Below are 55245 nucleotides of genomic sequence, written 5' to 3' on the forward strand. Positions count from 1 at the left end.
CCCTGCCCCACAGAGCTTATACCTTCAGGTATATACTTGAGATGAAGGTATCCCCAGAAGACCTCAACAGGATAAACTTTTTAGACTATAAGGTGAAGGACGTGGGGGAAGAGGAAGGAGTTATAAAGGTCGTCCTCCATAGTGAGGGGAAGTACATATGATCTCGGTCGTTATACCGGCTTACAACGAGGAGGAGAACATCCCCGTCCTCTACGAGAGGTTAAAGGGCGTGCTGGACTCCCTCGGTGAAGATTACGAGATAGTGTTCGTGGATGACGGGAGCTACGACCGAACCCCGGAGGTTCTCAAGGAGATAGCGGAGAAGGATAAGAGGGTGAAGGTCATAAGGTTCAGGAGGAACTACGGACAGACGGCTGCTATGTACGCAGGCTTTGAATACGCCGAGGGGGATGTGATAATAACGATGGACGCAGACCTCCAGAACGACCCCGAGGACATACCCCGGCTGCTGGAGAAGATGAGGGAGGGCTATGACATAGTGAGCGGCTGGAGGAAGGACAGGAAGGATCCGTTCCTCTCAAGGAAACTGCCTTCAAAGATAGCCAACTGGATAATATCCAAGGTAACGGGCGTTGAGCTCCACGACTACGGTTGCACCCTTAAAGCCTACAGGGCTGATATAGCGAAAAGGTACAGGCTCTACGGGGACATGCACAGGTTCCTCCCCGCTCTCGCCAAGAGGTTCGGGGCGAGAGTAACCGAGATCCCGGTCAGGCACCACCCAAGGCTGTACGGCAGGTCAAAGTATGGCATAGGGAGGACTGTGAGGGTTATCCTTGACATCTTCCTTGTAAAGTTCCTGAACGAGTATATAACCAAGCCCCTCTATGTTTTCGGTGGGTTCGGTTTTATCCTTCTTTCGGTGGGTATCCTGATAGAGCTCTACCTTACCTTCCTAAAGCTCTTCACGGGAGCCGACATAGGTGGAAGACCTCTGCTCATACTGGGAGTCCTTCTGATACTCGCCGGCATTCAGCTCATCTCCACGGGGGTGATAGCGGAGCTTATAGTGAGAACCTACTACGAGTCCAGGGGTGAGAAGCCTTACGTTATTGAGGAGAAGATAAACCTTAAAGAGCGATAAACTTAAAGTATGGAAATCCTCCGGGGAGAGGAGATACACGATAGACTTAGGAAGCTTTTCTCGGAAGCTACAGAGAGCGTGAAGCTCTCCTCTGCGTGGATAAAGGGGAGCGTCCTTAAAGAACTCCTCTCGCTCCTGAAGGAGGGTGTGAGGCTTGAGGTCATAATCAGGGCGTCCTCTTACGAAGACCTTCAGATAACAGACCCCCAGGTCTTCAGGGCTGTGGAGGAGGCTGGTGGGAGCGTATACCTGAACCCTAGACTTCATGCCAAGTTCGTTGTGGTTGATGGAAAGAAGGCTCTCGTCGGATCTGCCAACGTTACCCAGTCCGGACTTTACAGGGAGGGGAACATAGAGACGGCGGTTTACCTTAAAGACCCCAAAGGGGTTAAAGAGCTTGAGAGGGAGTTTGAAGAGATAAAGAGGCTCTCCTACGATTTCTCAAAGACGGTAGCCTTCGTGGTCAGCCTGGACACCGCGCGGGAGGGGAAGGTTCTTCTGGTTAAGGATATTCAGGAGCAGACCTACGTAAAGATACCGGCGGGCGAAGGAAGCTTCTTCCTGGGCAGGCTCTTTGATGTGCGCTCCGTGAACCTCTCCCTGAGCACGCTGGACGAGGAGGGTCTTGGAGACTCAGCCTTCCTTGGAAGAGTTTTCTCCGAGCATGAAGAAGGGTGGAGGGTGGCGAGCCTGTTCGCGAGGTTTCAGGAGGGGGCTGAGCTGAAGGTGGCGAGGTTTGAGGTTCTCGGCGAGTACGAGGCAGAGAGGAACCTCTTCAAGACACCCATAAGGCCGGTGAAGGCGGGCTCTCCAGTTGAAATCCTGGAGGTTGAGGAGAACTCCCTCAGGGCTATCCTGCTCAAGAACCACTCAGGCTATGACATGAAGTTCCCCACCTATCTGGGTGTGCTCCAGGGCACTCAGGTGAAGGCGTTCCTGGACATGGACAAGGTGGTCTCCATGCACATGGCTGTGATAGGGACTACGGGCTCCGGGAAGACCACCTTCGTGAAGAAGGTGCTCAAAAACTTTAGGGAGCCCACACGGGTGTTCGTATTTGATATGTACGGTGAATACTACGAAGACCTGAAGGAGCTGGGGGACGTGAGGAACGTTCAGCTGCCTAACGTCCTGATGCCCGTTGATGGCGATGACCTGAAGAGGTTGCTCAGGGATAGCGGACTGTCCATAAGCGAGCGCTCAACGGACGAGAAGGAACTCATGTCCTTCTTCAGAAAACACCTTAAGCCGGAGCTGGAGAGGAGCGGTCTCGGAAAGAAGAGCCTTGAGACGCTTGTGAAGGAAGCCTCCCTGCATGTGAAGGACAAGCGCCTCAGAGAAACGCTGATAGACCTTCTGGAATTCTGGAAGAGAACCTACGGTGAGGAGTCGGTAAAACTACAACCGGAAGTTGTTTCCCAGCTGAAAAGCTCCCTGAAGGCTCCTGAGAGAGTGGTTATCTACAGCTACAAGGATGTGGACATAACGGAGACGAGGATAAACGTGGCGGGACTCGTTATGAGAGAGATACTCAAGGAGGCAAAGGGCAGTCCTGCTGACAGGCTGATAGTCCTTGAGGAAGCTCACAACTTCGCCCCCGAAAGGGGTACGGTGGAAGTCCAGGCTGGCAGGGAGAACCTCGCTTACCTGAGCGCCAGAAGGATAGCCATGGAGGGCAGAAAGCTCAGGCTCGGTCTGATAGCGGTTACCCAGAGACCCGCCAACATAAGCAAGTTCATACTCTCCCAGCTGAACACCCAGGTCATATTCAAGCTCATAACGAGGAACGACCTTGATGCTGTCTCCCCCTTCTTTGAGCAATCAAGGGAGGACGTCTTCAACCTCCTGCCATTCCTTAAACCCGGGACAGCGTACATAAGCGGTCTCGCCGTGCCCTTCAGCTTCCTCTTCCAGATGGAGGAGATACCCTACTGGTGATCACCTGTCCTTGTTTAATTCCTGTTGCTCGCGCTTTGCAAGCTCCTCAAGCTCTCCATCGTAGAACTGGAGGTATATGTTCCACGCTCCGTTGTCGTTAAGGCACTTGACTATTGCAAACCTGTTTCCCGCAACGAAGTAGTAGCCTATCGCCTTGAAGGGAGGCTTCTTCTTCTTAACCCCGAACTCCTTTTCCATACGCTTCGCAACGTCCTCAACGAGCTGGACGCACTCCTCCTTGCTGGAGACCTCTCCCCTACCCCATATGGCGTAAACCTTTTTGCTCCTGGGTGTAGTCTCCACCGCGTAAGTTTTCACAAAGGGAACCCTGTGGGGCGGTAAGACTATGTACACCACCGTTCCGCCGGAGGTCTTGCTCTCGTCCACCACGTCTATGTCCTTTATGTGGGTGCCGAAGTCAATGCCGAAAGCTCCGGGTATATGCTGGGAGAAGACGCTCAGGCTGAAAAAGAGGGTGATGAGCAATACAAGCATGACATCCTCCTTTTCTTTAATTCTCTCATAAAACCGCCTTCGGCGGTGTAGTTTAGTAAACACTAACCCACCACTTTTACGGCGCAGGGAAATGCCAAAGAGGTTATCATATAAGGGCTGTGAAGGTAAGCGTGGGCATAGTAGGCTGCGGTGTTGTCGGCACCGGGACGGCAAGGTTGCTCCTTGGGAACAGGGAAGTCCTCAGGAAGAAGACAGGCATAGATTTTGAGCTCAGGAAGGTCGCAGACCTTGACTGGAGCAGGAAGAGGGAGTTCAACGTCCCTGAAGAGGTCAGAACCACCGACTACAAGGAAGTCCTGGAGTCCTGCGATATAGTGGTTGAGCTTGTCGGTGGCAAGGACTTTGCGAAGAGGTTGATACTTGAGGCGCTTGATAGGGGGAAGCACGTCGTAACGGCGAACAAGCACCTCTTAGCCCTTGAAGGTGAAGAGATATTCCTGAAGGCACAGGAGAAAAACCTTAGGGTCGGCTTTGAGGCTTCCGTCGGCGGGGGCATACCCGTCATAAAGGCTCTCAGGGAGGGTCTCGTGGGCAACAGGATAGGTACCATATACGGCATACTTAACGGAACCACCAACTACATACTCACGAGGATGTTTGAGGAGAACCTGGACTTTGATAGTGCTCTCAGGGAGGCTTCGGATAAGGGCTACGCTGAGGCTGACCCCTCCCTTGACATAGACGGATGGGACGCAGCCCACAAGATAAACATCCTCGCCTCCTTAGCCTTCGGCAGGTACTTTCCCTTTGAGGAGGTTCACGTTGAGGGCATAAGGGACGTGGACAAGCTTGACGTGGAGCTGGGAAAGGAGTTAGGCTACACCCTTAAGCTCCTCGCCATAGCGAAGAGGTTTGGCGGGGAGGCTGAGATAAGGGTTCACCCCACCTTCATACACTCGGACGAAGCCCTCGCTAAAGTCTCGGGTGTTTACAACGCCGTCATGATAGAAGGCGACTTCGTGGGTAAGACCATGTTCTACGGACAGGGTGCCGGTTCCCTGCCTACCGCGTCAGCGGTCGTTTCCGACATAGTTGATGTAGGCAGGTCTTTGCTCTCCGGGAACGGTGGAGAGGTAACGCCTATAGACTGGGAGGATACGGACATAAAGGTCAGGAAGAACTTCTTCAGCAGATACTACCTCAGGTTTGACGTTCCCGACAGACCGGGCGTCCTCGCGTCTATCTCAAGGGTCTTGGCGGACTTCAACATAAGCATAGCCGCCGTCCTCCAGAAGGAGATGGTGTGTGAGCTCGCGGGCAGGAAGGGTGAGCCCGTAGTCCCCCTCGTAGTTCTGACCCACAAGGCTTACGAGCTTGATGTGCAGAAGGCTCTCTCTGAGATAGAGGGTCTTCCCGTGGTGGTGGGCAAGCCCGTCCTCATAAGGGTAGAGGAGGAGGCTGAGTAGGAGATGGACTCCCTGTCAGACGAAATGGATTAATATTTAAGTCATGGAGAAGCTCCTCGCACCTTCTATACTCGCAGGCGACTGGTGGAACATAGGCGAGCAGATAGAGGCTACACTGAGGGGTGGGGCGGACATAATACACTTTGACGTCATGGACGGGCACTTCGTTCCCAACATAACGGTCGGTCCAGAGATACTCACCAGCATAAGCAGGAGGGTAAACGTCCCCGTGGACGCCCACCTGATGATAGAGAACCCAGACAGGTACATACCCTCCTTCGTGGAGGCTGGAGCGAAGTGGATCAGCGTCCATATAGAGAACGTCCCCCACATTCACAGAACGCTCACCTTAATAAGAGAGTTGGGGGCTAAGGCTGGTGTGGTTCTTAATCCGGGAACACCCCTCTCAGCCGTAGAGGAGGCTATCCATTATGCTGACTATGTTCTCCTTATGTCCGTTAACCCCGGCTTCAGCGGTCAGAGGTTCATTGAGCGTTCCCTTGAGAGGCTTTCGCTCCTCAGGGACATGAGGGACAGGCTAAATCCTGACTGTCTTATAGAGGTAGACGGAGGTGTCAAGGAGGATAACGTGGTGGAGGTGGTCAGGGCTGGAGCGGACGTTGTGGTCGTGGGCTCCGGCATATTCTCTGCAAAAGATGTGGAGGCTCAGACGAGGAAGCTCAAGGATCTCATTTCCTCCGCAGTGGCAGTTTAAAGTCCTTCATGTTGAACATGTTGAATACCACGAACACCTCCCTAAGGTAGCCCTTCTCGGAGCCGTAGTATGTTCTCCTGTAGTCTGCCGTCAGGGACCAGCAGGCTCCCTTAACGCCGAGGTAAACCTTCCTGTATAGCTCTCGCTTTGACACATTGTCCCGTGTAACAGAGCCCCCCATCAAAAACCTGCTGACGCTCACCTCCCCTGTGAGGGTGTACTGGTCTGAGAGCCTCTTTTTGTCGCTGTCTCGCGATACCACGTAGCTCCCTCCCAGGTTCGCCCTCCACACCTTCAGGTTAGCCGAGCTGACACTCCTGGCGAGTACGCCAAGGTTTGCATCGTACGTGGCATCCTCTGTAAGGCTGAGCCACTCTGTAGGGTAGAGGCTGAGGATCGCTCTGAAGGGCAGCAGGCTCTTCTCAACCAGCTTGCTGTCGGTGGGAAACCTGTAAGACTTGAGCAGGTTGTATCCACCCTCTAAGAACAGGCTTGCAACCGCTCTTCCCCCGTAGCTCAGGCTTGAGCTGTACCTTGCCTTTATGTTGTTCTCCTTGGTCACCTCGTCAAAGCTGTCAAGCTGAGGGTTGTTGAAGTTCTGAGGTGAGAAGGAGTATACGAGCTCAAACACGTTTGAAAAAGACAACCCTTTCCAGGAGAAGCCCCCGAAGAAGGGTAGTCTGTCCTCAAAGTAAACGGAGGATACCCTCTCGTCAGGGTAATCTTCGCCCTCGGTGAAGTAGAAGTTATTTATTAGCTTTAGCCCTGCGTAGTTGTTCATCCCGAAGAGCTTCATGGGTAGCTCCACCTGGGGTGTGAACACGAGCCTTTGCGTCCTGAGTCCCTCTTCCCGGTAGAAGTTCGTGAAGGTGCTCGTGAGGTTCAGGAAGAGGGAACCCACCTGCTTTGGTCTTGAGTAGAAGCCGAACTCAGGGAGCAGGTTTAATGTCCCGTCGTTGTCGTCCGATGTGAGGTCGTAAAAGTTCCTTAGGTTGAAGGACAGGAAGTAGTCCCTTTCCATACGGGTGTAGGTTATGTAGGAGAGTGTATAGGGGACGGTTCTCCTCTTCTGGGTGAAGTAAACGTCCTCAAAGAAGTAGGGGTCTGAGGGGAGGTCAAGCCCGAACTTCCAGTTCTTAAACCCCGTGTTGAATTCCAGCCTGAACCTGTTTTCCCTTAACGTCTGAAGGTTTCTACCCTCCCACCACTCACCCGGAGGGAGAGGCTCCTTGTAATAAGAGAGCCTGAAGTAAAGTCTATCCTTTAGCGTAAACGCCTGCCTGTACTCAACCTGCAAGCCTTTAGCCTGCTTGTCCCTGTAATCAAGGGTGAAGGTCGCATCTCTGTCCCTGGATATAGCCCAGTAAAAGGGCTGTATGTATATGAGGTTGTTGTAGGTGTTCTGCCCTATCATGGGAGGTAGGAGACCAGACCTCCTGTCCCCGACGGGGAACACGACCACCGGGCTGTAAAAGAAGGGAACCCTGAAGAACTTCAGAGAGTTGCTAAAGGAGAATACGTACCTGTCGGAAACCCTCGCCTTCCAGAAGCATACCTTGAGCTCCTTCTTGTCCGGTGGACAGGTGGTTACCTCACCGTCGTATATGTGGTATACCTCCTCTCCCACCTTCTCTATCTTCCTGGCACTGAAGTAGAACTTTCTGAACTTACCCTCCGCGTCTATGAAGTACCCCAACTCAGCCTTCAGGTCTATGTAGGCTTCCTTTCCCAGAACCTCAAGGCTCCCATCCTTTCTCTTTACGTAAACGTTGCCGTAGGCGAATACCTCCTTGGTTGCAGGGTTGTACTTTACCCTGTCCGCCCTTATGATGTACTCTCTGTACTCAGCCTCAACGTCTCCCTCCGCTATGAGGTTTCCCTCCTCGTCTCTCGTAAGGCTTTTGGAGAGAATCTCTGCGGACAGGGATAGGGAGACCAGCGCCAGCAGAAGGGTTAGCCACTTAGCCACTCAAATATTTTATTCTCAAGCTCCTGAAGACTGTGGAATATGTAGTCTGGCTTGAAGTCCGTCTTCTTGAGCTCCTCCTCCCTGTACTTGCCCGTTGTCATGAATATGGTCTTTATACCGAGCTCCTTTGCTCCCATCAGGTCTGTGTATATGTCGTCACTTATAAGGTAAACCTCCTCTGTGTGCAGACCCTTAAGGGCGAGCTTTATGAAATCCGCCGAGGGCTTCCCCAGGTTAGGGAGTTCCTCTTCGTATCTCGTTGTGTAGGCGAGCATGTGGGCGACCGAGCCGGCTCCGGGGAAGTAGAGACCGTCCGAGTCCTTCACTATCCGCGATAGGTTCACGGGGACTATCTTAGCTCCGTTCAGAAACACCGCCGACACGGCGGTCTTCAATTTAAGAAAATCAATCTCCTTGTCCTGACCTACAACGACCGCGTCTACATCGTGGGTCTCCCTGACATCAAATCCAGACTCCCTGAGGAAGTCCGCGAGCATCCTCGTCCCTATAACAAAGATAGAGCTTATACCCTTATCCCTCAGGTAGTCAGGGAGGACACCCACGGGCGATATGAACTCCCCCGGTTTTATGTCAAAGCCCTTTATCTTGAGTTTGTGGACTATAAGGTCTGGGGAACGGGTAGAGTTGTTAGAGACTATACGGAACGGGACACCCTTCTCCTTGAGGCTTTTAATGAACTCTGGGGCGTGCTCAAAGGGGTTGAACTCCTTGTCCTTAGTGAGGACACCGTCCATGTCTATCAGGAGTGTGAACATGGCTCATATTTTACCTTGGGATCTCTACTCTCTGGAGTACTTCGCTTACAGCCTCCTCCTTGTCCATCCCCTCCCTGACTATCAACCTGTGGGATAGCACTGGCACCGCCATCTCAAGGACATCCTCGGGGACTACAAAGTCCCTGTCCTTGGAGTATGCTAAGGCGCGGGCGCAGTTCGCCAGATGGATAGCCCCCCTCGTGGATACCCCGAGGAGTATGTTCGCATCCGAGCGTGTCTGGGACACTATGGAAACTATGAGCTCAGCAACTTCCGGCGATATGTACACCTTCTTCACCTCTTCTGTAGCCTCCCTTATGTCATGTGCACTGACCACCTCCTTTACGGTGCTCACCTTCTCCAGGGGATTCACACCCATCACTATGTCCCTCTCAGTGTCCGTGTCCGGGTATCCGATGGAGAGCCTCATGGTGAACCTGTCCATCTGGGACTCGGGAAGCGGGTATGTTCCGTAGTGCTCCATGGGGTTCTGTGTTGCGATAACGAAGAAGGGATCCGGAAGTTCGTAGGTCGTTCCGTCAACGGTTACCTGCCTCTCAGCCATAGCTTCCAGAAGGGCGCTCTGGGTCTTGGGAGTTGCCCTGTTTATCTCGTCCGCAAGAACCACGTTGTTGAACACGGGACCAGCCTTGAAGACGAACTCCCTCTTGGACTGATCAAAGACCGATGTCCCAACTATGTCCGAGGGAAGGAGGTCGCTCGTGAACTGAATTCTCGCAAAGCTGAGGCTCATGGCTTTGGACAGGGCAAGGGCGAGCGTGGTCTTCCCCACACCGGGTATATCCTCTATGAGCAGGTGTCCCCCCGCGAGGAAGCATATAAGGGACCTTCTTATCTCCTCCTCCTTCCCCCTTACGACCTTCGCTACCTCTTCAACCACTGCATTTATGTTCATTTCAGGGTAAATGATATACTAAAAAGCCCATGCACGAAAGGGTTCTTTTCGTAGCCCTGATATTCCTCTTGGCTTACGCACTCAAACTACTTCGGGTCTTCAGGGAGGAGGATGCGGGAGCCTTCATAAACTACGTGATATACTTCTCGCTGCCAGCTCTCGTCTTCGGCAAGGTCAGAGAGGTTGAACTGACGGCTGACGCCGTGGGAGTCGTCCTATCAGCCTGGCTGGTGATTCTCTTTTCCCTCCTGATCTCCTTCATTGTGGGAAGACTTCTGCAGATGGAGGACAGGACGCTGAAGGCTTTTGTCCTCGTCTCATCCTTCGGGAACACCGCCTTCATGGGCTACCCTTTCACCTTTGCTCTGTTCGGGGACGAAGGTCTCAGGTACGCAGTCCTCTACGACCAGCTCGGCTCCTTTCTGCTCGTCGTGTCCGTGGGGTTCTTGATAGCCACGGGAAGGTTTTCCCTCCGGGAGGTTATCCTATTTCCGCCCTTTGTGGCTCTCCTGCTCGCCCTTCTGAGCAGACCTCTGGAAATCCCAGCCTTCCTGTCCGTGTTCATAGACACCACGGGAAAGTCCCTCATACCCGTGGTGTTGTTCTCTCTTGGCTTGAAGTTCTCCCCCAAACACCTGCTTGACTCAATAAAGAACGCACTCCTGACGGTGAGCCTGAAGATGCTCTTAGTTCCTCTGCTGGTTCTGGTCGGACTTAAGACCTTCGGTCTTGACACCCTGAACTACAGGGTCGTACTTCTGGAAAGCGCTATGCCTCCGATGGTGATGGCGGGAGTCCTCGCCATAAAGTACGGACTTGATGAAAGGCTCGCGGTGTCCGCCATAACCCTGGGGATACTCTTGAGTTTCTTTACCGTCCCCCTTTTTCTGCACCTCCTTTAAACAGCCCTGTACTGCTTCTGCTGGAGGAACATCTCCAGTATCTCCCTCTCGGTGGTGGCGTCCTCGGGTCTTTTGTCAAACCTGTACCTTCCCGTGAACCTCGGGAACCTCAGCCCCAATCCCCTTCCGGGCTTTACCTTGTCCCAAGCGCAGGTGTGAACCGGGCTGTAGGTGAGCTCAGCCCCCGTTATCTCAAGGACTAAGAAAGGTTCAAACCAGATGTCCGCCGAGATTATGGAGTTCACCCTCGGGTGTCTGTGGTCTATCCTGTGGTCTTTTAATATCTCCTCAAGCTTCTTGAAGTCGTCCTCGGTAAAACCCGTCCCAACCTTGCAGACCGTCTTGAACTGGTCGGTCTCTGGGTCGTAGCACGCCATCAGGAGCGAACCGAAGTGCCCTGCTCTCTGCCCTTTCCCGTAAAAAGCCCCCACCACAACGAGGTCAAGGGTATCCGCTAAGTGTGACTTGTAGTCCCTCTTGTACTTTATCCATAGGAAGCCCCTCTTCCCCGCTTCGTATATGGAGTTTTCGGCGAGAGACTTGCATACGAGCCCCTCGCATCCGTCCTCAATAGCCTGGTGGAAGAAAGCCTCCAGGTCTTCTACGTTGTCCACTATCTTCCTGGTGGCAAGGTTTACCCTGTCGGTGGTCTTAACGACCCTCTCTAAGGTCTCCCTCCTCTCGGGGTAGGGCTTAAGCGTAAGATCCTCCCCGTCCAGATAGAGTATGTCAAAGAGAAAACCGGCTACGGGATACTTTAAGATGTGGTAGCGACTGACGTACTTCACCTTCCTGTTCATGAGAACCTGGAAGGGCTGTATCTGACCGCTCGCCGGGTCTATGACCACGCATTCAAGCTCCACTATGAAGTCGTGGGGTATGGACTCCTTTAAGAACTCTATCAGATCAGGGAACTGGTGGGTTATGTTCTCAAGCCTCCTTGAGTAGAGCCAGAACTCGTCCCCCTTCCTGTGTGCCTGTATCCTCTCACCGTCGTACTTGTACTCGGCGCCGCACCTTCCGCCCAGCTTCTTGAGTATGAGGGAAGGTATAGCCATCCTCTCGGCGAGCATAGGTCTTACCGGTCTTCCCACCTCTATCTTTACGGCCTTGATACCCTCCAGACCCTTTTCCACGAGAACCCTGGCAACGTATCCGAGGTCCGAGGAAAGGTTGTAAGCCCGCTCTATGTGAACTCTGTTTTTCTGATCGCCCGTAAAGGCTACGGCGAGGGCGTCCATCACCGTGTTGTCCCCCATCCCGAGCCTCAGCTTCTCCGTTATAGTCCTCAGGAGGTACTTGACCTCCAGGGGAGTAGCCTTTGAAAGGAGTTTCTTGAATAGCTCGGACTTCTTCTTTAATGCACCCACACCGGAGGTCTTTGCTATCTCCAAGAGGGTCTCGTAAACCTCCTTTACGCTCAGGCTCCCCTTGGGTTGAAAGCCCTTCTCCTCGTAAAGTTTCTGTCCCGCGTCCCCCAGGTCCCCCAGCTCTACAACCCTCTCTTCAACGCTGTGCTCGTCTATCCCCAGGATCTCTGCGAGAGACCTGATCGCGAGCTTTTCACCGAAGTTGTAGTCAAGCCCCGTATACTCGGGTGCTATCCTGCCCACCGATAGATAGACGACCTTGTCTATAAGCTCTGGGGGAGTTTCCTTAAAGAGCTCCACGAGGAGCCCGGTCATCTGGGTTCTGCTGGTGGTTGCCTCTATCTTCGCGTAGAACTCAGCGAGTCTCTTATATTCCACAGGAATAGTTTACACCTTGACGATCCTGTAAACGAAGCTATCGGGCTCAAGGTAGTTGAGGGCAAATCCGTTCACCTCAGCGTAAGGGTAGCCGAAGAAGGGCATAGGTTTTAGAACCTCCTGCTTGGGCTCAAGGTCTCCGTCCCTGAGCCAGTTGAAGGCTACCCAGTGAGGATCCCAGTTCCCGAAGAGGTACCTCTTGGCGAACTCCAGTCTCGGGTCTCCCCCTTTTAGCTTCTCCTTCAGCCTCATCTTGGTCACGTCCGCGGGGTCAGCGGGTATCCATCTCCCTGCCCAGAACTCCGCTCTGCAGTGCTGAGCCTTAGTGAGGTCTCTGGAGCCTTTCTTGATAGAGAGGGTCTTTGATATGTAGGCTGGTCTTACCCTTATACCGAAAACTTCCCTTGCAGGTATACCGACAGCCCTACAGAGGGCGACGAATATGGAGCTCTGGTCTGCGCACTTGCCCCCTACCTTTCCGTCCCTTTCATATATCTCTATCAGGTCGTTCACGTTTCCCGGACCGCAACCCTTGACCTTGGGGTCTCTGTAGGTGTTCTCTGTAATCCACTCGTATATGGCGTAGGCTCTCTCAAGGGGCGTCCCCTTTCCCTTCGTTATCTCCCGGGCGAGCTCTCTCACCCTTCCGGTGGTCGGGACGTGGGGCGTGGCTTTGAGATAAAGTTTCAAGCTTTCGGGAACCCTGTATCTTGCGTCAGTGAGCGGTACAGCCCTTTCTTTGTAGGATACAGAGAGGAGAACGTCTATGTGCTTCTCTTTCCTGTTCCCGAACTCCACGTACAGCGTTGGGGACTTATACAGTGGGTCTTTGGTGAGGCGGGCGCTCTCAAAGCTACCTGAGAGGTTTATCCCTGTGAGCCTTTGATACTCTGTATTGAGAGGTATAGGAAGCCAAAGGCGTGCTTTCCCCTTCTCCTTTATATTCACTCTGTATGCGAAGGAAACCCTCCTTTCAGAGGATAGGGCAAGTTTTGGAAAAGTGAGGGCGAACATACTGCCCGCTATAAAACCTCTCCTTGAGAACTCCATGGCGTAACCTCCTTCCCCTTTTATTTCCTTTAAAAGCTATTCCGAAAGGTCATACCTTCAAGACTTAAACCCTGTACTCGCTGACCTCTCTGTTCTTTTCGTAGAGCTTGGAGAGGTTCTCGCTGCGCTTGGTGATCCAGCCGTTCCTGTATATGTGAACCTCGGGTCTTAAGGGAGGTGTGCTGTTCCCTTTTACGATCTTTATCTCTCCCTCTCTGCCAGAGAGGTTTTCCTCCAAGTACTGCCAGAAGGACATGTCGTCAAAAGCCCAAGGTAGGAACTTCTTACCCTTAACCTCTCCGAATAGGGTGGTGAAGGTGCCTTCCGTCTCCCCCATAAGAGCCATGGGAACTTTAACCGTTGCTCTGACCGATAGCCCAAAGTCGTAGGGTGAGGCTACCACAAGGTGTTCAAGTCTGTCCGCAAGCTGTTCCATGGTTTCAGGGTGGTAGTACTCTGTCAAGTCCTCTCCGAAGACCACAAGGGTGTTTATCTCTCCCTCAAGGGCTTTTTTGACTACCTCGTCCACGTCTGAGTATATGTCCTTTATCCTCTGATATAGCCCGTAAACGTTACCCTCTTTGGGCAGGAGCAGTATCTTATGCCCTTTATCTTGAATCTCCTTTAACTTCTTACCTATCTCCTCATCACCTTCGTAGGAGGTTGTATTTACAACTACAACTCCTTTCCCTTCAAGGTTATTTACCTCTTCAAGGGTTATCTCCTCCGGCTCAAACTTCTCGTCTCTTATGCCCTTGCCGACCCTGTAAACCTTTCCCTTGGTGTAGTAGGTGAGCACCGTGGCGGTGGAGGTTATGTCATCACCCACGAAAACGTAGAAGTCCGCATCCTTTACCTCTTCAATGGTGGGGGGCTGATACTCTCCGAGGGCTTCCGCCAGCTTGAAGAAGTCCGCAGTTTGGGGGGCGGTCACGTAGCTGTTGGTCGCCTTGGCTATCTTTACGACGCTGTCTATTATCTCGTTGGGCAGGTATCCCGACAGGACGAAGGCTGTCTCCCTCTCGTGGACTCCGAGGACTGAGCTCAGCAAGTTCACAAGGTTTCCGACGCTCTCTTCCCTTCCGTGGGCGTAAGGCTTCAGCAATCTGTCCACGTTCAGGGCGTCGTACCCGAAGAATGCCTTGGCACAGATGTTGAGATCCTCGGTGGGCTTGGTTCTATAGACCTTTTTCTTGGATCGCCAGTCTCCCACTCCGTACTCAAGCTGGACTTCACAACCCACGGGACATAGGTTGCAACGGGTGGTTTCCCTCTGGAGGAGCCAACTCCTTGACCAGAACTTGAAGGGCTTGGAGATTATCGCACCCACGGGACAGACGTGAACGCATATCCCGCACATCTCGCAGGTGGAAGTGTCCATGGGTCTGACGGTGGGAACTATGTTGGAGTCAAAGCCTCTGTTCTCAACGTAAAGGGCGTGGGCACCCACTATCTCATCGCATGCCCTTGTACACCTGTAACATACCACACACCTGTTGGAGTAGTACTCAAGGAAGTCGCTCTCCCAGTCGTGCTCTTCCCTCTCCTTCTCCAATGCGGATATGGGAACAACCTGCCTCTGGGGTCCATAGATGGCTCCGAAATTCTGGAGGTCGCACTCTCCCGCCTTGTCACAGATGGGGCAGTCAAGGGGGTGTCTGGTCATGAGAGCTTGGAGTAGATACTTCTGGTTTTCCTTTACCTGCTCGCTGGTGTGGTGGGTTCTTATGATCATGCCCTCTTGGACGGGGGTGTTACAGGATATAACGAGCCTGTTTATGTTCTCCCAATACACCACGCACATTCTACAGGCGCCCGCTATTGAAAGCCTCTGGTGGTAGCAGAAGTAGGGTATGTCTATCCCGTTCTCAAGGGCAGCCTGAAGGACGCTCTTGCCCTTCTCAACCTCGTACTCCTTGTCGTCTATAACTATCTTCACCTTCTCAGCCATACCAAGCCTCCGAGTGAATATGATACTGAAAAATTTTGTTTACGTTCTTCCAACCTAAATGCCCAAAGTCATATATTTATACCCATGAAGAGAAAACCTGCGGTGGCGGGAACCTTCTACCCTGCGGAAGTTGAGAAACTTAGCAAGCTCGTTGATCTACTCTGCGGAGAAGAGTCTGCAGAGAAAATGAAGGCTAAGGCTATTCTCGTTCCGCATGCGGGACTGATATACTCCGGAAAGACCGCCTGCGCGGTTTACAAGAGGGTTTACATACCTGAGAGGATAGTCCTTTTGGGTCCCAATCACACGGGAATGGGAACCGATATATCTGTTTACCCCGGTGAGGCTTGGGAATCCCCCTACGGGGAGGTTCAGATAGACGAAGAGCTGAGAGATATGGTTCTTAAGTATCCTTACGCGAGCCCCGACGAGAGCGCCCACATATACGAGCACTCCCTTGAGGTTCAACTCCCCTTCCTCTTCAGGTACGCGGAGCGTCCTTTCAGGATACTTCCCATAATCCTGGGATTGCTTGATTACGACAGGGCAAGGGACTTTGGAAGATTTCTCGGGAGTCTCCTGCAGGGTATTGATGCCCTGATAGTCATAAGCTCTGACATGTCCCACTATATACCCGCGGACGAGGCAAGGAGGAAGGACGAGATACTCATATCAGCTATGGAGCGCCTCCAGACGGACGAACTCTACCTCAAGCGCGTTCAGTACAACATAACCATGTGCGGCTTTATCCCTGCTGTGGCGGGCATTGAAGCATCTAAGGTCTTAGGCGCAAGGCAGGGTATTCTCATAGACTACACCAACTCAGGAGAGGTCACGGGCGATTACGACAGGGTGGTAGCCTACGCGGGTATGGTGTTTGTTTAGGTGGTAAATTAAATCCTCGGGGTGCGGTCGGGTTGTCTTCTAATTTGGAGCTGGTCGGTGTAATTGAGAACCTCAAATATAGGAAGTTCCTAAGAACAAAGTTATTAAGGAAGAGTGTGGGTAACTTTGCAGATCTGGACATAAACGCCCTGCCACCTTCATGCATGCTTGAAGTTGAGGGTGTTACCTTTGCCTTGAGCAAGTGGGTCTCGCCCAAGAGAACGAGGAGCTACCCTTATGCGAGGGTTTACGACACACTGAACGTGGGAGCTGTGAAGAGCGTTACTGTTATACCCATAGTCAAAGATGAAGGACTAAGAGGCGACAGGGACTTTCTCCAGTGGGATACGGTCTCTCTGATGAGCTTGCTAAACGTTTACGTGATACCTGCTTACTATTCCCAAGCTTCCAGAGCGAGCAAGGTCGGTAAGGTAACGTCTCAGAAATTTGACAGCCGCTATGTTGCTCGTAAACTTGAGGAACTGAAGGATTATCATGCCTCAGCCCTGCACTGGAACCTGAAAGAGCTATCAGGTGAGAACTTAGAGCAACTTATGGATAAGGTTATATACTCTTACAGAAGGATTGAGGGAGAGACGGGTGTAAAGATGCACTCCGAGGAAGGCTTAGTGGGCTTTATGAAGAGGATAGTAAAAGGTGTAGAGGAGTTTAAGGAGTTTTCAAGGAGCAAGGCTGTTGGAGCTCAGCATAGGGAAGCCAATACCTTGCAACCTAAGGAGAGGATCGGCACGGGCAGGAAGGCTAAGATCACGATCAGAAACTATCTGGGTGGTTATTACTACTTCACCGTGGACGAGGTTTATCGGGGAAATGATATGCTGCACCTTGTAGAAGCTAAACATTCCAAGAAAAGGTTACACCCGAGTTATAACGATATAAAGGACGGGCTTCTCAAGATAATCCTGTACTCAAACCTCAGCGGGTTATGGGTCTCGGGAAAAAGGGTCAGATTTAAGCCTGTTTTAAAGTTAACGTCATCCCTTATAAAGGGAGTTTATAGAGGAGAGGAGATCACAACATTTATGTCCGGCAAAAGTCGGAAGTCAGAGGAGTTCTTTCCCTATCTTATTAAAGAGGCAGAGTTCAACGGTTTTGATCTTTGGTTGGAGGGAGTGAATGATTAAGAGCCCTTTACGGTATCCCGGAGGCAAGTCAAAGGCGGTAAAGTTCTTATCCAAGTTCTTCCCGAGGGACTTTAGAGAATTTAGAGAGCCCATGATGGGCGGGGCATCTTTAACCTTTTACTGGGTTCAGAACAAACCCTCTGCAAGGTTTATTGCGGGAGACGTGAATTACGACCTTTACTGCTTCTGGAAAGAACTTAAGGAAAACAAGGAAGAGCTGATAAATGAGGTAAAGCATATTAAGCAAAACGCCAAAAACGGGAGAGAGCTCTTTGAGAGTATCCTCGCAAGGAGGGAAAAACAGGAGTTGAGTGATCTACAGAGAGCGGTTGACTTCTTTATTCTCAACAGAATAACCTTTTCGGGAACCGTAGATTGCGGCGGGTACTCTGAACAAGCCTTTAAGAAGCGTTTCACATGGAGCTCTATAGAAAGGTTGGAGAGAGCCTATGAAGTCATTAAGAATGTTGAGCTTTACCACTGCGATTACGAAGAGCTCATGAACATGGAAGGACAAGATGTGGTTATATTCCTTGACCCGCCCTACTACTCTGCCCGTAACTCAAGACTCTACGGCAGGAGGGGTGACCTCCATACGGACTTTGATCATGAGAGGTTTTACAAGGTCGTCGAGAGGTCTGATCACAGGATCCTGATAACCTACGACAACTCCGAATACATAAGGAACCTTTACAGAGACTTTTACATGGTTGAATGGGAACTCAGCTACGGCATGACCAACTACAAACGGGATAAGGTCAGGGTCGGAAGCGAGCTTTTGATAGCAAACTTCCCTATAAAGGGCTATGTAGAAAAGCTTACCGGCACGCTGTTCCAGAAGGTTGTATGTTACTCTGCAGGATGAACATAGTTCATTCATAACACTAGGCTTTTAATTCGGTAAGGTAGTAAGTTCAAGGCAATAAATTCAGCTTTCTCCCGTTCACTTTCACGGGTGAGAAATCTCTCCTGTCGGTTGTCAAGATGTAGTAAACCTTCAATCTCTGGGCTACTGCAAGGACGCTTGCGTCCACGAACAGAGGTTCAGCTCCCTATAACTTTTCATATAGCTGAGAGCCACCTTTATATCTTCTAATCCCACCTCCTCAAGCGAGATCTCACCTTTCAGAACTGCCCTGAGAAACATCTTCTCCTTGTCCTGCCCAAGGTATTTGTTTATCAGGTAGCATATCTCCGGTAGTGTGGTGCTGGGAAGTATGAGTGTTGGTGATTCTTCCTGAACGAACCTCTTTACTTTCTCATGCCACCTGTCGCTTCTATCTGCAAGTGCATATATGGCTCCCGTGTCCGCTATTACCTTTCCCAAAGTTCTTCCTCATGGGTCTCAGAGAGGTCTTTCCTCCCACTCTTACCAATACCTACGAAGGATAGGGTCTTTTTACTCCTGTGTCTCTTCACATAGTCCCTAAGAGCTTCCCTGACCACCTCGGAGGTCTTTTTACCCTTTAGCCTTGCGATCCTTTTTATCTCCTCCTCAAGCTCCTCCTCAATAAATAATGTTGTCCTTTTCATGCCATACATATTACATTAATACATACCCTTGTCAATCTATCCCAAAAGCCTAATATATACTCCCTGCAATGATAGACACCCACTGTCACTTAGACCTTTTAAAGAAGGAAGACTTTGAAGAGACCATAAACGACTCCAGCCTGGAGTATCTTCTCACCATTGGCTATGACAGGAAGACCATAGAGAATGCCCTGAAATTGGCGGAGGAGTATCCGCGCGTCTACTGCGCCATAGGTTTTCACCCTCACGAGGCGGATAAGGTTACGGACGAGGATATTGAGTGGCTAAAATACCTTGCGGTAAATAACCCGAAGGTTAAGGCTCTCGGAGAGATGGGTCTGGACTTTTACAAGAACTACTCGGACAAAAAGAAGCAAGAGGAGGTCTTCAGAAAACAGCTTGCGGTTGCGAGGGAGTTGGGACTTCCCGTTGTTATCCACATGAGGGACGCCGAGGAAGAAACCATAAGGATTTTGAGTGAAGAGAGGGCTTACGAGGTGGGAGGCATAATGCACTGCTTTACGGGTTCTTACGAGACGATGAAGAAGGCAGTTGACCTTGGTTTTTACATCTCTTATTCGGGAATCCTTACCTATAAAAACGCAGAAGGCGTCCGTGAAGTTGCTAAGAAAACTCCTACCACAAGGGTTCTCCTTGAGACGGATGCGCCCTTCTTGGCACCTCAGCCCGTTCGCGGGAAGCCCAACAAACCGCCCTACATCTGGCACACCGCAAAGGTTCTTGCAAAGCTCCTGCCCAATACATCTTTGGAAGACGTTGACCGAATGACCTCCGAGAATGCCAAGCTGTTACTCAACATCGGCAACAACGGGAAGAAGGAGACCATAACTTACGTAATTAACAACAAGCTCTACGTAAACCTTACCAACAAGTGCAACCTCCACTGCGTCTTCTGTCAGCGTGAGAGGGAGAGGAACTTTATGGTCAAGGGCTACTGGGTCTGGACAACGAGAGACCCGTCGGTGGAGGAGGTGATAAGATATATAGGCGACCCTACGGGTTATGAGGAGATCGTCTTCTGCGGATACGGAGAGCCTACACTGAGGTTCTCGGCGCTCAAGGAGATAGCTAAGTATGTAAAGTCCAAAGGCGGAAGGGTTCGTGTGGATACAAACGGACTGATGTTTACGTTCCTACCCAAAGAGAAGTTAAAAGAGCTTAAAGGTCTCGTGGACGTGTGGTCTGTATCTTTGAACGCACCCGACAAGGAGACCTACGATAAGGTCTGCAAACCTGCCCAGCCCGAGGCTTTTGAAAAGGTTATTGAGTTCATTAAAGAGGCTCTAAAAGAAGGCTTTGAAGTCGTGGTCTCCGCCGTGGACTACCCGGGAGTTGATATGGAGAAAACTAAAAAGCTGGTGGAGGAGCTGGGAGCTAAGTGGAAACACAGGCACTACGAGGTGGTGGGATAATGAGTATAGTAGAACCATCGGGTTTACACAATTTGTATGCAAAACTCTACTGTGCAAGCGTTATGGGGCAGAGGGTTAAAGTCCCGCTTCCGCTCAATTCCTTGAAAAGGTTCTCTTTCACAAGTTTGAGTAACCGCTGGTCAAGAGTTGTAAACTTTAGTAAGCATGGGCAAGTAAATAGAAATGCGTTCATTCATCACTTAGGGACAAGTGTATAGCGCTAAATAGGCAAAGCAAGCTTCTGGTTAGCAAGGTTGTGAACTTAAGCTTGTATATTTATCTCGTAGCTGTCGGCTGGGAAATCATATAAATGGCGAATTATACTATCGCTCTATTGAAAAAGATCCATGACTTGATATAATTATTTAACAGATGAGGAAAGCAGCGAAGGCATATACACTTTACATGCTGCTCTATTAATGTTGCTGGTTTTGAATGGTTGTACACCCATTCTTACTGCGACTAAAATTAATGACGAACAGTTGCGAAAGATTGGACAATCATCCAAAAACTTTGATGAATATATAAATAAAGCTGTAATAGAAAAGACAGAGAAAGGAAAGGTTATAGCCGTTCCTGTACGTGGCCTTCTCCGCAATATTGAATGGGCTTATATACATGATGTTAGCAGAGAGACTGAGAATCAAGAAGATAGAGAAGTAGCAGAAGCAAAAAAATATACATACGTGTTATCTGGTAAAGCACCCTATTTACTCACTGCTCAAAGAGCAATGTGGCGGTTGTTGAAAAATTACTGTGAAGATGCCAAAAGTATAGATAGAACCTTGCTAAATATAAACTATGTGCAAAATACATTGATCTTAACTATTGAAGAGTTTGATAGTAAGCATAATGGACTCCTTTCTAAACTTATAGATTTTTATAATAGTAGTTTTGAGCGATTAGCTTTTGATATACGACATCAAGTTTCAAAAGAAGTTAATCACATTTATGATATGGTATGTAAAGTTAAAGAAAATGATATAAAAGTGTTCGGTATAAATTGCAAGCATAATAAGAGTAATAAAGGTTTTTATTGTAAAATAACCTCATATAAGTATGACAGTGTTAGGGAAAGAGTAAGGAGTCTACTGAAATCCAAGGCAAGAGACAAACTTCTTGATATTTATAGGAACGCTTCTAAAAGAAAAAGATATTTTGCTACCGACTTTAAGTGCAAAGGGCTTATGGGATCCATGTCAATTCAAAACTATGATTATATGCAGCGGATCTCAATCTTTATGGATCTAAATAATAATGGCAATGTACCTATTGAGTTTAACGTTAAGAACATATATCTGTTAAAGAATGGCAAAATATATGATGTGTTTTTTAGAGTTAACAAATATACTGGCAAGCTTGCAAACTTAGATGTCTCTGGGAATTGCATAAGAACAAGTACAAATAAAAACGATATTATTGTGTTTAATCCAGGCGCAAGCTGTAGAATTAGTATAACTTTTATCGAAATACCAGGCTTAGATAGTTTAGATGGTGCTCAGATATTTATCAACAAATGCCAAGCAAAAATCAAATTAATGAGTGACTATGAATATATAAAGAAGAAATTTTATTAAAAATTATGCTGTTTTATCTAAATTTATATCTTGGTAAGATAACAATCCATGAATAAGAACTGGAGCAAATACAACAAACAACTCGTAAGAAGAGGTGAAATACTAACAAACCCTGCAGACTTCTGACTAAAGTTTAAAGACAAACAAGCCAGAAACTCATCTGTCCAACAGATGAGTATATAATCCCTAATAAAAATACACCATAGTCTTAACAAACCCCTCAGGCACCTTTCTCCCCTCCAACCTCTTCAACTTCCTCTCAATTATCTGAGGTGAGTACTTCTTCACGTAGTAATCTATAGTCTCAACCCTTATCTTCACGCTCCCCGATGGCTTAGTCTCATCAAGGTCTCCGAACTTGAAGTATAGGGTGCCAGAAAACTCTACTATCTTCTGGGTGGGTGTGTAGGTGGGCTGATCCATACCGCACTCGTAGCTGGAGAGTCTAACGACCGCGGTTATCCAAGGGAAGCGAGAGGCGAACTTGGCTCCCCATATTATCTCGTTGGTGTTTGAGCTGTAAGAAGACGTCCATACGTCGGAGATGTCAAAGGGACTCTTGATGATACCAGCCTCTACATCAGCCCCAAAGAGCCAGTCCATAAGGTCTTCGTCCGTTGGAAGATACTGACCCCAGACCACCGGGTAGCCGAGGCTCTGAAACTCCGCATCTATCTCATGCCCTATGCCGGGATCCATGTGGTAGGGTCTTGCCAGAATCAGTATGCAGGGTCGGTTGTTCTGAGCGCACCACTCCAAGATTTCCCTCGTCTTCTTCCTCATCTTTTGGTCAAATTTCCTTAGTTCCTCAAGCCCTTCCCTTACCGCCCTCTCTACCTCTTCGTAGGTAACGTCCAAAGCGTCTTTCAAAGACTCGTATAGCTGTTTGGGAAGTAGATGTGGCTCTCCAAAGCTCACAAAGGGATTTACAAACCTCACACCGATCTTTTCAAACTCGTTCTCCTCCTTCAGAAAGCCTGCCTTTATGTTCTCAACGCCCATGGGAACACGTGTGCAGGAGAGGGTGTCCATCACGTGTCCTTTTAGAAAGGAGGGCAGTGAGTAGATCATGGGAACGAGGATTATGTCCAGTCTTTTGGTGGTGAGTAGCTCGCCTATATGCCCAGCCATGCACTTGACCGGGTAGCAGGAGTCCATACCTATACGCCCCTTTCCGAACTCCCGATACTGATCCTCCGACGTGTCCGAGCTGAAAATTATGTTCTTTGCCGGTATCCCGAGGGCTTTCAGAAAGCCTATCCAGAAGCGATGGGTTGACCAGACGTTTAATACCTTTGGAATTCCTACCTTTATGTGACTTCTGTCTTTATTTAAACCACCGCCTTCGGCGGTCTTTTTCTTAAAAATACTCAACAGAGGCATGTTAAAACCTCCCTCTTATAATGGTTATGAATGCTAAGAAGGAAGAAGTTGGGAGAGCTGTTTTTTGATGTGGCAAAGTTCACCCTGACCATAGGGTTCATAGGTAAGTTTCTGACCGGTGGTATGGACTGGATAACAGCATTAGCTATATTCTCTGCGTTTTTATTGTCTCTCGTTCTCGGTTGGTTTATATTACCCAAAGAGGAGGAAGTGTAGTGAACATAGACCCCATCTGGCTTCTGGTGTTCGGAGTTGCACTCGCAGGTCTCTTCGGTCTCACCATGATAAAGCTGGAAGAGAGAAAGGAAAAAACCTCCCATTAGACCTCCACCCTTGCGTTGAACGCCTCCTTCTGAACGAACTGGGCAACGTTCGGGAACTCCTCTCTAACCCTATCCATCTCCTCCTTGATAGCTTTGAGCTCGTTCTTGTCTTCCACCAAGCCCTTGGGACAGGAGTTGTTCACGATTATCCTCACCCAGCCTTCGGATAGCGGAACCTTAGACCATGGTCTTCCCTTCCCGCCGGGCAGTTGAACATCTATAAACGTCCTCCTGCACTCTATCGGACACCACCTGCACACCGTATCCTCTGAGGTTGTACTCCTGTAAACAAGGTTCTCTATGGTCTCAAAGCCTCTGAATTGGGTCTCACCCGTTCTCTCCCAGTTCTCAAGGGCTATCAGTCCTGCTCCTATAGCCCCCGCCTCTCCCGAGTAAGGGTGGACGACCACCTCCGCATCGGGAACCTTGGACTTGAGAAAGTCCACCTGAGCCTTGACCACTGCAAGATTTCTGTGTGTCCCACCTTGAAGTATAAACTTCCTCCCTATTCCCTTGAAGTTAGTTATGTTACCCGCATATATCCAGACGTTCTGAGGAAGCACGTAGCAGAGCCCCGCAAGTATCTCGTCTGCGTTCCAGCCCTTCCTCTGCTGGTTCACTATGTCGCTCTGGAGGAACACCCCGCAACCCATCGTAAGAGTGGGCATAGCCTCCGCGGAGAAGGCACGATCAGCTATCTCCTCCAGCGGTATCCCGAACCTCTCAGCTACACCCTGCAGGAAGGCACCGTTTCCCGAAGAGCACTGGGAGTTGAGCCTGAAGTCCACCACCGCCCCGTTCCTGAGGATTATGATCTTCACGTCCACACCGCCAACGTCACAGATACAGTCCGCATCCGGGAAGAAGTGAAGTCCCGCGGTGGCATGGGCGACCGTCTCCACTATCGCAACGTCTGCCCCGATGATGTCCTTGAGCAGGTCTTTTCCGTATCCCGTGACTCCAACCCCCAAGACCTTGGCGTCCCCAATCCTCTTCTTTATCTCACCGAACAGATACTTGGAGTCCTCTATGGGATTTCCCTTACTCAGCGTGTAAACGGAGAAGAGAACTTCTCTATCTTTAGATAGACAGACCGCTTTCGCGGTGGTAGAACCAAAGTCACAGCCTATGACCACTTCCTCTACCTTTCCCTCGTAAGGCTTCCTGCTTCTGTAGGCAAAGACCTGCGGTTCGTACTCCCTTCTAAAGCTCTCAAGCTCCTTTTTGGTCTCCCAAAGCCCCTTTCTGCCTTCCTTCTTCTTCTGCTCGTGCTGACCCTCTTCAACCCACCACCTCAGTCTATCCTTACCCTTGTAAACTCCGGAGCTTTCAGGTTCACTCATGGCTGTCAGCGCACATCCCAAAGAGGCGTAGTAGAGGGCGTTCTCAGGGACGATTATCAAATCTTCTGGATCTTTGCCTTCAGGTAGAGATATGTTCCTCTCTTCCCATATCTTCGTGAGGTGGTGTCTCCATGCCTCTTGAAGTCCCCTGAAGAATAGGTTGGGTCCCCCTAAGAGCAAAACTTCGGGTTTGGGAGTGTTGCCTTTTGTAAGCACCGCAAGGTTCTGATAGACCACAGCCTCAAAGAGGCTCGCTATTATCTCTTCCACAGGCACTCCAGCCTTTACCAAGGTGTTCACGTCCGCCTCTGCGAATATCCCGCACTTGGAACTTACCTTGTGAAGCTGGTAGCCCAAATATCCCATCTGGGAGAGCTTCTCGGGAGATATTCCCAGCTTACGGGCACTCTTCTCTATGAACGTTCCCGTCCCGCCCGCACAGGCGCTCTGCATAAAGACCTGACGGGTCTTTTTATCCCCATCTCCGTGGAAGAAGATAGTTTTCATGTCCTCCCCGCCTATCTCGGAGACGAACCTCACCTCCGGGTGTATTCTCTCAACCGCTGTGGAGACAGCCACCACCTCTTGGACAAAGCGTGCCCCTATGAACTCCCCCACCAGACCCCCGCCGGATCCGGTTATATAGACCCTGTCCCTTCCGGGAGTGAATCCGTACTCCTCCTCCAGCCTCTCAAGGAACTCTAAGACCTTCTCCGCCTGCTTGGTGTTGTGGCGTTCGTAGTTTTTGGCGATTATATCGCCCTTTTCATCTATCAAAACATACTTACATGTGGTAGAGCCCACATCAAGACCGAGGGTCAGCATGTTAATCCCTCCCTTAAAATATTCTCAGTGCTGAAGAAATACTGGGCGGAGACTTTCAGGAACTTCGGTGTTGGTCTTATGGTTGCCTCTGTGGTTCTATTTATATCGGAGAGGATCGCACCTTCTACCTCTGTGGTTACCTTTCTTGCTGGATTGACTGCTATCCTGATAGGCTCTATATTGCTTAGAGGAGGAAAAAATGACAAATGACCAGATGATAATACTCCTATCAATTCTCGGTGTCCTCGGGCTCCTCGCAGGTTACTTTGTGACCACACGCCTCTTCGGAGAGTCACGTTAAACCCTCTCCATCAACTTGGCAACGTGCATAACGTAGTTGGCAGATGTTCCGGCGTAGCCGTAGTGAGGGATTCTGTAAGTAGCTCTTTTTATCTCCGGGTGCTCTTCCTCGTAATTCCTTACCTCCTCCAAGGTCAGACCCGTCTTATCAAGCACATCTTCAAACTCTCTCTGAGCACGCTTCTTTGCCTCGGTGAGTATCATCTGGCACCTTGAGAGAGCGTGGACTTCCGCGTCTCCCTTAACTTCAATCGGAGCGTAGAGTAGGTCTGGATACTTGCCGAGGACAGCCTGCATGGCACCTATGGACATGGTGTTTGGCATACACCCGTAGGGTGATAGCTCGCAGATCATGTGGGCGTGCTTGTTGATGTGTGCATAAAGCGCCTTTCCTATGAGCATAAAGCCCTCTCCACCCGATAGGAAGTGGTGGAAGTATGGTCTTGCAAGCTCGCGGAGCTTGTCCTGTGGTGGCAGAGGGTTGGGAATGTTGTTAAGGGCTTTCCTCAGTCTGTCGTAGGTGAAGTGGTAGAGCTTGAGTATGAGCTTGACCACAGCCTTCTTTAGCCAGAACTTCTCTATGAACTCTCTGCCCTCCTCCATCTTCCAGAGGCTCATGTTGATGAGATAATCCATCCAGACCGCTATGGGGGGTGGGATCACCTCTGCACCCTCTTTCTCCAGCCACCTCTTTATGTTGTAGTTCCCGTCACCCTCGTGGGTCTGGAGCCAGAACTCTCCCGTTATCTTCACCCTCGGCTTCACCCTCAGCCTGTCCACCTCAACCTCGTCCCAGAGCTTCCTAACCTCTCTGAGGGCGTTCACGAAGTAGGGGGTGGTGACGTGCCAGAGTAGGGAGCCCCACTTCTCACCGCGTAGCGGTCTATCCTTAAACTTTCTGTAAAGAATCTCTATGCTTTCTCTCAAAACCCTGTCCGTCTCGCCGGGAACCCCTTCATAGGGGCGGACAGCGTATTCTATGTCCGTGAGCAGGTCTCCGAGGAACATGGAGTAAACGAGACCGAAGGTGAGGGGCATAGTTATCTCAAGCCCCCCCTCGTTCTGTTCCATCTGCATGAGGTCAAGGAGAAACATCCTGAAGTCCTGGAAGTCAAGGCTATCAAGAACCCTTTCGTAGGACTCATGGTACTGACCGAACCTGCAGGGTCCGCATGCCCCTATGGTGACGAAGGCGTAGCCCTCCTTAACTTTTTCTCTTCCCTCTTTCTCGCTCCTCTCCTTTAAAAACCTCGCCAGATTTCCCGCCGTGAAGGTGGTGGGACAGCAGGCTCCCGTATCTATGAGCTCCTTACCTATGTCAAGGTCTTCCCTCTTTATGTCCGGTAGTGGCTGTGCTTTGTAGCCCGCATTCTCCAGAGCTCCCTGTATGAGCCTCTCGTGCTTCCAGGTTAGCCCACCGTAAACTATCGTTACCCTGCCCCGCTCCTCTCTATTTATAGGTCTTGGTCTGTAGGCTCTATACTGCTCTGTAACCTCCATGGCTCTCACCTCCCACTGGTTTCCATACTCCCCTCATGCCGAGCTCAATTATCTCCTTAGCGACGGCGTAGGTGTCCACCTCCTCCCTGTCCAAGAGACTCAGGATTATCTCCTTCATGGCTCCCAGAACACCCCTCGCTATCAGGGATGTATCGCACTCCCTCACTATACCCATATCTATTCCCAACCTGAGGGAGTGTTCTATCAGCTCTGCTATCTCCTCAAAGAACTCGTCTATCACCTTGAAGAGCTGGGGGTCGCTGTTCCTCTGGAGCACTATCCTCGCAAGCTCTCTCTCCTCAAGGGCGAACTCTATAACCCCCTCAAGGTTTTCTGCAACCTGCTGAACAGGGTCGTTGTTTACGTCAATTACGCGGATTCTCCCCTTCAGCTCCTCCACAACCTCCCTGAGGAGCTCCTTTAATATCTCCTCTTTACTCTTGAAGTAAAGGTAGAAGGTTCCCCTTGCCACGCCGGCTTCGTCAATTATGTGGGCTATCTGGGCATTATGGTAGCCCCTCTCGGAGAAAACCCTCTTGGCAGCCTCTATAAGCCTCCCCCTGGTCTGAACTGACATGTCAGTCTAATTGAAGATTATAGACGGGCTTCGCCCGTTTTTATGACATAGCTCAATGTGTATCTAAAACATAGTTATAGTCTCGCCTTTTGTTTACCATATTCACATGAAGTTCTTTGAAAAACTGGTGGGCAGGAAAGAGGAAAAGACAGATATAAAGGAAACATACGAGTTCAGGGAGCTCAAGCTCTACCTGACCGAAGGTCCCGAGAGAGACCCCGATGCCAAAATAGAGGAGTACTGGATAGAGGCTATAGACTCAAGCGATGACGGTTACTGGACTCTCGTGGGGAGACGGTACGGCGTGTTCCAGCTCTATGACTGGCAGGGAAAGCTTCACAGACTTCCCGCAAGACCTCCCTCCCAGTCTGTTACAGATATAGTCTTCAACGGTAAGTATCTGGGCATAGTTGCCTCCCCTTACCTTGCGATCTATTACCTCAACAAACCCAAAGAGCCCTCTTCCTGGAAGACGGTGAGGATATCCCAGGAGGGTTTGAGACCTACAGGTGGTCTTGACATAAGGAACGGAACCCTCGCCTTCGGCGTGGTGGGTGAAAAGGTCTATACCATAGACCTTGCGGGCGATCTCTCTCAGGAGACGGTGGACTTCAAGAGCACATTCATATACAGAGACTCGGAGATAGGAGACCTGAAGGTGATAAAGATACTCCCCAGCGGTAAGCTCGCCCTCGGAGGCACCCAGGGAACAGCCATATACAGCATAGGGGGAAACCTTCTCAAGAGGCTTGACTACGCCCCTTCCAGAGCACTCGTGAACGTTGAAGACAAGCTTTACATAGCGGACAACGCCCTGAAGAAGGTGGTTATATACGATCCCAACCTTGACAACGTTGAGAGGGAGTTACCCCTTGAAAACGATGTGTCCACCATGGACGTTTCTCCCGACGGAAGGTTTCTCTTTACAGCCGATCTGGAAGAGAACAGGCTCGGTATATACAGCCTTGAGTCCATGGAGCTCCTCGGCTTCATAGAGGGCTACGGTTACAGCGTTGTGGAGGTGTCTCCCGATGGAAGTATTTACACCTCAAGGTACGAAGACCTGGAGGATAATAGGCTCTATTACCTTGAGAAGTTTGAGACCAACCTCATAGACTACATCTACCCTGCTGAGAGGCAGAAGCAGATAGTTAAGAACGCGGAGAAGCTGTACAGGGAGTTTACAAAGAAGCTCAAGGGTGCCCTCACCGAGGAGGAGCTCCCCGGTATAAAGGAGTTCTCCGAGCTTGACAGCATTGACATACCTCTGAGAAGGGTCAGAGAGCTGATCAACGAGGCGAGGAGCAAGCTCAGGGACAGGGCTTACGAGATCTTCCTTGAGAGCGTGAGTAAAAAACTCAACGAGGGCAGTATAACGGGAGAGGACTACAAGGAGATAGAGAGCAGGATAGAAGGTGCGGACGAGACGTGGAAGCCCAAGCTGGAAGAGCTCAGGGACAAGGTGAGTGAGTACTTCAGCAAGGAGCTTGATAAGCACCTGAACAGGGTCAGAGAAACCATAAAGGGGACTAGCACCACCGACATAAGAGACCTTGAGGCGCTTGAGGAGGTCAAGGAAGCCCGCTCCTTCATATCCAAACTACCGAGAGATCTCTACAACCCAGCCCTTGAGCAGCTGGTCAGAGTGCTTCAGGGGAAGCTCATAGAGGACAGGCTCAGAACCTTTGCCATAGAGCTTTATCAGGACAGCGTGAGGTTCGGGAGGGAGGAGTTCCCCCGTCTTGAGTTCAAGCCCGTCAGGTTGAGGTGGAGGATAAAGGTTGAGGACAAAGTCCTCCAGGAGGGGAAGGTCTTTGGAAAGCTGGTATTTGAGAGAGAGGACGGCGTTTTAGCCGAACCCAAGCGTTACAACAACATACTCACCCAGGAGGAGTTAAGGCACTTCCCTTATTGGGTAAACAGGTACCTGAGACACCTGAACGGTCTGTGCTCCGTTGAGAGACCGAGAGTCCCCGAGTTCGTCTCCTACGAGGAAACCCCCTGGTTCGTTCAGAACCTTGAAAGGTTCACCTCCCTTGTGAAAGAACAACTTGATTACGAGGAGGGAATACTCATACTTGAGGGTGATGCGGGTGTGGGTAAGAACTTTTTGGTGGAGGTCTTCTCCGCCCTAACCAACAGACCCCTCTTCATAGTCCCCTGCAACTCCAAGATGGAGAAGGAGGACATAACCTTCATCTATGAGTTTGATCCGAAGAGAGGAACCAAGAGGGTTTACTCAGACCTCGTTAAGGCGTTAAGGACTCCCGGAGCGGTAATATACCTTGACGAGATAAACACCCTTCCCCCGTCTCTCGTGAAGATATTCAACCCCCTCTTTGACTACAGGAGATACTTGGTGCTCTCCTACGGGGAGGTGGTGAAGGCGAGACCGGACGTGATCATAGTGGGCGGTATGAACCCCCAGAACTACCTCGGAGTCTCTGAGCTTCCACAGGACATAAAGACGAGGGCTGACGTGCTCTACGTGGACTACCCGCCCTTCCAGGACGATAAGGGCTTCTACTACCCCGATGAGGCGATCATTCTCAAGGACTATATGGAAGAGGTTGCCCCCCTGAACAAGGAGGACTTCACCTGCCTCTGGTATCTCGTGGTAAACGATGTGAGAACGGTGAAGGGTGAAGAGCTTAGGACTCCCGAGAGGGAGAGGGAGATCACACTTCTGTTTGATCTCCTGAAAATAGCCAACGGTATAAGGAAAGCCTACCGCGACTACCAGACCCAGCAATCGGAAGAGCCAGTGGAGTTCGTGTTCTCCATAAGGGACACCATAAGGTGTGCAAGAAGACTCAAGAAATACGGAGACGCCAAGACCACCGTGGTGGAGACCATAATCCCCAAGATAAGCTCTCCCTTGGAGAAGGAGATCGTCAAGAGCATCGTAGAGAGAGTTTAGAGAAGTTTATTCTGCTTAACCTTATTCTTCCAATGTCCTCTTCTCTTTCTCTCTTCAAAGGTCATGTTTACTATGTGCTCTTCTTTTTCTTTAAGGACTTTCTCCATCTCCTCTTCTGCCCGCTCCAGCCTTCTTTGAGAAAAGTCCACGTAGTCCTTTGATATGTCTATACCTACGTAATCGTGCCCCAAGAGTTTGGCTGATACAAGGGTAGTTCCTATACCGCAGAAGGGATCTAAGACTATACCTTTTTTGTCATCAAGTATGGACAGGATTATCCTCGTGGGAAGTTCAATAGGGAAAGGTGCAGGATGTTCTTTGAACCCGCTTTCGGGTCTTATCTCCCAAACGGAGGAGAACTTGGCATGTTCCGGCTTTAGCTCCTCCCCTATGAGGTTCCCGTTTTTGGGTTTATACAGCCAGTATATTCTCTCGTCCACCTGCCAGAACCTCCACCCTCTTATGTTTCCGGCAAGCTTCCTGTTCCAAACTATTTCCTGTCTTACAGCCCACTTTGTCTTTGATACCCACTCGTATGGGTGAATCATCTTACCTCTCTCCCACCTTATCTTGTGGTTGTAGAAAAAAGAGCCACCTTCCTTTATAACCCTGTAAAGCTTGTTAAGGACTTCCACCTGCCACTCCTGATACTCTTCCTCTTTCATGTTGTCGCCGTAACTTTCGTAAACGACTCTATCCACCAACCACCCCTTGTTCTTTCCCTTTTTGTTGTATGGTGGTGAGGTTATACCGAGGTCTATGGATTCAGAGGGTATCTGCTTTAAGACCTCAAGAACATCTCCGCAGATGACCCCATTTAGAAACTTTGCAATATCGCTCATGTTAACCCTCTTCTTTCAAGAATCTGTATAACTCCCTTGTGATGCAATCCTTGAAATCATCTATATGTGGGCTCACGTATACCTTCCTCAGATGCTTACATTCTTTATAATCCTTGAAGGAGAAGGAGGCACTTCTTAGATAATCTCCAGAGGGTCTTTCCATGTCTTCGCCGAACTTTTTTTTAGTTGGTACTCTATCTTAGACTTTAAGCAGGTGAAGGGGAACTCCAGTATGAAGAGTAGCTTTCCCTTTTCAAACCGCTCTGGGGTGTAGTCGTTGAAAGTGCCTCCTCCGTTAAGTTTCTTTTTCTCACAATCGTACGTGTTCTTGGGTTTTATTTCACAGAAAACTTTAGTTCCTCCTGGGGCAGCCATTTTGTAGCCGTTATATCCAAGCTTTTCTGTGCTAAATTCATATCCGCTTATGACCGCAGTTATCATTTCTCTTAGCTTGGAAGAGTTTTTGTCATTCATGTATAGAGTGAGCAAATCTGTAAATACGCCTATTAGCGTCGGTTTTGAAAGGCCATTTAGGAACTTGACGAACTCATCACCGGTGTTTGTTGCATAAAGTTTAATGGCTTTAAGTAAGGTTTCATTCATGTGGTTATATATTAAACCATGTCCGATTTTGTGGTCTGGGGCAGGAACCCCATAATTGAAGCCCTGAGGGCTGGCAGGGACGTTGAGAAGATATACGTTGCCCATGATTCTCACCCACCGAGGGAGCTGATCAGGCTTGCAAAGGAGAAGGGGGTAAAGCTCCAGAAGGTTTCAAGGCAGAAGGTTGAGGAGCTTGCGGGGACGAAGAAGACCCAGGGGGTAGTTGCCCTCCTGAGTCCTGTGTCCTACGTAGCTCCGCAGGAGCTCTTTTCGGAGACCATAAAAAGGAACTCTTTTTTCCTCGTCACAGACCACATAACTGACCCCCAGAACGTAGGCAACCTGCTTAGAACCTGCGAGGTGCTCGGGGGAGTAGGGGCACTCATACCCAGGGAGAGAAGCTCACCCATGAACCAGACCGTTGTGAAGGCTTCCTCGGGGGCTATCTTTCACCTGGAGATTTCCAAGGTAGCCAACCTGGGCAGGGTCTTGAAGGAGTTCAAAGAGATGGGAGGCTGGGTTTTCGCGGTGGAGAAGGGCGGGAAGGACATAAGGGAACTGGAGATCGTCCTTCCCTGTGCCCTCGTTCTCGGCTCTGAGGATAAGGGTGTCTCAAAGAGTCTGCTGGAGGTTTCGGACGAGGTGCTGAGCATACCCATGAAGGGAAAGACTACATCGCTCAACGTGGGCTCTGCGGGGGCAATAGCTATGTGGGAGGCTGTCAGAAAGTTGATTTAAGACTATCATATATCTATGAAGGAGCACCTCCTTGACAGCACATTTGTTGCCATAGACGTTGAGACGACCGGGTTTGATGTAAACCATGCCGAGATAATAGACATAGGGGCGGTGAGGGTTGAAGGCGGGATAATCACAGAGACCTTCTCAAGCCTCGTTGACCCCGGCTTCTTCATTCCCGACAGGATAAAGGAGCTCACCGGTATAACCAACGCCATGCTCGTGGGCAGTCCCAAGATGATAGAAGTTCTCCCGAGATTCATGGATTTTATAGGGGACAGCATAATAGTGGGGCACCACATATCGCAGGACATAAAGTTCATAGACAAGTACACGCGTCTTTACGGAGAGGGCAAGTTCAGGAGACCTTACATCTGCACCCTTGAGCTCTCCAGAAAGCTCCTTCCCTCACTTCCCAGACACTCTCTGAAGGAGATGGCTGACTACTTTTCCGTTGACTACTCTCGTCTTCACCGTGCCCTTGACGACGCCCTCATAACAGCCCAGGTTTTCCTTGAGCTCCTGAACCTCCTCTGGAGCAACTACGGGATAGGGGACTACTTCTCTATAAAGAGGCTTGCAAAGACGGGGAGGTTTTGAGTTCCTATCCCCTTCTCTCCCAATAGTTTGAGGTGTCCCTCAAAAATGTGTTCGCAAATTGCGTAAGTCTTGGATAATACTTGAAGAACTACCTCATATGACGAAAATCATATTGAAAGATTCGGGCTGTGTGCTTAACTTATTGGCAGTTAATAGCGGGACGCAGGTGCCCGCCGGCTCCTTGACAACCGAATAGGGCTTAAAAAGGGCTCAAAGCTTAGAGCGACAAAGCCCAGCAGGAACTCTTTGATGATTCTGCATTTTTATGACACCATGTCTAATTGCGAACAATTCTCACTCTGGGTGCTTTGTCTCTCAATAATTTGAAATTTACCCCTTGAAATGCCCTTAAGAAGTTGAGGGATTGCGACATGTGGAAAAATTCATAGACCTAATGGCTTGAATTCTTGAAATGCCCTTAAGAAGTTGAGGGATTGCGACTGGGCTTCACTACCCACTTCCACAGGGTAGTGACGGAATCTTGAAATGCCCTTAAAATTGAGGGTTTTAGGTGATATTTATTTTCACCAAAGACTTTCAATCACGACAGGTACTCGTTAACGTACTCGTTCAACTCCCTTATTATCTCTATCTGCCTGCAGGATATGTAGGCGGACACTTTGTACTCTTCTGAAGGTGAAGTTTCCATGTCCAGGACTACAGACCTGCCCTCCGGAAGGTCTCTGAAGGTGTAAACCCGTGCGGGCGTCTCCACGGGCATCTCACTTCCGTCCTTGCAGTTTTCCAGCTTGAGCCTTACCCTGACCTCCATTCCCTCCTTCAGAGGTAGTTCCCTCATGGGTATGAAGACGTTCAGGCTGACTATGGATATGTCTATCAGGTAGCCCTTCAGGTTTATTCCTCCTTCCGCATTCAGCTCAACAGGGGTTATGTCCTTTGGTTTTACCCTGACGAACCTCCTCTTGTCCTCCTTCTTCTCGCCCCACATGAAGCGCCAGAACTTGACCTTTCTGCTGTCAGGCTCTATGCTCTTGACCTCTCCGAGCACGTTCCTGCTGCCAAAGGAGGTATGCTTTATGACCGAATACCTGTCTATGGCTATTACGCCCAGCTGGTTGGGGTGAACCTCAAAGCTCACCTCCTTCTCTCTGACGCTCAGGATCTTAGCCTCGTACCGCACGTGCAGACCCTTGTATATGTTGAAGAGCTCCACGTTCTCCCCTCTCTTCTTCAGCTCCTCAAAGAGCTTTATGAAGGCGCGGTTCTCCTCCGAGTCCGGGTCAACCTTGCTGAAGTCCACAGGCTTTTCCCTGTGGGATATAAGCTTCCTGACGAGCCGTTCAATCCTTACCTCTCTCTCCTCCTCGGACACATCGCAGGCTCTCAGGGTATCCTCTATCCTGTGAAAAACCTCCTCAAGGACTTCAAAGGAGGGCTCGCTGTAAAAAGCCTGTTTGGAAAAGTCGCTTAAGAAGAGCATGAAGCTCTTTGCCAGTATGAACTTCAGGTCTATCCCCTTCTTCTTTGCTCTGCGGACGAACTCAAGACAGCCCGACATGTCCCTGTCCTTGGAGAAGAAGGTCATGTTGTAAACGAGTATGAAGAAGCTCCTGACCTCTTCGGGGTTAGCCTCTATCTTCAGGGCTGAGCCTATCTTCATCGCTGTATGGACGAACTTCTTCTCATAGTTTCTCAGGAAGTTCTCCCACTTGGTAAGGTCTGCGTAGGTCATACTCTTTAATATCGTGTCTTGGGGAGATGTGTTCATACTTTGGAGCGGAGGAAAGGACAGCTACCTGTCTTACAAAAAGGCTGTTTCCCGTGGACTCAGACCCACAGTAGCCCTGTCCTACGTTGAGCTCAGGAGCAGGCGTCTTATAGGCTGTCACCTGAGAGAGTCCCTGATAAAAGAGCAGGTGTCACTGCTTGGCTTGAGGTTCGTGCCCGTTTACGGAAGTAAGCGCAGGGGCAACTTCAGGGAGAAACTAATTGAGGTTTTGAGAGAGATACGCCCGCAAGCGGGCGTCTTTGGAGACATATACCAGAAGGAGCACAGGCTCTTCCTTGAGGGTGTCTGCTCGGAGCTGGGTATAAGGGCGGTCTTTCCCCTGTGGTACGTGGACGAGGATGTCCTGATTGAGGAAGCGCTCAGGCTATCAACTCCCCTGATCGTGTGCAGGCGTGTAAGGAAGCTCCCGCCTTCCTGTCTGGGAAAGGAGCTCGGGAAGGAGCTGTTGGAATACCTGCGTTCTAAAGGTCTTTCCATCAGCGGTGAGGACGGGGAGTACCAGACCTTCGTAGCCCAGTGCGAGGAGTTCAGCATGAAGTTGCGCTATGGTAGGAGGTTCAGGAAGTCCTATTATGAGTGTATAGACCTGGAGGTGGAGGAACGATGAAAGTCTTCGTCACGGGCGGAACGGGCTTTGTGGGAAGGTACGTGGTCAGAGAGCTCCTGAAGGAGGGACACACACCCATACTCGGCGTGAGAGACCTGAAAAAGGCTGAAAGGCTCTTCGGAAAGGACGTGAGTGCGGTTGAGGTGGACTTCCGCGACAAAGACTCAGTAAAGGAAGCCCTCAAGACCTCCAAACCGGAGGCAGTCCTGCACCTGATAGGGATACTCTTTGAGGACAGAAGGAGGGGTCTTACCTTTGAGGAGGTGCACTACCTTTACTCAAAGAACCTTTACGAGTCTGCTTCAGAGCTCGGGATATCCAGGGCTGTTCACATGAGCGCCCTCGGAACCCACGACGACGCACCCTCCCGATACCACCAGACCAAGAGGTGGGCTGAGAAAGAGCTTCTCGGGAGCGGATTGAATTACACCATAATGAGACCTTCCCTGATACTCGGTCCCGAGCAGAAGCTCTTTGCGGACATGGACTCCATAACGAGGATCCTCCCCGTAGTAGCCCTCCCCGGCGGAGGAAACTACAAGTTCCAGCCCGTTGATGTGAGAGACGTGGCGGGGTGCTTTGTGAAGGCGCTGAGCGAACCGGAGACCGAAGGGAGGATATACGAGCTGTGTGGGACTAAACAGGTGAGCTTTAAGGATCTCTTGAGGGACATCTTCTCCTTCTGGAACAGGAGGGTTCTCATGTTGCCCATGCCTAAGACGCTCATGTACTACCTCGGTAAGGTTGCAGAGCTTATCCTTAACCCTCCACCCTTCTCATCAGACCAGATGCTTATGATGTGGAAGGACAACGTCTGCGGGATCATGGGCGATGCCGAGCCCCAGGGAGTCCATAAGGTTCTGGGGAGGAATCCTATTCCCTACGAGGAGTCCCTGAGGTGGTCTCTTGAGGGGTATGGAAAGCTCACTTCTTCTTGAGCATGACGTTCTTTATCAAGTAGTTCTGCCCGATGTTGAGGATGTTGTTCACCGTCCAGTATAGGACGAGTCCAGAGGGGAAGCTGGCGAAGAGGAAGGTGAACGCCACCGCAGATATGTACATTATGAGGTTCTGCTTGGGGTCTGGGTTGGGTGTGACCTTCTGCTGGAGTATCATGGTGAGACCCATTATGACGGGCAGTATGTAGAAAGGGTCTTTGTCCGCAAGGCTCGGTATCCAGAGCATACCCGAGAGCTTCAGATCAACGGTGATTATGAGAACCTTATAAAGGGCGAAGAAGACGGGTATCTGGACGAGTATAGGTAAACAGCCGCTCATTGGATTAAAACCTATCTCCGAGTAAAGCTTCATCATCTCCTGCTGCATCTTTGCAGGGTCGTCCTTGTACTTCTTCTTTATCTTCTCAAGCTGGGGTGCAGCCTGCTGGAGCTTCATCATTGAGGTGGTACTCTTGTAGTTCAAGGGGAAGAAGACAACCCTGAGCAGGAAGGTGAGTATAACTATGGACAGAACCCAGCTGCCCGTGTGCTCGTAAACCCAGTACATAAATATGAAGAGTGGCTTGACCGCCACCTTAAGCATTCCCCAGTCAAGGAGGTCTTCAAGACCGAGCTCCCTGAGACGGGAGTAGTACTTCGCCCCCATGTAAAGGGTTAACGGCTCTTCGTAACCCACGTAGGTGAAGGTTATCTCCTTCTCACCCTCTTCACCTTCAGGCTTGTAATTGACTTTGTTTATAACTACCCTCTTTATGTTCCCTTTGAACCCTTTGAAGAAGTACCTGCTCTCCTCACCGGCGAACTCTATATTCCCCTCTATAAACTCCCTCTTGCTTACGTCGTCCTTATCTATCCTAACTACCTCGCCGTTTAGTTTCAGAACTGGACCCTCGTGGGTGTAGAAGGACTGTTCAAAGGGATGGGTTCCCACGAGGACGTAAAACTTCTTGTCAAGGTCTCCCTTAACGGTAAGGAGGACGTAGGCGTCTTTGAACTCAAGCTCTTTCGTGAGTTTTATCTTTCCCTTCCTGAAGGTGAGTATGAGCCTGTTATCTTTCCTCTCAACGCTGTAGTTCCCAAAGTTCAGGTCGTAATCAATATCCGGGTCTCCCGTATATATCTCAAGGGGATAGACATTCAGCTTCTTCTCCGCGTCCGTTATGAGGTCAAAACCAAACTGTTCGTCCACAAAACTTACTATCTTCCCTCCCTTAGGGGATATCTCCACACTGAAGCCACCCATGCTGTACTTTAGAGTCTCGGCAGGCTTATGTTTCTCCCTGGTAGTGCCAAGCATGAGCTGAGGTGTTGGTGGTTCTTCAACCTTCTTACCACCGGGGGTTTCCTGCTTCTTTACGGGCTCTTCGGTCTTCTCCTGCTGGACTGGTTGCTGGGGAGTGCCCTTAAAGAAGAAGGAGGAGAATATCTCGTACCCGAGCAGCAAGAATGCCACGAGGGTCATTGCTATAAAGATTCTCTTTGGGTCGGGACCCTGCTGTTGCGGATTCAAGGTAAGTCCACACCTCCTTTAGACCACGGGTTACACCTGAGAACTCTCCAGAGAGCTTTTAGAGAGCCTTTAAAAGCTCCGTGTTTTTCAACGGCTAAAACGGCATACTCCGAGCACGTTGGGTGATACTTACAGCTCGGTGGATAGAGCGGTGACACTACCACCTGCCACAGCCTGAGCAGTTTTATTAGAAGCCACCTCATTTAAGGCGCCAGCCTTCTTCTTCCCTTTTGCCTTCTCCTCTTTATTATCTTCCTGCCCGACCTCGTCCTCATGCGGGCTAAGAATCCACTCTTCCTCTTCTTCTTCTTTATGGATATGTGGGGCTTGAGAGCCTCGGGCATCGGCTAAACCTCCTTATGAAAGGGGGCGGGGAGCTTAGAAGCCCGCCTTCCCCGTGAATATACCCGTGAACACGAACACTATGACGACGAAGAGAGCGTAAAGGGCTATGGTCTCTATGAAGGCGAGACCTATGAACATTATCGTCTGTAATCTGCCACCGGCGTTGGGGTTCCTCGCTATTCCTTCCTGCGTTCCCCTGACGGCATTTCCCATACCTATGCCCGCTCCGAGTCCTGCCAGACCTATGGCCAATCCGGAAGCGAGCGCCACGAGTCCGAAGAAGAGAGCCTTCTCTCCGGAACCTTCGCCTGCTCCCTCGGCTGCAAATCCCAAGGCAGGAAGGATGAGTGCAGCGATAAATGCGAGTGCTTTCCCTTTCATTGCTTACCTCCTTTCATTTTATTATCAACGATGGCACGTTTATTTCGTCTATAACTCTGCAGAGAACCGGCGTGGGCTGACATCCCCAGAGTATCATATCAGGCTTCTCTTCTCCCACGAACTTTACCACTTCCTCACCGAGCTCACCGGCGACAGCCTTTATGTCTATGTGAGCCTTTTCATCCTTCTTTATATGTCTCCAGAGGGTCTTTATCTTGTTCTCCGTCCTCTCCTTGGCGCTCTTAACCGTGTCCGGAGGTAACGGCACACCCAGGGATACGCTGGCGGACTCAAGCCTGTACAGGTCTTCAAGGATTACGAACACGCCTATGTCAGCTGAGAAGGCTTCCCCGTACCTGTCCAGCGTTTCCAGAGCCTTCTTGCATTCTGAAGAGGAATCACTCAAAATCAGGACTATCCTCATATCAATGCTCCTCGTGGACGACAGCTCCCGCAAGGTAAACGACGGAAAGGATCATAAAGATGTAGGTCTGTATGAATATCGCCAGAAACTTAATCGCTATTATGAACAGAAGCACCACGGGAGATACAGCCATAGTAAAGGGGTTCTGTATTACGAGCCCTACTATGGAGACGAGCAGGAGTGCACCTGCCTTCATGTTCGCAAACAACCTCAAGGAGAGGGTTATTGGACGGGCTATGTGGGATATTATCTCCACTATGAAGAAGAAGGGTGCAAGTGCAGGTATAGGTCCCATGAAGTGCTTTATGTAGTTTATACCGTTAGTCCTTATACCCTCAAAGTTGTAGAAGAGAAACACTATGAGCGCCATAGCGAGGTTTGTGTTTATGTTGGCAGTTGGGGCGTCAAACCCGGGAACCATCCCGAGAAGGTTGGAGAAGAAGATGAACAGACCCATTGAGGCTATCAGAGGTGTGTATCTAACACCTTCCTCGCCTATGTTGTCCCTGAGCATTCCCCTCACGAACCTGAGGTAGCCTTCCAGGAGAGCCTGATACTTGCTGGGCTTTATAGAGGGTTTACCGCCTATGAGAACGAGGAGTGTCGCTATGCCCATAGCCACCAGACCGAGAATAACGTGGTTGTAGCTTACTCCTTCCATTCTTCTCTCCTTTTTCGGCTGAAAGATTATATCACAAAAAGCTCAGGGTAATTTGGTTGAGAAAATCCTTATATTTAGATATAAGAAAACTTTTAAAACGGGAGGTAGAGAGATGGAGCAGAAACCGGCAGACCTCGTGATAATACTGATAACAGGTCCGGAGAACCCAAAGAGGTTGCCCTCGGCATTCTTTCTGGCATCCACCGCCGCCGCCGCGGAGATGAACGTGGTCATGTACTTTACGGGACCGGCAACGCTCCTCCTCAAGAAGGGTGTAGCCGATGAGATATACCCCGTTGAAGGCGGAAAGAGCATAAAAGGCTTTATGGAGCTCGCCCAGGACAACGGAGTCCAGTTTATAGGCTGCCTCCAGTCCCTTGAGTTGAACGGCATGACGAAGGAAGACCTCGCCCTTGATATACCTCTGCTGACGCCGAGTCAGGCACTACCCTCCCTCGGAAGTGCTGGCAGGGTACTCACCTGGTAGGGTCTCCCTGCCCGTTTTGTCTTTTAAAGATTTATCTCAGCTCTCAGGATATCGTGTAAGTGAATTATTCCCTCGGGCTTGTTCTCCTCATCAACCGCTATGAGAACCGTGATCTTGTGTTCCTCCATCCTCCTCAGAGCTTCAAGCGCCATCTCTTCTGCCTTGGTCGTCTTAGGGTTGGGTGTCATTACATCTCTGGCTACGCTCCTGTTGAGGTCTCCCCCGCCCTTCACAAACCTCCTGAGGTCTCCGTCCGTTATTATTCCCACGAGCTTTCCAGAGTCGTCAACCACCGCCGTTGCCCCGAAGCCCTTTGAGGACATCTCAAGGACTACCTCTCCCATCGGTGTGTCTTCTCTTACAACAGGCAGTTCCTCCCCTGTATGATAGAGGTCTCTGACGAGCCTGAGGCGTCTTCCCAGGCTTCCTCCGGGATGTCTGAGGGCAAAGTCCTTTTCGGTGAACCCCTTAAGCTCAAGGACTGTCATCGCGAGGGCGTCTCCCAGGACGAGGGTCGCAGTGGAGGAGGTGGTGGGTGCAAGCTGTAGCGGGCACGCCTCCCTGTCTATGTTCAGGAAGAGATGAACGTCGCTGTACTTGGCAAGGGTTGAGTTCTTCCTGTTGGTTATGGCTATCAGCGGGTTACCGAGCATCCTTATGTAGGGTAGAACCTGAACCACCTCGGCGGACTCTCCGCTGTTGGATATGGCTATGACCACGTCTCCTCTGTCTATCACCCCGAGGTCTCCGTGCAGAGCCTCCGAAGGGTGCAGGAAGTGGGCTGGCGTTCCGGTGCTCGCGAAGGTTGAGGCGATCTTCCTCCCAACGTGTCCCGATTTTCCTATGCCGGTTACTATGACCTTTCCTTCGCAGTTGAGTATGAGCTCAACCGCCCGTAGGAAGTCTTCACCGAGGCTCTCCTTCAGCCTCTCTATACCCCTTACTTCCTCCTCTATTACACGCCTCGCCCTGCTCAGTATGTCCTCGGGGTTCATGATTTCGCCTTGAAGTTCTCTATGCCCCTCTTTATCTCCTCTATGGCACTCTGTATGCCCTTGAAACTCTCCACCTTTACCCACTTCCCGGGCTCAAGCTCCTTGTAATGCTCAAAGAAGTGCTTTATCCTGTCCCTGAGAACCTGGGGCAGGTCGTCCACGGTCTTGACACTGTCGTAGGTTGGATCAAGCTTGGAGTGGGGAACCGCTATCAGTTTTGTGTCTATACCCTCTTCGTCCCTCATCTCCAGCATGCCTATCGGTCTGCACCTCATAACGGAGCCGGGCACAACGGGCTCTCTGGATATGACGAGCACGTCAACGGGGTCTCCGTCGTCGGCGAGGGTCTGAGGTATGAAGCCGTAATTGAAGGGGTAGTACATGGCGGTAAACAAGAACCTGTCCACGAACACAGCTCCGCTGTCCTTATCAACCTCGTACTTTATACCGCTCCCCTGCGGTATCTCAACCACAACGTAGATATCCTCGGGAGGGTTCTTGCCAGCGGGCACGTCCATAATTCCCATGTTCCGACCTCCTTTATCTCGTTGTAATCAGACGGATGATATCGTTTATAACCACGAAGACCATCAGAGATATTATCAGGGCAAAGCCTACCTTCTGCCAATACTCCTTGAACTTGTCCGGGAGAGGTCTCCTCCTTATGGACTCTATAAGGAAGAGTAGTATAAGCCCCCCGTCAAGAACGGGGAGTGGAAGGAGGTTGAAGATACCGAGCTGTAACGATATGAAAGCCATGGAGCGCAGGTAGGGTATCAAGCCGCTCTCCGCAGCCTGACCGGCAAACTGGGCTATCGCTATGGGTCCTCCGAGGGTCTTCACTGATATTGCACCCGTGACGAGACCACCAAGAACCTTAAAGGTCAGCGCTACGAGCTCCTTAGTTCTCTCTATGGCGAGCCCCACCGATCGCCCGAGTGGGTGTGCCTCCTTTACGCTCTCTATGTAAGGAGCTATGCCCAGGACTGGGTGTTTGCTCTGCGGGTGGAGGGCTGGAATGACCTCCTTCTCTATGACCTTTCCGTTCCTCTCCAACGTCAGCTTTATGGGGCTCCCCTTGCTCTCCCTTATAAGCTTCACAGCGTCGTACCAGCTGTTCACGGGAACTCCGTTCACTTTAAGGATCCTGTCACCCTCTTTAAGCCCTACCTGATACGCAGGGGAGGGACCCACGCCGGGGATCTCCCTTATCACCCTTCCTACCACCGGAGGTATGTAGGGGTTTATACCGAGGCTCTCCTGACCGGTCTCTATCTTCGGTGGATCAGCGGTGAGGGTAAGCGTTTTTCCCTTCCTCTCAACGACTATCACGAGGCTCTTCTTTTTGTCTAAGGCGTTCTCTATGATAGCCTTCCTTATGTCTTCCCACTTCTCCACCCTGACGTTGCCTATCTGGACTATCTTATCTCCCGGCTTTATGCCTACCTTTTCAGCCCAGGAGTTCTCCTCCACGTAGCCCACCACAGCGGGCTCCTTCATGTACTTGGGCACATCAACCCCAGCCCAGAAGACGACCGTCAGCAGGGCTATCGTGAGAACTATGTTGAACAGAGGTCCGCCGAAGGCTATGAGTATCTTCTGCCAGTTGGGTTTGGAAGAGAAAGCCTTAGGGTCTTCTACCTTCTCCTCCTCTCCGTAAAGCTTAACGTAACCTCCCAGTGGTATAGCTGCCACCTGATAGAGGGTCTCTCCGAACCTCTTGGCGAATATGGGAGGTCCAAAGCCTACCGAGAAGACCTCTACCTTTACACCGAATAGCTTGGCTATAAGAAAGTGTCCGAGCTCGTGGAACCATATCAAAAAGCCAACGAGAACTAAGAAAGCGAGAACAGTTTCCATCATGCCTCCTTGAGTATCTTTAGGATTACATTCCTCTCCCTGGGTCCGTCAAACTCCGCAAGGAATATAGCCTCCCATGTGCCGAGGGTCAAGTTTCCGTCAATAATGGGGACTATCCTTGAGTTCCCTATCACCGCACTCCTTATGTGGGCGGCGGAGTTTCCCTCCCCGTGCTCGTAGTTGGGGTCGTTCCAGGGAATTAAGCTCTCAAGTGTGTAAACTATGTCCTTTACCACGTCCGGGTCTGCCCCCTCGTTTATGAACACGCAGGCTGTCGTGTGTGGCACGTAAACTATGCAGAGACCCTCCTTAACGCCGGAACGCCTGACCGCATCTCTCACCTGAGGTGTTATGTTCACTATGCTCGTGTGCTTGGTGGTTTTTACCTTCAGTATCTCCGTCATGGAGAGTATTTTAACCCTCGCCCCCGAAATCCTGAAGTCTTTCCCTTATAAACTTCCAGCTCCAAGCCTTTTGCTGGGTCAGGGGTAGCTGTTTGCCTATGTGATCCTCGTGTCCCTCAACCCAGACGTACTCTCCGTCGGTCAGGAGTTTGAAGTTGTTAGTCCTGCTCGCCCAAGTCCAGTAGTTGTGAGGTGTTATGCCCATGCCCTTTTTGAAGGTTTCAAGCTCGTGGGGCAGGAGGGGTCTTACGCTCCTCTCTTCTTCGGTCTCCTCAACCTTCGCTTCTTCCTGCTCTTCTGCGACCTCTTCCTCTAATTTGTTCTCTTCCTCAACCACGGCTTCGCCGTCTTTTCTGGAGAATATATCTTTCAGCTTCTTAAACATGTTCATAACTATAAAACTTTTTGGCAGGGATTTAAAAGACCTATCTCATATAAAATCTTTACATGCCAAAGAACGACCTCATACTAAGGGCTGTCAGGCAGGAGCCGATAGAGCGATTTCCCGTGTGGCTGATGCGTCAGGCGGGCAGGTATATGAAAGAGTACAGAGAGCTTAGAGCCCGTGAGGAGAACTTTTTGAGCTTTTGCAAGAACGTTGACCTTGCGGTTAAGGTGTCCCTCCTTCCCCTTGAGCTCCTCGGTGTTGATGCGGTGATAATCTTTTCCGACATACTCGTTCCCCTTGAGGCTCTCGGTGTCAAGGTGGAGTTCCTTGAGGGTGAAGGACCACGCCTTGAGTGGAGCGGCGCGGTGTCAGACCTTAAAAGATACGACCCGGAGGAGAACGCCTTCGTTTACGAAATAATCAGGCGGGTGAAGAAGGCTCAGGATGAAGTTCCCGTTATAGGCTTTGCAGGAGCGCCCTTTACCCTTGCAAGCTACATGATAGAGGGGCGTTCCAGCAGGGACTTCAGGAACACCAAACTCTTCATGTGGGACAGGGAGTACGAGTTCAAGAGGTTAATGGAGGTTCTCGTGGACACACTCCACGCATACCTTGTTAGACAGGCTGAAGCCGGTGCCAACCTCCTCCAGCTCTTTGACAGCTGGACTAACTACCTCAGCAGGAGCGATTACGAGGAGTTCGTCTTTCCCTATGTGGAGGAGCTTATAGAGAGACTCAAGGACAGCACGGATGTCCCCCTCATTTACTTCTTCAAGGGCTCTTCGTCCTTCTTAGACCTTGCAGAGCAGACTAAGGCTGACGCTCTATCGGTGGACTGGAGCGTTGACCTCTCTCTGGAAGCGGTTCGCAGGAGGAAGGTTCTCCAGGGGAACCTTGAGCCTTCTGTCCTTTACGCCTCCGACGAGACGATAAGGTTTAAAGCCCTTGAGCTCCTCAGGGGCATGCCCAGGAAGACAGGTTACATATTCAACCTCGGGCACGGGCTCGCACCAGATATGGAGTTTGAAAAGGTCAAGCTCCTTGTGGATACGGTCAAGGACTATAGAATTAATTGAGTTATGCTTAAGCTGAACTTCAACGAGGAAGGTCTCATACCCGTGATAGCCCAGGACTACAGGACAGGTGAGATCCGTATGTTCGCCTGGGCAAACGAGGAGGCTATTAGAAAGACCCTTGAGACTGGCTACGCCCATTACTACTCAAGGAGCAGAAAGGAGTTATGGAAGAAGGGAGAGACCTCCGGTGAGCTCCAAAGAGTCAGGGAGGTGAGGGTTGATTGCGACGAGGACGTCCTCATGTACGTGATAGAGCAGGAGAAGAATAGAGCCTGCCACACGGGAGAGAGGAACTGCTTTTACAGGAACATAGAGGGCGATAGGATAGACAAACCTCTGCCTTTTGAAGCTCTGCCCAGACTTCAGGAGATCATAAGGGACAGGCTTGAAAAGAAGCCCGAGGACTCCTACACCATCAAGCTCGCCCAGAAGGGACTGGACAAGGTTATCCAGAAGTTCGGTGAAGAGGCGGTGGAAACTTTGATAGCCCTCAAAAATGAAGACAGAGGAGAGGTTCTCTACGAAACTGCGGACATGCTGTACATGCTCACCTTAGCCCTCACCATGGAGGGCATAGACGTATCGGAGGTCATGGAGGAGCTCATAAAGAGGATGAAGTAGCCCTCAGGCTACCTCCGCCACCTCCTTTCTGCCCTCCTTGAGCCACCAGAAACTAACGTCAAAGAGCTTGGATATGTAAACGAGGGTGGCGTCGCAGGGCTCAAGCCTGCCCTCCTCTATCTCCCTAAGCCTATCTACCGGAATGCCGATCCTCCTGGCAAACTCTTCCTGTGAAAGACCCTTTTCCTCTCTCAGCTTCCTTACCCTTTCTCCCACCATCTCCACGCCCTCCTTTAGAGTCCTTTATATATATTTTATCCAGCGGTTAAGGGCTCACCTATCTTAACCAGCCCCGTCTCGGTTATCTCAAGGTAGTGAGTCTTGGTGTCGTGTCCACAGAGCCTGCAACCATCTATCCTGAAGAGCCTGACTATGTCACCTATGGGTCTCTTAAATAGGTTTGACTGGGTCTTGGTCATTATGAGCTCCTTGGCGAGAACCATGGTGCAGTCAACTATGTGGCTGACCGCATAGCCCCCGGCTGCCTCCGCAGAGAGTTCCTCGTGCCCGCTCCTCTTCTGGGAAACGAATATGGCGGTTTGATACCACTTCTTCATGAAGTTGAAGAGCTGTCTAACCACCGTTCTGGCGAGCATCTCCTTAGCCTCGTAGAGACCGGTCACCGAGTCTATTACAGTGTGCCTGACCTTGTAGTTCTTTATGGCAAAGGCGAGGGTTGATAGGAGGTTTGGTATGTTGTCCCTCAGGCTCGTATGGCTCGCAGCGTCTATGAGGATTATGCGGTTCTCTATCTCGTTGAAGTCTATACCCATCGCTGTAGCCCTCTCCTTGAGGCTCATGGTAACGAAGGGTGCAGGGCTCTCAACGGTTATGAAGGCTACCACGTCCCCCCTCTCTGCCTGCTTGACGGTGTACTGTTCCACCATCAGTGACTTCCCTGTATCGGACACACCCGTTAGGTTGACCACCGCATACTCGGGTATGCCTCCGAGGGGCTTCTTTACAACCTTTCCGTCCTGTATCTCGCTGTGGAAGAAGAGCTCGTCAAGCCCCTCTACACCGGTGGGAATGCCCCTGAGCCTGGGTGCCTTCTTTAACGCCTCGCCGGCAACCCATATACCTTCTTCAATAACTCTTGGTTTCTCGTACTCCTCAGACCTGTGTCCCTTCGGGTCTTTTTCCATACTACTTCCCTCCTTCAGTTAAACTATACATTAATTACTTCCGGAGGTTGAGGTATGAAAGTTGGCGTCCATAAAGGAGACCCCAAGAGTTTAGAGATAAAATCCGCGGTTGTATTCGTTTACGAAAATGACTTCAAAACCCTCTCAAGGCTCGGGAGGGGAATATCCACCAAGGTAAAGAGAGCCCTTGAACTGGAAGGTTTTAAAGGTAAAGAGGGACAGATTGAGAGGATACCTCTTCCCAGGCAGAGGGTAGAGATCGTTTACGTGGTGGGTTTGGGCGATAAGAAGAAGGTGAATACGGACACCTTCAGGAGGGTCAGTGCCCTCGCCATAAAGAGGATCAAGAGAGACAAAGTTGAGAAGGTGCTATTTGTGCTCCCAAGGGGTACGAAGAATAAGCCCTTTCAGGCGGTCGCTGAGGGAGTGGTTTTGGGAAGCTACAGCTTTGACAAGTATAAAGAGAAGAAGGAAGAAGAAAGGTTTGAGGTCAAAGAGGTTCTCATCCAGGACGTGGACAAGGAGGCTGTGAACAGAGGGGTGGTCATAGCCGAGGCTCAGAACTACGCAAGAGACCTCGTGAACGAACCCGGCAACGTGATAAACCCAATAACCCTTGCAGAGGAAGCTAAGAAGCTGGCGAAGGAGCATAAACTCCAGTGCAAGGTGTACGACGAGAAGCAGATCCAAGATATGGAGATGCTCGCTCTATGGAGCGTGGGGAAGGGCTCAGCGACACCACCGAGGCTCATACACCTGACCTACAAACCCAAGGGTAAGGCAAAGGACAGGATCGTTTTGGTGGGTAAGGGACTTACCTTTGACAGCGGTGGTCTCAACATCAAGCCCGGTGACTACATGAGGACTATGAAGATGGACAAATCGGGAGCCTGCGCGGTTCTCGGAATAATGAAGGTTATAGCTCAGCTAAAGCCCAACGTTGAGGTTCACGGGATAATAGGCGCTGCGGAGAACATGCCTTCGGGGACAGCCTACAGACCCGATGACATAATAAGGGCTAAAAACGGCAAGCACATAGAGATAGACAACACCGATGCTGAGGGCAGGGTAACCCTTGCGGACGTTCTCTCTTACGCCAGCGAACTGAAGCCCTCAAGGATAATAGACATGGCTACGCTGACAGGTGCCTGCATGGTCGCCCTCGGGGAGTACACCGCAGGTCTATTTACCAACTCTGAGGACTTCGCAGAGGAGATAAAGGAGGTTGCCAAGGAGACAGGCGAGAGGGTCTGGGAACTACCCATGGACGACGACCGCCTCAGGAAGAAGATAAAGAAGGGACCCGCGGACGTGGTGAACACGGGCGGAAGATACGGAGGCGCCATAACCGCTGCGATGTTCCTTGAGGAGTTTGTAGGAGAGGGTATAAAGTGGGTTCACCTTGACATAGCAGGACCCGCATGGTCTAAGGAGGACTACGGCTACTACACTCAGGGTGGCACGGGCTTCGGAGTCAGGACTTGCGTTGAGTACATAATGAGGCTTGATAAGTGAAGGAAGAGGCTATAAGGGAAAGAATAAAGTTCTACACTGAGTTGTTAAAGGCGTTGATCCTCCTAGACATAACAACTGCAGGAGGCATAGCAGGGCTGTTATTCAAAGCAGATGAGAGTCCTGCAGTATTCTTGTTACTGATCGGCTCACTACTTGAAGTTTTCTTCTTAGCAGGGACGTTGTCGTTATATTTAACGATAGAGGAGCTTTTGAGGAGGCTTGAGACATGAAGGAGCTCTTAGCCTACGCTGCCACCTTTATAGTTGCCCTTGCTATGTTTGGCACCTTTTTCTTCATAGTCAAGCGAGCCAGAGAAGAAACTAATAAGGTAGTAAACGGATGAAGGTAGTAATAGTCGGTAACGGACCCGCGGCGGCGAGTGCCATAGAGGCTTTCAGGCAGGTGGATAAGGAGAGCGATCTCATAGTCCTCTCCAACGAAGAACACCCGACCTACGCACCTAACTGCATGGAGAACGTTATAAGGGACGATATACTCCCGGAGGCACTCTTCTACAAGGGCGGGGAAAAATTCTACGAAACCAACAGGGTTGATTTCAGACCCAAGAAAGAGGTGGTGAGGATAGACAACAAGAGGAAGGTGGTTATAACCAAGGACGGGGAGGAGGTATCCTACGACAGATGTCTTCTATCCGCTGGAGCCTACGCCTTCGTGCCTCCCATAGAGGGGGTTGATCTCAAAGGGGTGACCACCGCCAAGACCCTTGACGATGCCCGTCAGATAAGGGAGTGGATCACCTCCGGTAGGGTAAAGAGGGCTGTCATAGTGGGGGCTGGTCCTATAGGTATAGAAGATGCGGAGACACTACACCACCTCGGGGTTGAGGTGTCTGTGGTAGAGATATTTGACCGGGTTCTTCCCAAGATGCTTGATCACGAGATGGGAAAGATATACGGGGATACCCTTCAAAGAGAAACGGGAATAAAGATCTATCTTGAGCATCAGGTAGTCGCCTTCCACGGGAATGAGTGGGTTGAGGCGGTTGAGATAAAGCCGAGAGGTTCCGACAAGAGCTTCTTCATAGAGACGGATATGGTGATAGTCTCCACCGGCGTCAGACCCAGAACCTATCTGGTTGAGGGAACGGATATAGAGATACACATGGACAAGAAACTAAACCGCCCTATAGGCGGTATCTTGGTAAACGAACATCAGCAGACCTCCGACCCGGATGTGTTCGCCGCGGGGGATATAGCCTCCGGGATAGACGTGTGGGGCAACCACCGGTGGATAGCCCTCTTCCCTCCAGCCCAGCAGGCGGGTTACGTGGCAGGTTTTAACCTCGCCGGTAAGAATGTCAAAAACCCGGGACTCGTGGACTACAACGCCGTAAAGACCAGATCGGTCACCGCGGGGTCGGGCGGGATCTTTGAGGATGCGGAGGAGGAGTTCTCCGTAGAGAGCGGTAATTATCTAATAAAGGTCTTCCTCCTTGAGGGAAAGGTGAGAGGCTACCAGTTCGTAGGCGTTTCCAGAAACCCGGGGCTGAACCCTGATAACAGAATACTGAGGGTGCTCAACGGCAGGATAAAGAGTTGGGAAGAGAAAGTGTTAGCGGACAAGGGCTTTGGGCTTGAGGCGTCCGGGGTGATATTCCACTGCTTCTTGAAGTTACATAGGGAGTTAAAGGAACACACCAGAGATGCCATAGAGAACATGCTCATAAGGGCTCTCGCTAACCCTGCCCTTGATCTTCCTCTCTATATATGACCACCCTGTCCTTACCGCTCCTCTTCGCCTGATAGAGAGCCTCGTCCGCCTTCTTTATGAGGGAGTCTATGTCGTCCTCTTCGCTCAAGACGGACAGACCTATGCTCACGCTCGTCCAGATGTCTTTGCCGTCAACCTTTACGCTTGAGTTCCTGAACTCGTTGCGTATCCTCTCGGCGACCATGAGGGCACCCTTCTCGTCCGTCCTCGGAAGTAGGACTACGAACTCTTCACCCCCGAACCTCGCCGGTATATCGGAGGTTCTCACGTTCTTCCTTATAACCTCGGCGAGCTTCTTCAGGACGAGGTCTCCAACGTCGTGTCCGTAGTTGTCGTTTATGCTCTTGAAGTTGTCTATGTCCATCATTAGCAGTGAGAGGGGCTCCCTGTACCTCTTGCTAAGGTCTATTATCGTCCTGGCGTTCTCCATGAAGAACCTCCTGTTGTTGAGCCCCGTCAGTGGGTCTGTGTAGGCGAGCTCCTCAAACTTCTCCTTTTTCTTCTCAAGCTCCTTTATGTAGGCTTCAAGCTCCTGAGCCATGTTTAAAACCGAGCTCTTCAGTGTGAACAGCTCGTCCCTCGTTCTGTCCTTCCTGACCTGCTCGCTCAGCTTGGGTATGTCGGAGAAGTCAAGTTCCTTGAACTTGTAAGCCATGTTTTTCAACATGGTTATGTCCCTGACGAGCCTGTTGAACAGCACGAAGAGTATGCTTGACAGAACCACCACGAGTATGAGTGTGTAAACCAGAAATATGACCGAAGTGAAGAGGGTGTCCTTCAGTATTTGTGAGAAGTCCTTTACGAAAACGACCCTTCCCACCGGCACTGAGTTCTCAACCACGAGAGGGAAGTCCATTATCAGAGTTTTCATGCGGTTCACGAGCTTGTAACCCGTTGAAGAGTAAACCTCACTGAGTATCTCAGGCTGGTACTCACCCTCAACGACGAAGTCGTTAACCACGTACCTGTCGTTTATGAACCTGTCAAAGAACTCCGGCTTTTCCTCGGAGATCCTCTCAAGGATGTACCTGTCATAGACTATGAACCACTTCAGCTCATTCACGCCCACTATGAAGTCTATGACCTCTGAGAGAGGAGCGCCGTAAAATCGGCAGTCTTCAACCCTGCCCACGAAGACACCCCTTTCGGTGAGCATCATGTAGGTGTTAGCCCTCCTGACACTGCAGTCTGTCAGCTCAATGATGACCTCGTCGGCACTCTTGGCTATCGCCTTCTGGGCAAAGCTAAACGCTCTTGCCACGGCGTTGTATACCCTGTGGGCATTCTCCTCTATGTGGTGTTTTGATATGAATGCGAATATCAGGACGGTTATAAAGGATAGAAGGGAAGAGACCAGAAGAGTCGTGAGTATCAGTCTATTGCGTAGGGACATTACCAAATATAATATTCAAACATGTTCGTTCTCTTTGGGGGGAGCTTTGACCCCGTCCACGTTGGACACATAGTTATAGCGAGAGATGTAAAGGAGGAGCTCAGTGCGAAGGAGGTCGTGTTCGTCCCAGCTTACCACGCTCCTCTCAAGGAAGGTCACCGGGCGAGCCCCGAGGACAGGCTGAACATGCTCAGGCTGGCGATAGAGGGGGAAGAGGGCTTTTCCATAGAGGACTACGAGCTAAGAAAGGGGGGCGTATCCTACACCGTTGATACCCTTGAGCACCTTGTTCCTAAACTTGGAGAGAAGCCCTACCTAATCCTCGGTGCAGACAGTGTTCTGAAGCTCCACCTATGGAGAGAACCCGAAAGGGTCCTTGAGCTATCCAATCTCGTGGTCGTGGACAGAGAGGGCAGGCTTGATGAGGTCTTAACCTACCTTGGGGACAGGTTCCCTCAGCTGGAGGAGGGGAAGAACCTGTTTCCGTTGTCCGTCAGGAGGATTGATATATCTGCCACGGAGGTGAGGAGAAGGGTAAGAGAGGGTAGGAGTATATACTGTCTCGTTCCGGACAGGGTAAGGGAGTACATAGAGAGCAGAGGTCTCTACAGGTAGTCAGAGTCCCTTTATCCTCTTAAATATATCTATAATGGTGGACATATCTCTCCTGCTGGTGGACTCTCCGAGTTCTCCTACAAACCGCTCAACGATCTCCCTCTCAAGACCGGAAACCTGAGTTATAAGGTCTATCAGATAGTTGAGCTGTCTCTCCGTCGGACTCTCCTCCTCAACCTCCTCTCCTATGTATCTTCTAAGTTTCGTGTAGAGCTGGGCGAGGGCTAAGCTGTCCTTGAGGTTGTAAAGGGCTATCGTTTCGTAGCTACCCTTGTAGAACTCCTCCGCCACCTTACTCCCGTCTATTATGTCCTTGGGTGAGTGGACGCCGAACTTCCTGCATACGAAGTCAAACCTGAACCTCTTTTCCCTCTCGCCGTTGGACAAAAAGTGCATCAGGTCTACATGGAAAGACCTGTCCCTGAGGAAGCTCTCGGGCATGTCAAGTCCGTGGAGCATAGACCTTACCTTGAGGACGTACCCGTCAAAGCTGTACCCGTTGAAGCTCACGAGCCTGTCCACCTTACCGACCTCTTCCCAGAACCTCTTGAGGACTTCTTCCTCAAGGTAGTAGAGCTTCCCTTCAACGAAGTCAGCCCTGATGGGTGTGTATCTCACCCTTACGGAGCTACCCTCCGAGTAGAACACCTCCTTTTCCCTCTCCTTAGAGGAGAGGTTTGATACGTAAAATACGAAGCCCTCTCCTATCTCACCGTTCTCAATGAGCGTTCCCGAAACGGATACAACGAAGAGGGTGAACGGGTTCAGGGAAAACTCCTGTCTCACCTCCTCTTCGCTCTTGTCCTTCCTTCCCCTGTAACGCAAATACTGGTAGTCCCTGTAACTCAAACCGTTTAGGTCTGGTACGGTCTCAATGTCAAAAGCCAGAACCCTCAACCTATCTCCCTCCTCTAATATAATTTAACAGGATGGAAGACCATTCCCTGACAGTTACCCAGAACACCTTTCTCTCCGGAAGGCTCTGGTTGATGAAGCTCAAAGCTCCCCAGCTTGTCCACAGGATAAAGGGTGGACACTTCCTCATGCTTGAGGTCTCAAGCACCTACGACCCGATGGGTAGAAGGGCTTTCGCGGTGGGGGACGTGAGGAACGACGAGCTCCTCATATTCTACGATGTGGTTGGAAGGGGAACCGGACTCATGTCCCAGATGAGAGAAGGGGACGAGGTCAGGGTGTTCGCGCCCCTCGGTAAGAGGCTCTTTGATTACGAGGGAAACAAACACCTACTCATAGGTGGAGGTGTTGGGCTCGCAGGGCTTTCCCTATACGGGAAAGAGCTGAGGGATATGGGCAAGGAGGTTGTCTTCGTTTACGGGGCACGCTCTGCGGAGCACCTGGGCATGTCCGACTGGCTGAAGGAAGAGGGCTTTGACTTTATACTCTTCACCGACGACGGGAGCGCCGGTAGGAAGGGTCTGGTCACCGAGGTTCTCAGAGAGTTCGGTAAGGACTGGAGGGTATCCGCCTGCGGACCCAAGCCGATGCTGAAGGCTCTCAGAAACCTATCTCAGGAAACGGGGCACGAGGTCTTCCTGTCCCTTGAGGAGAGGATGGCGTGCGGCTGGGGGGTGTGTCTGGGCTGTGTCGTTAAAGACCCGGAGGGTGGTTATAGAAGGGTTTGCTACGAGGGACCCGTATTCAACGCCCGAGAGGTGATCTTCTGATGTTCACCGGTCTCGTGGAGGAGGTTGGTAAGGTGGTCTCCATCACGCGGGACTCAAAGGGAGGGGTACTGGAGGTGGGGTGCTCCTTTGAAGACCTTAAGGTAGGGGACAGCGTGTCTGTGAACGGAGCCTGTCTGACCGTCGTGCGACTTGGGAATGGGACTGCCCACTTTGAGGTTTCTCCCGAGACCTTCAGCAGGACGAACCTGAAAGCTCTGAAGAGGGGGGATTTTGTGAATCTGGAGAGAGCGCTCCGCGCTGATTCAAGGCTCGGAGGGCACTTCGTCTTAGGACACGTAGACTTTACGGCGAGGATCGTCAGCTTCCGGGACTTGGGAGAGCACAGGGAGCTCTTGATAGAGCTGCCACACCCTTACAGAAAACACTTCGTTGAGAAGGGCTCTGTTGCTATTGACGGTATAAGCCTTACCGTGAACAGGGTGTCGGAGGGCTCTGTATCCATAAACGTCATACCCCACACCTACGAGAGCACGAACCTTAAGTACAGGAAGCCCGGGGACGAGGTGAACGTTGAGACGGACATAATAGGAAAGTACGTGCTCAGGTATCTCGGTGCCGACGAGGGCGGTCTTGAGGAGAAGTTAAGGGAGCTCTTCTAAACCTACACCATCATCTCTTCAACGAACCCTATGTGGTGCCTTCCCTCCTTGAACTCTTTGGTCTTTAAAACCCTCTTGTGGAACTCAACGTTCGTCTTAAGACCTTTCCCTGAGGCTATGAACTCGTCCAGTGCCCTCAACCCCCGCTTTATGGCTTCCTCCCTCGTCTCACCCCAAACTATCACCTTTGCGAGCAGGGAGTCGTAGTAGGGAGGAACTCTGTAGCCTGCGTATATGTGCGTGTCAACCCTGACGCCCATCCCTCCCGGCAGGACAAGCTCTTCAACCATTCCGGGAGATGGAAGGAAGTTGTCGGGGTCTTCAGCGTTTATCCTGAACTCAACGGCGAAGCCGTTCCTCTTAACCTTTCCGATCCTGAGCTTCTGTCCGCTCGCCACCCTGAACTGCCACTTCACTATATCAACACCGGTTACCATCTCTGTGACAGGGTGTTCCACCTGAACCCTACCGTTCATCTCCATGAAGTAGAAGTTACCCTCCTCGTCCATCAGGAACTCCACGGTGCCTGCCCCCTCGTAGTTTATCTCCCTGCA

59 protein-coding genes (2 of these 59 running past the window's edge) are annotated in these 55245 nt (G+C 50.7%); 27 read left to right on the plus strand and 32 right to left on the minus strand.

What is annotated here, in order from left to right; all coding sequences use genetic code 11:
- The 3 genes in view from yaaA to HG1285_RS11140 are tightly spaced (at most 9 nt apart) and all read left to right on the plus strand, a layout consistent with a single transcriptional unit that may run on beyond the window.
- A protein-coding gene (gene yaaA, locus HG1285_RS11150; RefSeq protein WP_008287072.1) for a peroxide stress protein YaaA crosses the window boundary here: on the plus strand, positions 1–161 show its 3' portion. The gene continues 523 nt to the left of window position 1, outside the view; only the last 161 of its 684 coding nucleotides appear in the window; its start codon lies beyond the left edge, outside the window; its stop codon occupies positions 159–161.
- Positions 158–1105, plus strand: a complete 948-nt coding sequence (locus HG1285_RS11145; RefSeq protein ID WP_008287074.1) for a glycosyltransferase family 2 protein — start codon at positions 158–160, stop codon at positions 1103–1105. Before yaaA ends, HG1285_RS11145 begins: the two co-directional genes overlap by 4 nt.
- A gap of 9 nt (positions 1106–1114) precedes the next feature.
- Positions 1115–3043 (plus strand): DUF87 domain-containing protein, encoded by a 1929-nt coding sequence (locus HG1285_RS11140; protein ID WP_008287075.1) that lies wholly within the window; start codon positions 1115–1117, stop codon positions 3041–3043.
- Here the strand turns inward: HG1285_RS11140 and HG1285_RS11135 are convergent, their stop codons facing one another.
- Entirely contained in the window at positions 3044–3538 is a 495-nt protein-coding gene (locus HG1285_RS11135) for a hypothetical protein (protein ID WP_008287076.1), read from the minus strand.
- Between the two features lie 119 nt (positions 3539–3657).
- Between HG1285_RS11135 and HG1285_RS11130 the strand changes: the two genes are divergently transcribed.
- Positions 3658–4965, plus strand: coding sequence for a homoserine dehydrogenase (locus tag HG1285_RS11130; protein ID WP_008287077.1), 1308 nt, complete (start codon positions 3658–3660; stop codon positions 4963–4965).
- 43 nt (positions 4966–5008) lie between these two features.
- The gene (gene rpe / locus HG1285_RS11125; RefSeq protein WP_008287078.1) at positions 5009–5680 is read left to right on the plus strand and encodes a ribulose-phosphate 3-epimerase; all 672 of its coding nucleotides are present in this window, start codon (positions 5009–5011) and stop codon (positions 5678–5680) included.
- Here rpe and HG1285_RS11120 read toward each other — a convergent pair.
- From HG1285_RS11120 to HG1285_RS11110, 3 genes are read right to left on the minus strand one after another with little or no spacing between them, the layout of a single operon-like run.
- A complete protein-coding gene (locus HG1285_RS11120; RefSeq protein ID WP_008287079.1) occupies positions 5655–7649 on the minus strand; it encodes an LPS-assembly protein LptD in 1995 nt (664 codons plus the stop codon). The two genes, rpe and HG1285_RS11120, sit on opposite strands and share 26 nt — an antisense overlap.
- Complete coding sequence (locus tag HG1285_RS11115) at positions 7634–8425, minus strand: HAD-IIA family hydrolase (protein ID WP_008287080.1); 792 nt, start codon at positions 8423–8425, stop codon at positions 7634–7636. Before HG1285_RS11115 ends, HG1285_RS11120 begins: the two co-directional genes overlap by 16 nt.
- Positions 8426–8435: 10 nt before the next feature.
- A complete protein-coding gene (locus HG1285_RS11110; RefSeq protein WP_008287082.1) occupies positions 8436–9341 on the minus strand; it encodes a MoxR family ATPase in 906 nt (301 codons plus the stop codon).
- 29 nt (positions 9342–9370) lie between these two features.
- Here HG1285_RS11110 and HG1285_RS11105 point away from each other — a divergent pair, with 29 nt between their 5' ends.
- Positions 9371–10243: an AEC family transporter gene (locus tag HG1285_RS11105; RefSeq protein WP_008287083.1), complete on the plus strand. Its 873-nt coding sequence runs from the start codon at positions 9371–9373 to the stop codon at positions 10241–10243.
- On the opposite strand, the gene HG1285_RS11100 is transcribed toward HG1285_RS11105, so the two are convergent.
- The 3 genes from HG1285_RS11100 to HG1285_RS11090 form a co-directional block, all read right to left on the minus strand.
- Positions 10240–11991 (minus strand): ATP-dependent DNA ligase, encoded by a 1752-nt coding sequence (locus HG1285_RS11100; RefSeq protein WP_008287084.1) that lies wholly within the window; start codon positions 11989–11991, stop codon positions 10240–10242. The two genes, HG1285_RS11105 and HG1285_RS11100, sit on opposite strands and share 4 nt — an antisense overlap.
- Before the next feature lie 9 nt (positions 11992–12000).
- Positions 12001–13041: a transglutaminase domain-containing protein gene (locus HG1285_RS11095; RefSeq protein ID WP_008287085.1), complete on the minus strand. Its 1041-nt coding sequence runs from the start codon at positions 13039–13041 to the stop codon at positions 12001–12003.
- 64 nt (positions 13042–13105) lie between these two features.
- Positions 13106–14992 carry a 2Fe-2S iron-sulfur cluster-binding protein gene (locus tag HG1285_RS11090; RefSeq protein ID WP_008287086.1) on the minus strand — a complete coding sequence of 629 codons (1887 nt, stop codon included), beginning with the start codon at positions 14990–14992 and terminating at the stop codon, positions 13106–13108.
- An 84-nt stretch (positions 14993–15076) separates the two neighbouring features.
- Between HG1285_RS11090 and amrB the strand changes: the two genes are divergently transcribed.
- Genes amrB through HG1285_RS11075 form a run of 3 tightly spaced genes read left to right on the plus strand, consistent with a single transcriptional unit; the run spans position 15077 to position 17887 of the window.
- On the plus strand, positions 15077–15877 hold the full coding sequence (amrB, locus tag HG1285_RS11085; RefSeq protein ID WP_008287088.1) for an AmmeMemoRadiSam system protein B: 801 nt from the start codon (positions 15077–15079) through the stop codon (positions 15875–15877).
- Between the two features lie 32 nt (positions 15878–15909).
- Positions 15910–17022 carry a hypothetical protein gene (locus HG1285_RS11080; RefSeq protein ID WP_157560529.1) on the plus strand — a complete coding sequence of 371 codons (1113 nt, stop codon included), beginning with the start codon at positions 15910–15912 and terminating at the stop codon, positions 17020–17022.
- Positions 17015–17887: a DNA adenine methylase gene (locus tag HG1285_RS11075; RefSeq protein WP_008287090.1), complete on the plus strand. Its 873-nt coding sequence runs from the start codon at positions 17015–17017 to the stop codon at positions 17885–17887. Before HG1285_RS11080 ends, HG1285_RS11075 begins: the two co-directional genes overlap by 8 nt.
- 144 nt (positions 17888–18031) lie before the next feature.
- Here HG1285_RS11075 and HG1285_RS11070 read toward each other — a convergent pair whose 3' ends face one another.
- A complete protein-coding gene (locus HG1285_RS11070) occupies positions 18032–18349 on the minus strand; it encodes a PIN domain-containing protein (RefSeq protein WP_008287091.1) in 318 nt (105 codons plus the stop codon).
- A complete protein-coding gene (locus tag HG1285_RS11065; RefSeq protein WP_008287092.1) occupies positions 18337–18555 on the minus strand; it encodes a type II toxin-antitoxin system VapB family antitoxin in 219 nt (72 codons plus the stop codon). The genes HG1285_RS11070 and HG1285_RS11065 overlap by 13 nt, the downstream gene beginning before the upstream one ends.
- 68 nt (positions 18556–18623) lie before the next feature.
- On the opposite strand from HG1285_RS11065, the gene HG1285_RS11060 reads away from it, so the two are divergent.
- Both HG1285_RS11060 and HG1285_RS11055 read left to right on the plus strand, forming a co-directional pair.
- The gene (locus HG1285_RS11060) at positions 18624–19988 is read left to right on the plus strand and encodes a YchF/TatD family DNA exonuclease (protein WP_008287093.1); all 1365 of its coding nucleotides are present in this window, start codon (positions 18624–18626) and stop codon (positions 19986–19988) included.
- Positions 19989–20407: 419 nt separating this feature from the next.
- Positions 20408–21565: a hypothetical protein gene (locus HG1285_RS11055; protein WP_008287094.1), complete on the plus strand. Its 1158-nt coding sequence runs from the start codon at positions 20408–20410 to the stop codon at positions 21563–21565.
- A gap of 186 nt (positions 21566–21751) precedes the next feature.
- On the opposite strand, the gene HG1285_RS18110 is transcribed toward HG1285_RS11055, so the two are convergent.
- Positions 21752–22948 (minus strand): acyl-CoA dehydratase activase-related protein, encoded by a 1197-nt coding sequence (locus HG1285_RS18110; protein WP_008287095.1) that lies wholly within the window; start codon positions 22946–22948, stop codon positions 21752–21754.
- Positions 22949–22996: 48 nt separating this feature from the next.
- Here HG1285_RS18110 and HG1285_RS11045 point away from each other — a divergent pair, with 48 nt between their 5' ends.
- Positions 22997–23164 carry a DUF6722 family protein gene (locus HG1285_RS11045; protein ID WP_157560531.1) on the plus strand — a complete coding sequence of 56 codons (168 nt, stop codon included), beginning with the start codon at positions 22997–22999 and terminating at the stop codon, positions 23162–23164.
- Positions 23165–23267: 103 nt separating this feature from the next.
- Here the strand turns inward: HG1285_RS11045 and HG1285_RS11040 are convergent, their stop codons facing one another.
- A complete protein-coding gene (locus HG1285_RS11040; protein WP_008287098.1) occupies positions 23268–25439 on the minus strand; it encodes a BadF/BadG/BcrA/BcrD ATPase family protein in 2172 nt (723 codons plus the stop codon).
- Between the two features lie 27 nt (positions 25440–25466).
- Here HG1285_RS11040 and HG1285_RS17295 point away from each other — a divergent pair, with 27 nt between their 5' ends.
- Entirely contained in the window at positions 25467–25649 is a 183-nt protein-coding gene (locus HG1285_RS17295) for a hypothetical protein (RefSeq protein ID WP_032496524.1), read from the plus strand.
- An 87-nt stretch (positions 25650–25736) separates the two neighbouring features.
- On the opposite strand, the gene HG1285_RS11035 is transcribed toward HG1285_RS17295, so the two are convergent.
- Together HG1285_RS11035 and HG1285_RS11030 are read right to left on the minus strand one after the other, a co-directional pair.
- Positions 25737–27239: a hypothetical protein gene (locus tag HG1285_RS11035; protein ID WP_008287100.1), complete on the minus strand. Its 1503-nt coding sequence runs from the start codon at positions 27237–27239 to the stop codon at positions 25737–25739.
- Positions 27217–27816, minus strand: a complete 600-nt coding sequence (locus tag HG1285_RS11030; protein ID WP_008287101.1) for a TetR/AcrR family transcriptional regulator — start codon at positions 27814–27816, stop codon at positions 27217–27219. Before HG1285_RS11030 ends, HG1285_RS11035 begins: the two co-directional genes overlap by 23 nt.
- Before the next feature lie 127 nt (positions 27817–27943).
- Here HG1285_RS11030 and HG1285_RS11025 point away from each other — a divergent pair, with 127 nt between their 5' ends.
- A complete protein-coding gene (locus HG1285_RS11025; protein ID WP_232219467.1) occupies positions 27944–30736 on the plus strand; it encodes an AAA family ATPase in 2793 nt (930 codons plus the stop codon).
- On the opposite strand, the gene HG1285_RS11020 is transcribed toward HG1285_RS11025, so the two are convergent.
- Both HG1285_RS11020 and HG1285_RS18115 read right to left on the minus strand, forming a co-directional pair.
- Positions 30733–31578, minus strand: a complete 846-nt coding sequence (locus HG1285_RS11020) for a site-specific DNA-methyltransferase (protein WP_008287103.1) — start codon at positions 31576–31578, stop codon at positions 30733–30735. The genes HG1285_RS11025 and HG1285_RS11020 overlap by 4 nt on opposite strands.
- Positions 31579–31713: 135 nt before the next feature.
- Entirely contained in the window at positions 31714–32181 is a 468-nt protein-coding gene (locus HG1285_RS18115; RefSeq protein ID WP_008287104.1) for a hypothetical protein, read from the minus strand.
- 18 nt (positions 32182–32199) lie between these two features.
- Between HG1285_RS18115 and rlmB the strand changes: the two genes are divergently transcribed.
- Together rlmB and HG1285_RS11010 are read left to right on the plus strand one after the other, a co-directional pair.
- Positions 32200–32919 (plus strand): 23S rRNA (guanosine(2251)-2'-O)-methyltransferase RlmB, encoded by a 720-nt coding sequence (gene rlmB, locus HG1285_RS11015; protein WP_008287105.1) that lies wholly within the window; start codon positions 32200–32202, stop codon positions 32917–32919.
- 15 nt (positions 32920–32934) lie between these two features.
- On the plus strand, positions 32935–33519 hold the full coding sequence (locus HG1285_RS11010) for a 3'-5' exonuclease (protein ID WP_008287106.1): 585 nt from the start codon (positions 32935–32937) through the stop codon (positions 33517–33519).
- Between the two features lie 541 nt (positions 33520–34060).
- Here the strand turns inward: HG1285_RS11010 and HG1285_RS11005 are convergent.
- A complete protein-coding gene (locus tag HG1285_RS11005) occupies positions 34061–35248 on the minus strand; it encodes a PilZ domain-containing protein (RefSeq protein WP_083793050.1) in 1188 nt (395 codons plus the stop codon).
- Between HG1285_RS11005 and HG1285_RS11000 the strand changes: the two genes are divergently transcribed.
- Positions 35241–35876 carry a hypothetical protein gene (locus HG1285_RS11000; protein WP_032496526.1) on the plus strand — a complete coding sequence of 212 codons (636 nt, stop codon included), beginning with the start codon at positions 35241–35243 and terminating at the stop codon, positions 35874–35876. The two genes, HG1285_RS11005 and HG1285_RS11000, sit on opposite strands and share 8 nt — an antisense overlap.
- Complete coding sequence (locus HG1285_RS10995) at positions 35873–36814, plus strand: complex I NDUFA9 subunit family protein (protein ID WP_008287109.1); 942 nt, start codon at positions 35873–35875, stop codon at positions 36812–36814. The genes HG1285_RS11000 and HG1285_RS10995 overlap by 4 nt, the downstream gene beginning before the upstream one ends.
- On the opposite strand, the gene yidC is transcribed toward HG1285_RS10995, so the two are convergent.
- The 6 genes from yidC to atpB are packed head-to-tail and all read right to left on the minus strand — an operon-like array spanning position 36801 to position 40156.
- Positions 36801–38345: a membrane protein insertase YidC gene (gene yidC / locus HG1285_RS10990; protein ID WP_008287110.1), complete on the minus strand. Its 1545-nt coding sequence runs from the start codon at positions 38343–38345 to the stop codon at positions 36801–36803. The two genes, HG1285_RS10995 and yidC, sit on opposite strands and share 14 nt — an antisense overlap.
- Positions 38342–38548: a membrane protein insertion efficiency factor YidD gene (gene yidD, locus HG1285_RS19050; protein WP_008287111.1), complete on the minus strand. Its 207-nt coding sequence runs from the start codon at positions 38546–38548 to the stop codon at positions 38342–38344. Before yidD ends, yidC begins: the two co-directional genes overlap by 4 nt.
- On the minus strand, positions 38549–38689 hold the full coding sequence (gene rpmH, locus HG1285_RS10985; RefSeq protein ID WP_008287112.1) for a 50S ribosomal protein L34: 141 nt from the start codon (positions 38687–38689) through the stop codon (positions 38549–38551). It lies immediately after the preceding gene.
- A gap of 34 nt (positions 38690–38723) precedes the next feature.
- On the minus strand, positions 38724–39071 hold the full coding sequence (gene atpE, locus HG1285_RS10980) for an ATP synthase F0 subunit C (RefSeq protein ID WP_008287113.1): 348 nt from the start codon (positions 39069–39071) through the stop codon (positions 38724–38726).
- Between the two features lie 13 nt (positions 39072–39084).
- The gene (locus HG1285_RS10975; protein ID WP_008287114.1) at positions 39085–39495 is read right to left on the minus strand and encodes a universal stress protein; all 411 of its coding nucleotides are present in this window, start codon (positions 39493–39495) and stop codon (positions 39085–39087) included.
- 1 nt (position 39496) lies between these two features.
- Positions 39497–40156 (minus strand): F0F1 ATP synthase subunit A, encoded by a 660-nt coding sequence (gene atpB / locus HG1285_RS10970; protein WP_008287115.1) that lies wholly within the window; start codon positions 40154–40156, stop codon positions 39497–39499.
- A 112-nt stretch (positions 40157–40268) separates the two neighbouring features.
- On the opposite strand from atpB, the gene HG1285_RS10965 reads away from it, so the two are divergent.
- Positions 40269–40643 (plus strand): DsrE family protein, encoded by a 375-nt coding sequence (locus HG1285_RS10965; protein WP_008287116.1) that lies wholly within the window; start codon positions 40269–40271, stop codon positions 40641–40643.
- Positions 40644–40666: 23 nt separating this feature from the next.
- Here the strand turns inward: HG1285_RS10965 and HG1285_RS10960 are convergent, their stop codons facing one another.
- Genes HG1285_RS10960 through HG1285_RS10940 form a run of 5 tightly spaced genes read right to left on the minus strand, consistent with a single transcriptional unit; the run spans position 40667 to position 44287 of the window.
- Positions 40667–41638 (minus strand): KpsF/GutQ family sugar-phosphate isomerase, encoded by a 972-nt coding sequence (locus HG1285_RS10960; protein WP_008287117.1) that lies wholly within the window; start codon positions 41636–41638, stop codon positions 40667–40669.
- A complete protein-coding gene (gene ppa / locus HG1285_RS10955) occupies positions 41635–42165 on the minus strand; it encodes an inorganic diphosphatase (protein WP_032496528.1) in 531 nt (176 codons plus the stop codon). Before ppa ends, HG1285_RS10960 begins: the two co-directional genes overlap by 4 nt.
- 13 nt (positions 42166–42178) lie before the next feature.
- The gene (gene rseP / locus HG1285_RS10950; protein WP_157560541.1) at positions 42179–43501 is read right to left on the minus strand and encodes an RIP metalloprotease RseP; all 1323 of its coding nucleotides are present in this window, start codon (positions 43499–43501) and stop codon (positions 42179–42181) included.
- The gene (locus HG1285_RS10945) at positions 43498–43902 is read right to left on the minus strand and encodes a secondary thiamine-phosphate synthase enzyme YjbQ (RefSeq protein ID WP_008287120.1); all 405 of its coding nucleotides are present in this window, start codon (positions 43900–43902) and stop codon (positions 43498–43500) included. The genes rseP and HG1285_RS10945 overlap by 4 nt, the downstream gene beginning before the upstream one ends.
- 10 nt (positions 43903–43912) lie before the next feature.
- Positions 43913–44287: a hypothetical protein gene (locus HG1285_RS10940; RefSeq protein ID WP_032496560.1), complete on the minus strand. Its 375-nt coding sequence runs from the start codon at positions 44285–44287 to the stop codon at positions 43913–43915.
- A gap of 62 nt (positions 44288–44349) precedes the next feature.
- Here HG1285_RS10940 and hemE point away from each other — a divergent pair, with 62 nt between their 5' ends.
- Both hemE and hisIE read left to right on the plus strand, forming a co-directional pair.
- Positions 44350–45366, plus strand: coding sequence for a uroporphyrinogen decarboxylase (hemE, locus tag HG1285_RS10935; protein ID WP_008287122.1), 1017 nt, complete (start codon positions 44350–44352; stop codon positions 45364–45366).
- 3 nt (positions 45367–45369) lie between these two features.
- Entirely contained in the window at positions 45370–45987 is a 618-nt protein-coding gene (hisIE, locus tag HG1285_RS10930) for a bifunctional phosphoribosyl-AMP cyclohydrolase/phosphoribosyl-ATP diphosphatase HisIE (protein ID WP_008287123.1), read from the plus strand.
- Positions 45988–45990: 3 nt separating this feature from the next.
- Here hisIE and HG1285_RS10925 read toward each other — a convergent pair whose 3' ends face one another.
- Together HG1285_RS10925 and HG1285_RS10920 are read right to left on the minus strand one after the other, a co-directional pair.
- Positions 45991–46206, minus strand: a complete 216-nt coding sequence (locus HG1285_RS10925; RefSeq protein ID WP_008287124.1) for a helix-turn-helix transcriptional regulator — start codon at positions 46204–46206, stop codon at positions 45991–45993.
- A gap of 35 nt (positions 46207–46241) precedes the next feature.
- The gene (locus HG1285_RS10920; RefSeq protein WP_008287125.1) at positions 46242–47132 is read right to left on the minus strand and encodes a KaiC domain-containing protein; all 891 of its coding nucleotides are present in this window, start codon (positions 47130–47132) and stop codon (positions 46242–46244) included.
- A 54-nt stretch (positions 47133–47186) separates the two neighbouring features.
- On the opposite strand from HG1285_RS10920, the gene HG1285_RS10915 reads away from it, so the two are divergent.
- The 3 genes from HG1285_RS10915 (at position 47187) to HG1285_RS10905 (ending at position 50378) form a co-directional block, all read left to right on the plus strand.
- On the plus strand, positions 47187–48647 hold the full coding sequence (locus HG1285_RS10915) for a leucyl aminopeptidase (protein WP_008287126.1): 1461 nt from the start codon (positions 47187–47189) through the stop codon (positions 48645–48647).
- Positions 48644–48877, plus strand: coding sequence for a hypothetical protein (locus tag HG1285_RS10910; protein WP_008287127.1), 234 nt, complete (start codon positions 48644–48646; stop codon positions 48875–48877). Before HG1285_RS10915 ends, HG1285_RS10910 begins: the two co-directional genes overlap by 4 nt.
- A gap of 109 nt (positions 48878–48986) precedes the next feature.
- Complete coding sequence (locus HG1285_RS10905; protein WP_008287129.1) at positions 48987–50378, plus strand: FAD-dependent oxidoreductase; 1392 nt, start codon at positions 48987–48989, stop codon at positions 50376–50378.
- Here the strand turns inward: HG1285_RS10905 and HG1285_RS18720 are convergent.
- The gene (locus tag HG1285_RS18720; protein WP_008287130.1) at positions 50344–51771 is read right to left on the minus strand and encodes a GGDEF domain-containing protein; all 1428 of its coding nucleotides are present in this window, start codon (positions 51769–51771) and stop codon (positions 50344–50346) included. The two genes, HG1285_RS10905 and HG1285_RS18720, sit on opposite strands and share 35 nt — an antisense overlap.
- 21 nt (positions 51772–51792) lie before the next feature.
- Between HG1285_RS18720 and nadD the strand changes: the two genes are divergently transcribed.
- A complete protein-coding gene (nadD, locus tag HG1285_RS10900; protein ID WP_008287131.1) occupies positions 51793–52386 on the plus strand; it encodes a nicotinate (nicotinamide) nucleotide adenylyltransferase in 594 nt (197 codons plus the stop codon).
- Here nadD and HG1285_RS10895 read toward each other — a convergent pair whose 3' ends face one another.
- Complete coding sequence (locus HG1285_RS10895; protein WP_008287133.1) at positions 52387–53283, minus strand: ribonuclease H-like domain-containing protein; 897 nt, start codon at positions 53281–53283, stop codon at positions 52387–52389.
- 92 nt (positions 53284–53375) lie between these two features.
- On the opposite strand from HG1285_RS10895, the gene HG1285_RS10890 reads away from it, so the two are divergent.
- On the plus strand, positions 53376–54071 hold the full coding sequence (locus HG1285_RS10890; protein ID WP_232219468.1) for a dihydroorotate dehydrogenase electron transfer subunit: 696 nt from the start codon (positions 53376–53378) through the stop codon (positions 54069–54071).
- A complete protein-coding gene (locus HG1285_RS10885; RefSeq protein WP_008287135.1) occupies positions 54071–54691 on the plus strand; it encodes a riboflavin synthase in 621 nt (206 codons plus the stop codon). Before HG1285_RS10890 ends, HG1285_RS10885 begins: the two co-directional genes overlap by 1 nt.
- A 2-nt stretch (positions 54692–54693) precedes the next feature.
- Here the strand turns inward: HG1285_RS10885 and accC are convergent, their stop codons facing one another.
- On the minus strand, positions 54694–55245 hold the end of the coding sequence (gene accC, locus HG1285_RS10880) for an acetyl-CoA carboxylase biotin carboxylase subunit (RefSeq protein WP_008287136.1). 783 nt of this gene lie beyond the right edge of the window; 552 of the gene's 1335 nt are visible here — the last part of the coding sequence; its start codon lies off the right edge, out of view — the gene reads right to left on this strand; the stop codon is at positions 54694–54696.

This window comes from Hydrogenivirga sp. 128-5-R1-1 (assembly GCF_000171895.1).

What these genes read in the sequence shown, in the direction of transcription:
- HG1285_RS10885 (WP_008287135.1), top strand. Translation starts at nt 54,071, where the DNA reads ATGTTCACCGGTCTCGTGGAGGAGGTTGGTAAGGTGGTCTCCATCACG.
- HG1285_RS11030 (WP_008287101.1), bottom strand. Translation starts at nt 27,816, where the DNA reads ATGTCAGTTCAGACCAGGGGGAGGCTTATAGAGGCTGCCAAGAGGGTT.
- HG1285_RS11135 (WP_008287076.1), bottom strand. Translation starts at nt 3,538, where the DNA reads ATGCTTGTATTGCTCATCACCCTCTTTTTCAGCCTGAGCGTCTTCTCC.
- HG1285_RS11055 (WP_008287094.1), top strand. Translation starts at nt 20,408, where the DNA reads ATGTTGCTGGTTTTGAATGGTTGTACACCCATTCTTACTGCGACTAAA.
- HG1285_RS10915 (WP_008287126.1), top strand. Translation starts at nt 47,187, where the DNA reads ATGAAAGTTGGCGTCCATAAAGGAGACCCCAAGAGTTTAGAGATAAAA.
- HG1285_RS10920 (WP_008287125.1), bottom strand. Translation starts at nt 47,132, where the DNA reads ATGGAAAAAGACCCGAAGGGACACAGGTCTGAGGAGTACGAGAAACCA.
- HG1285_RS10940 (WP_032496560.1), bottom strand. Translation starts at nt 44,287, where the DNA reads ATGTTTAAGAAGCTGAAAGATATATTCTCCAGAAAAGACGGCGAAGCC.
- HG1285_RS11040 (WP_008287098.1), bottom strand. Translation starts at nt 25,439, where the DNA reads ATGCTGACCCTCGGTCTTGATGTGGGCTCTACCACATGTAAGTATGTT.
- HG1285_RS10995 (WP_008287109.1), top strand. Translation starts at nt 35,873, where the DNA reads ATGAAAGTCTTCGTCACGGGCGGAACGGGCTTTGTGGGAAGGTACGTG.
- HG1285_RS10905 (WP_008287129.1), top strand. Translation starts at nt 48,987, where the DNA reads ATGAAGGTAGTAATAGTCGGTAACGGACCCGCGGCGGCGAGTGCCATA.
- HG1285_RS10925 (WP_008287124.1), bottom strand. Translation starts at nt 46,206, where the DNA reads ATGGTGGGAGAAAGGGTAAGGAAGCTGAGAGAGGAAAAGGGTCTTTCA.
- HG1285_RS11010 (WP_008287106.1), top strand. Translation starts at nt 32,935, where the DNA reads ATGAAGGAGCACCTCCTTGACAGCACATTTGTTGCCATAGACGTTGAG.
- rseP (WP_157560541.1), bottom strand. Translation starts at nt 43,501, where the DNA reads ATGATGGAAACTGTTCTCGCTTTCTTAGTTCTCGTTGGCTTTTTGATA.
- ppa (WP_032496528.1), bottom strand. Translation starts at nt 42,165, where the DNA reads ATGGGAATTATGGACGTGCCCGCTGGCAAGAACCCTCCCGAGGATATC.
- HG1285_RS10945 (WP_008287120.1), bottom strand. Translation starts at nt 43,902, where the DNA reads ATGACGGAGATACTGAAGGTAAAAACCACCAAGCACACGAGCATAGTG.
- HG1285_RS11145 (WP_008287074.1), top strand. Translation starts at nt 158, where the DNA reads ATGATCTCGGTCGTTATACCGGCTTACAACGAGGAGGAGAACATCCCC.
- atpE (WP_008287113.1), bottom strand. Translation starts at nt 39,071, where the DNA reads ATGAAAGGGAAAGCACTCGCATTTATCGCTGCACTCATCCTTCCTGCC.
- HG1285_RS11060 (WP_008287093.1), top strand. Translation starts at nt 18,624, where the DNA reads ATGATAGACACCCACTGTCACTTAGACCTTTTAAAGAAGGAAGACTTT.
- HG1285_RS18720 (WP_008287130.1), bottom strand. Translation starts at nt 51,771, where the DNA reads ATGTCCCTACGCAATAGACTGATACTCACGACTCTTCTGGTCTCTTCC.
- HG1285_RS10965 (WP_008287116.1), top strand. Translation starts at nt 40,269, where the DNA reads ATGGAGCAGAAACCGGCAGACCTCGTGATAATACTGATAACAGGTCCG.
- nadD (WP_008287131.1), top strand. Translation starts at nt 51,793, where the DNA reads ATGTTCGTTCTCTTTGGGGGGAGCTTTGACCCCGTCCACGTTGGACAC.
- HG1285_RS11090 (WP_008287086.1), bottom strand. Translation starts at nt 14,992, where the DNA reads ATGGCTGAGAAGGTGAAGATAGTTATAGACGACAAGGAGTACGAGGTT.
- HG1285_RS18115 (WP_008287104.1), bottom strand. Translation starts at nt 32,181, where the DNA reads ATGAATGAAACCTTACTTAAAGCCATTAAACTTTATGCAACAAACACC.
- HG1285_RS10975 (WP_008287114.1), bottom strand. Translation starts at nt 39,495, where the DNA reads ATGAGGATAGTCCTGATTTTGAGTGATTCCTCTTCAGAATGCAAGAAG.
- HG1285_RS11140 (WP_008287075.1), top strand. Translation starts at nt 1,115, where the DNA reads ATGGAAATCCTCCGGGGAGAGGAGATACACGATAGACTTAGGAAGCTT.
- HG1285_RS11115 (WP_008287080.1), bottom strand. Translation starts at nt 8,425, where the DNA reads ATGTTCACACTCCTGATAGACATGGACGGTGTCCTCACTAAGGACAAG.
- atpB (WP_008287115.1), bottom strand. Translation starts at nt 40,156, where the DNA reads ATGGAAGGAGTAAGCTACAACCACGTTATTCTCGGTCTGGTGGCTATG.
- HG1285_RS11005 (WP_083793050.1), bottom strand. Translation starts at nt 35,248, where the DNA reads ATGAACACATCTCCCCAAGACACGATATTAAAGAGTATGACCTACGCA.
- HG1285_RS11105 (WP_008287083.1), top strand. Translation starts at nt 9,371, where the DNA reads ATGCACGAAAGGGTTCTTTTCGTAGCCCTGATATTCCTCTTGGCTTAC.
- rpe (WP_008287078.1), top strand. Translation starts at nt 5,009, where the DNA reads ATGGAGAAGCTCCTCGCACCTTCTATACTCGCAGGCGACTGGTGGAAC.
- amrB (WP_008287088.1), top strand. Translation starts at nt 15,077, where the DNA reads ATGAAGAGAAAACCTGCGGTGGCGGGAACCTTCTACCCTGCGGAAGTT.
- rlmB (WP_008287105.1), top strand. Translation starts at nt 32,200, where the DNA reads ATGTCCGATTTTGTGGTCTGGGGCAGGAACCCCATAATTGAAGCCCTG.
- HG1285_RS11020 (WP_008287103.1), bottom strand. Translation starts at nt 31,578, where the DNA reads ATGAGCGATATTGCAAAGTTTCTAAATGGGGTCATCTGCGGAGATGTT.
- hemE (WP_008287122.1), top strand. Translation starts at nt 44,350, where the DNA reads ATGCCAAAGAACGACCTCATACTAAGGGCTGTCAGGCAGGAGCCGATA.
- HG1285_RS11075 (WP_008287090.1), top strand. Translation starts at nt 17,015, where the DNA reads ATGATTAAGAGCCCTTTACGGTATCCCGGAGGCAAGTCAAAGGCGGTA.
- HG1285_RS11035 (WP_008287100.1), bottom strand. Translation starts at nt 27,239, where the DNA reads ATGGAGGTTACAGAGCAGTATAGAGCCTACAGACCAAGACCTATAAAT.
- rpmH (WP_008287112.1), bottom strand. Translation starts at nt 38,689, where the DNA reads ATGCCCGAGGCTCTCAAGCCCCACATATCCATAAAGAAGAAGAAGAGG.
- hisIE (WP_008287123.1), top strand. Translation starts at nt 45,370, where the DNA reads ATGCTTAAGCTGAACTTCAACGAGGAAGGTCTCATACCCGTGATAGCC.
- HG1285_RS11065 (WP_008287092.1), bottom strand. Translation starts at nt 18,555, where the DNA reads ATGAAAAGGACAACATTATTTATTGAGGAGGAGCTTGAGGAGGAGATA.
- yidD (WP_008287111.1), bottom strand. Translation starts at nt 38,548, where the DNA reads ATGAGGTGGCTTCTAATAAAACTGCTCAGGCTGTGGCAGGTGGTAGTG.
- HG1285_RS10890 (WP_232219468.1), top strand. Translation starts at nt 53,376, where the DNA reads ATGAAGCTCAAAGCTCCCCAGCTTGTCCACAGGATAAAGGGTGGACAC.
- HG1285_RS10960 (WP_008287117.1), bottom strand. Translation starts at nt 41,638, where the DNA reads ATGAACCCCGAGGACATACTGAGCAGGGCGAGGCGTGTAATAGAGGAG.
- HG1285_RS11095 (WP_008287085.1), bottom strand. Translation starts at nt 13,041, where the DNA reads ATGGAGTTCTCAAGGAGAGGTTTTATAGCGGGCAGTATGTTCGCCCTC.
- HG1285_RS11110 (WP_008287082.1), bottom strand. Translation starts at nt 9,341, where the DNA reads ATGAACATAAATGCAGTGGTTGAAGAGGTAGCGAAGGTCGTAAGGGGG.
- HG1285_RS18110 (WP_008287095.1), bottom strand. Translation starts at nt 22,948, where the DNA reads ATGCCTCTGTTGAGTATTTTTAAGAAAAAGACCGCCGAAGGCGGTGGT.